The sequence below is a fragment of the Streptomyces sp. NPDC006385 genome, assembly GCF_040612485.1.
In the GTDB taxonomy this organism is placed as follows: domain Bacteria; phylum Actinomycetota; class Actinomycetes; order Streptomycetales; family Streptomycetaceae; genus Streptomyces.
Genome location: NZ_JBEXQG010000058.1, coordinates 1 through 56,108, shown reverse-complemented (window position 1 = coordinate 56,108; position 56,108 = coordinate 1). Strand labels below are relative to the sequence as shown.

The following is a 56,108-nucleotide window of genomic DNA, read 5'->3' as shown; positions in this document are numbered from 1 at the left end:
GCGGTCTTCTCCGGCTCGTTCCAGTAGCCGAGCATCACGCTGTAGCCGCGTGTGCACAACTCGCCCGCGACGCCCCGGGGCTGGGTCACCCCGGTCACCGGGTCGACGATCTTCACCTCGATGTGCGGCAGCACGCGGCCGACCGTGCCGGTGCGGTGTTCGAGGTCGTCCTCGCGCCGGGTCTGCGTGGAGACGGGCGAGGTCTCCGTCATGCCGTAGCAGATCGACACCTCGGCCATGTTCATCTCGGTGACCACCCGCTTCATCACCTCCACGGGACACGGCGAGCCCGCCATGATGCCGGTGCGCAGGGAGGAGAGGTCGTAGGACGCGAAGTCGGGGTGGTTCAGCTCCGCGATGAACATGGTCGGCACCCCGTAGAGGGAGGTGCAGCGCTCCTGCTGAACGGCCTCCAGCGTGGCCTTCGGGTCGAAGGAGGGCGCCGGGATCACCATGCAGGCGCCGTGGGACGTGGCGGCCAGGTTGCCCATGACCATGCCGAAGCAGTGGTAGAAGGGCACGGGGATGCACACCCGGTCCTGCTCGGTGTAGGCGATCATCTCGCCCACGAAGTAGCCGTTGTTGAGGATGTTGTGGTGGGAGAGGGTGGCCCCCTTGGGGAAGCCCGTCGTGCCCGAGGTGTACTGGATGTTGATCGGGTCGTCGCAGGACAACTCCTCGAACGGCACCGGCGTCGCGCGCGCGAGAAGCGCCTCCCAGCTCGGGTCCCCGATGAACACGGTCTCCCTCAACTGCGGGCACCGGCCCCGCACTTGCTCGACCATCGACCGGTAGTCACTCGTCTTGTGACCGAGGGAGGCGAACAGCAGCGAGATGCCGGCCTGGTTGAGGACGTACTCGACCTCGTGGGTGCGGTAGGCCGGGTTGATGTTCACCATGATCGCGCCGATGCGGGCCGTGGCGTACTGCACCAGGACCCACTCGGGACAGTTGACCGCCCAGATGCCCACCCGGTCGCCCTTGGCGACCCCGCTCGCGAGCAGCGCGTACGCCAGCTCGTCTACGTCGGCGGCGAAACGCGCGTAGGTCCAGCGCCGCCCGGACGGCACGTCGACCAGCGCCTCCCGGTCCGGCCAGGCGGCGGCGGTCCGGTCCAGGTTGGCCCCGATCGTGTCCCCGAGCAGGACCGTCCCGCTCGTCCCGTGCGTGTACGACAGTTCAGCGGTCACCGGAAGTCCTCCTCGCGGTACTCGGCGTCCGACCCCGCGGCCGTGGCCTCGCGCAGCTCGATGCGGCGGATCTTGCCGGAGACGGTCTTGGGCAGCGGCGCGAACTCCAGGCGGCGCACCCGCTTGTAGGGGGCGAGCACCTCGCGGGAGTGCTCGAAGAGGACCTTCGCCGTGTCGGAGCCCGGCTCCCAGCCCTCCGCCAGCACGACGTACGCCTTCGGCACCGCGAGCCGCAGCTCGTCCGGCGCGGGCACGACGGCCGCCTCGGCCACCGCCTCGTGCTCCAGCAGGGCGCTCTCCAGCTCGAACGGGGAGATCTTGTAGTCGGAGGCCTTGAACACGTCGTCCGCCCGGCCGACGTAGGTGATGTAGCCGTCGGCGTCCCGGGAGCCGATGTCGCCGGTGCGGTAGTAGCCGCCCGCCATCGCCTCCGCCGTACGGTCGGCGTCGCCGTGGTAGCCGGTCATCACGCCGACCGGACGCGCGGAGAGGTCGAGCGCGATCTCGCCCTCGTCCGCGCCGGGCGCGCCGGTGACCGGGTCGAGGAGTTCGACGCGGAAGCCGGGGCTGGGGCGGCCCATCGAGCCGGTCTTCAGGGGCTGGCCGGGGCTGTTGGAGACCTGGACGGCGGTCTCGGTCTGCCCGAAACCGTCCCGGATCGTCACGCCCCACGCCTCGCGCACCCGCTCGATGACCTCGGGGTTGAGCGGCTCACCGGCGGCGACGGCCTCGCGGGGCGGGGTGCGCAGGGCGCTCAGGTCGGCCTGGATGAGCATGCGCCAGACGGTCGGCGGGGCGCAGAAGGTGGTGACGCCGGCCCTGTCCATCTCGGCCATCAGCCGGGTCGCGTCGAAGCGCGTGTAGTTGTGGAGGAAGACGGTCGCCTCCGCGTTCCACGGCGCGAAGAGGTTGGACCAGGCGTGCTTGGCCCAGCCCGGCGAGGAGATGTTCAGGTGCACGTCGCCGGGCTTGAGGCCGATCCAGTACATGGTGGCCAGGTGCCCGATCGGGTACGAGGCGTGGGTGTGCTCGACGAGCTTGGGGCGGGCGGTGGTTCCGGAGGTGAAATAGAGCATCAGCGGGTCGTCGGACGCGGTCGGCCCGTCGGGGGTGAACTCGGCGGGGGCGGTGTACGCGTCCTCGTACGCCTGCCAGCCCTCGCGCGCGCCGCCGACGCTGATGCGCGTGTACCGGCCGGGCACCTCGTCGAACTTGCCGGTGTCCTCGGCCCGCACCAGCACATGGCGCACGCGTCCCCGCTCCACCCGGTCGCGCAGGTCGGCGGGGCCGAGCAGCGGGGTCGCGGGGATGACGACGGCGCGGAGCTTCATCGCGGCGAGGGCGGTCTCCCACAGCTCGGCCTGGTTGCCGAGCATGACGAGCACGCGGTCCTCGGCCCGCACGCCGCGCTCGCGCAGCCAGCCCGCGACCCGGGTGGAGCGCTCGGCCATCTCGGCGAAGGACAGCCGGACCTCGCTGCCGTCCTCCTCGACGATGTGCAGCGCGGTGCGGTCGTTGCCGTCCGCGATGACGTCGAACCAGTCGAGTGCCCAGTTGAACCGCTCCGGCCGGGGCCAGGCGAAGCCCTCGTAGGCGGTGGCGTAGTCCTCGCGGTGTTCGAGCAGGAAGTCCCGCGCACTGCGGAACAACTCCGTCCCCGTCTTCATCTGTCCTCCTGGTTACCGGACCTTGCCGGGCGGCTCTCTGTCATCGTCTAATCCGTGACGTGGGTCTCACTACCCCCGAACGGGGGTGTGCCCTCCCGGGAAGCCGCAGTGAAAGGGCGAGTACGTGGCAGTGGACGCGGCCGCAACGGTGGAGATGAGGAGCGCGCTGGTGCGCCTGCGCCGCACCACGGGCCTCCCGGTCGCCTTCGGCGGCCTGGTCGAGGCCGGGCGCCGCCAGATGCGCATCAGCGAACTGAACGGCACGGTCACCGAGTCCTTGAGCAGAGTCACGGTGGCCGCCGGGAACGGCCTGGGCGGCAAGGCGGTGACCCTGGCCCGCCCCTGCGCGGTGACCGACTACTCCGCCTCCCGGCAGATCACCCACGAGTACGACGCCGCCGTCGCCTCGGAGGGACTGCGCTCGGTGCTGGCGGTCCCGGTCGTCGTACGGCGCCGGGTGCGCGGTGTGCTGTACGGCGCCCTGCGCACGGCCCAGCCGCTCGGCGACCGCACGCTGACGGCGGCCGTGGCGGCGGCGCGGGACGTGGAGCAGGCGCTGGTGGTGCGGGACGAGGTGCGGGGGTTGCTGGAAGCGGCGCGTCCGGAGCCGGCGCCGGTCGAGGGGGGCGGCGCGGGCCGGGAGCAGGTCCGCGAGGCGCACGCCGCGCTGCGGGCCCTGGCACCCGTATCACCGACCCCGCGCTGCGCTCGGAGCTCCTCGCGGCCTGCGCCCTGCTGACGGCGGAGCACCCCGCGGCCACGGTGACACTGTCCCCGCGCGAGCTGGACGTGCTGGCCTGCGTGGCCGCCGGCTCGACGAACGCGGTCGCCGCCGAGCGGCTGGGACTGCGGGCCGAGACGGTCAAGGGCTATCTGCGCTCCGCCATGCGCAAGCTGGGCACACACACCCGCGGCGAGACGGTGGTGGCGGCACGCCGGGCGGGGTTGCTGCCCTAGGAGAGACGGGCGGAGTCGGTGCCGCAGGGGCGCACGGTGGGGCTGCTGCCGCAAGGGCGGCCGGTGGGGTCGGTGCCGCCGACGCCGCCTATCGGACTGCTGCCGCAGGGGCGGCGCGTCGGGCTGCTGCCGCAGACACAGCGAGTGGAGACGCTGCCGCAGACACGGCGAGAGGGGACCTGCCTTCAGACGCCGCCAAGCGCGCTGCTGCCGCAGGAACGGCGCATCGACCTGCTGCCGCACACACGGCAGACGGGGACACCCCCATCACACGCCACCAATCGCACCGCTGCCCCAAACACGGCGCATCGGGTTTCTGCCGTCAGACGCCGCCGATCGGGCTGCCGGCCGAGCACGGCGGTGGGGCCGCTGCCGTCAGGCGCGGCGTGCGTGCGGTCCATGGGTGGTCCAGGCCACCTCGACGACCCTTCATTCATTCACCCGGGCTATGAATTTCCCTATGCCCAGCGGCTGTTATTTGCCTCACCATGTCGACCGTCCGAATTTCAAAGATCCGTTGCCTAATATTGGCCCGAACACGACACACGGAGGGAGCGGTGACCGTGCGACGGGACTTCAAGGAGCCTGCGAGATGCCGCCCCGACCTGGTCATCGGCAGGGAGGAGCTGTTCAGCGCGGCGCGTGAGCAGCTCGGCCGGGGCGGCAGCGTGCTGCTTCACGGGCCTGCCGGAATTGGGAAGTCGACGGTTCTGCGGGCATTGGCCACGGAATACGGCCATGCGGCCCGCACGGTGTTGCGCTGCTCGCCCACGGAGTCCGAATCCCATCTCCCCTTCCTCGCCCTGGCCGACCTCCTCGGCCTGGTCCTGGACGAGGTGTCCGACCGGCTCCCCGCCGCCCAGCGCACCGCCCTGGAGTCGGCGCTCACCGGACGCGGCGAGTCCACCCTGCAACGCGACGGCCTTGCGCTGCGCCTGGCCGTGCTGTCGGCCCTGCGCGCCCTCGCCGACACCGGGCCCGTCCTCGTCGTCGTGGACGACCTCCAGTGGCTCGATCCCGCCAGCGCCGAACTCCTCGGCTTCGCCGCCCGCCGCCTGGGTGACACACCGGTGCGGATGCTGTGCGCGGTGCGGACCGAGGACCAGGAGTACGACCGCCATCTGCGCGCCGCCCCGCCGGACACCCTCGCCGTACGCCTCGGCCCCCTCTCGCGCGCCCAGATGTCCGCCCTCCTCGACCACCGCGGCTTCACCGGCCTGCCCCGCTCCACCGTCCGGGACATCCACCGCACCAGCGGCGGCAACGCCCTGTTCGCCCTCGAACTGGGCCGCGCCCTCGCCGAGAACCCCACCCCGCCCAGCCCCGGCGAACCCCTGCCGGTGCCCACCTCGCTGCGCGCCCTGGTGCTCAAGCGCCTGGAGATGCTCTCGGAGGAGGCCCGCCGCACCCTGCTGGTCGCGAGCGCCGGCGCCCGCCCCACGCTGGCCCTGCTGCACGCGGCCGGCCGGGACAACGCCGAGGCCGAGACAGCCCAGGCGGCAGGGCTCGGGCTGCTGGCGACCGAACCCGAGGGGCCCGCCGTACGGTTCGCGCACCCGATGATCTCCGCCGCGCTCTACGCGGAGGCGCCCGCGCAGGAACGCCGGGCCGCGCACGCCGCGCTGTCGACGGCGGCCTCCGACCCCATCGAGCGCGCCCGGCACCTGGCCCTCGCGACCTCCGGCACCCACCCCGAGGTCGCGGCCCGGCTGGCCGAGGCCGCCGCCCTGGCCCGCGACCGCGGAGCCCCCTCGGTGGCCGCCCAGCTCTCCCTGCTCGCCGCCCGGCACACCCCTGCGGACGGCCCGCCCAGCCCGGAGGTGCTGCGGCTGGACGCCGCCGAGGACGCGATCACGGCCGGCGAACTGGACCTCGCCCGGGACATCGCCCGTGAGGTGCTCACCCGGGCGACGGTGCCCGCGGACCGGGTGCGGGCCTGGATCATCGTGATCGACACGGCGGGCCACGCCATGACGGAGGTCGACGCGATCTTCCCGCAGGCGCTGGCCGACGCGGGCGACGACCCGAAGCTGCTCGCCCTGGTCCACTACCAACTCACCTGGCGCGCGGTCCTCGTGAAGGGCGACTTCGACGAGGCCCGGGAGGAGGCCGCGTACGCGGCGGCGCTGGCCGCGCGGGCCGGCGACCGGTACACCGAGCTCATGGCGCTCGCCTTCCAGGCCCAGATCGAGACCCTCATGGGGCATCCGGACGCCCCGGCGACCATTCGGCGGGCGCTCCAGGAGCCCCAGGACCCGAGGGTGGCCTGCCATCACAACGGGGCCGGCTACTCCCGCTTCCGCTGGCTGATCATGAGCGACCAGTTGCCCGAGGCGCGCGCGGCGGTCACCGCGCTGCTGCGCGAGGTGCGCCGGCACGGGTGGGTCGAGAGCGAGGTGCACTTCCTGCGCGGGGTCGCCGAGACCGAGCTGCACTCCGGTCACTGCGGGCGCGCGCTCGACCTGGCCCGCGAGAGCCTGCGACTGGCCCGGGACACGGGGATCGGCGAGGTGGCCTCCGCCGTGCTCACCTCGCTCGCGGAGGCCGCGGGCGGGGAGCTGGACCGGGCCCTGGCGCTGGCGCGGGAAGCGCTGGAGCACGCCGAGCGGGACGGCGACCAGATGTACTGCTCCCGCGCCCTGGCCGCCCTCGGCCACGCCCAGTTGGTGGCCGGGGACGTGTCGGCGGCGGTCCGCTCGCTGCGCCGGGTGCGGGAGGTGGAGCAGAGCCTCGGCATCACCGACCCGGCCCGCGGCCGCTGGCACGGCGACCTCGCCGAGGCCCTGGTGCGCAGCGGCGAGTTCGCGGAGGCGCAGGACGTCATCGACGTCACGCGCGAGCAGGCGCGGCGGCTGAACCGGGAGAGCGTCCTGGCCGTCCTCGACCGGGCCGAGGCGCTGGTGCGCGCCGCACGGGGTGAACAGGACGCCGCCGTGGCCCAGATGACGTCGGCACAGGACCGGCTCGGCACACTGGGGTACGGCCTGGAGGAGGCCCGGGCCGCGTTCGCCCTGGCCCAGTTGCGCACGGGCGCTCCGGGTCCCACGGCGTACGACGAGGCGGCCCGGCTGTTCCGCCGCTGCCGGGCGCTGCCCTGGCTGCGGCAGGTCGAGGCGGCCTCGGAGGCACGTCGCGCGCAGGCGGTCCCCACCCCCGCCTCCGCGCCGGACGGCCTCGACGGCCTGGACGGGCTCGCCTCGATGGAGCGTCAGGTCGCCGCGCTCGTCATGGAGGGCGCGACCAACCGGGAGATCGCCACGCGGCTGTTCATCAGCGTCAAAACGGTCGAAGCGACGCTTACCCGTGTCTACCGCAAGCTCGGGATCCGATCGCGGGTCGACATCGTCAGACTGGCGGCGGGACGCCGTACGACGTGAGTTCACCCGTCTTTGTCGGTCGGTGGAGGTTTGACCTGACACGACCGAGGGTTTTCCCTGCCCAACTCCCTTAGGGGGTTCCCTCATTGGGAAGGGGATGTTCCGCGACCTAACGTGGGGGACGTGCCGCTCGCCCGGGCACGCGGGGGTCGGTCCCGCGACCCCCGTGCACACCCCCACACCCGCGCGAACCCCCCACCGGCAATCCCCAATGAGGAGTCTCATGTTCGGGCTCACCCGTGCCAGAAAGACCGCCGCCGTCGCGGCGACCGCTGCCGCCGCCGCGGCCGCGCTGCTCAGCGCCCCCACCGCTGAGGCCGCCTCCACGCGCATCGTGGGTGGCACGACGACCACGACGACCGCGTACCCGTTCATGATGCAGATCACGGACGCCTCGCAGAGCCAGTTCTGCGGCGGCACGCTCGTCTCCGCGACCAAGGTCGTCACCGCCGCGCACTGCATGGTCGGCGAGACCACGAGCAGCGTCCGTGTCGTCGGCGGCCGCACCTACCGCAACGGGACGAACGGCACGGTCAGCCGGGTCAGCGACATCTGGATCCACCCCGACTACTCGACCGCCACCGAGGGCGACGACGTGGCCGTGCTGACCCTCTCGACCTCGATGCCGTACACGCCCGCCTCGTACGTCGACTCCTCGGACACCGGTGTGTACGCGGCCGGCGCCACCGCCCGCATCATCGGCTGGGGCACCACGTCCTCGGGCGGCAGCTCCTCCAACCAGCTGCGCACGGCGACCGTGCCGGTCATCGCCGACTCCGGTTGCGCGAGCTCCTACGGCTCGGACTTCATCCGGTCCGACATGGTCTGCGCCGGACGCACGTCCGGCGGCGTCGACACCTGCCAGGGCGACAGCGGCGGTCCCCTGCTCATCGGGGGCGTCCTGGCAGGGATAACTTCCTGGGGCGAGGGCTGTGCCCAGGCCGGTTTCCCGGGTGTCTACACCCGGCTGACCACCTTCTCGGACGAGGTGACCGCGCAGGTCGAGTCGTAACCGGGAGCGGCACCCACAAGGTCTCCCGAGCGCGCCTCGGGTGAAAGACCAGGGGGCGTTGCGGGCCTCCACGAGCGGCCCGCAGCGCCCCCTATCCATGTCCGTTGTCAGTGGGGACTGTTTCAATGGGTCGCGGATGTGGGTGTCGGATGCGGGTGCCGGGCGTCTGGGGGTGATGGGCATTGGTGTCCGTGGATCGTTTGCTGGCCTTCGCGGCGATGTCGGTCCTGGTGATCGTGATTCCCGGGCCGAGCGTTCTGTTCGTCATCGGCCGGGCCCTGGCTCACGGCCGCCGCACCGCCGTGGCGACCGCGCTCGGCAATGTCATCGGCTCCTACCTGCTGGTGGTCGCCGTCGCGGTCGGGATCGGCTCCTTGGTGGAGCGGTCCGTGGCGGTGTATCTGACGGTGAAGCTGGCCGGCGCGGCCTATCTGGTCCACCTCGGCGTGCAGGCGTTCCGGCGCCGCAAGGAGCTGAAGGCTGCGGCGATACGGGCGCAGGAGCAGACAGGACCGTCGCGCGGTGATCTGCGGACGCTCCTCGACGGCGCCCTGGTCGGGGTGACCAACCCGAAGGGCGTGGTGTTCTTCGCCGCGGTACTCCCCCAGTTCGTGGACCACTCGGCGGGCCGTGTGCCGCTTCAGATGCTGCTGTTGGGGCTGGTCCCGATCACCATCGGCCTGGTCACGGACACCCTGTGGGGCCTGACCGCGTCGGCGGCCCGCACCTGGTTCGCCCGCTCAGACCGCCGGCTGTCCCTGATAGGCGGAGCGGGTGGGTGCACGATGATCGGGCTCGGGGTGACGGTCGCGGTGACGGGTCGGGCGGACTGACCGGGGCCGCAGTCCGGCGGCCTAGGGAATGACGGTGTCGAAGCGGATGTCGTACGGCGTCTGCGGGTGCACCACCCGCAGCATCCGCTCCGCCTCCTCGGTCACCTCCCCGCGCTGGGCCTTGGTGAGTTCGGTGAACGGCTCGATGACGAGGGCGTCGCCGAGGATCCGCCACACGCCCGCGAGAAAGCCGTCGACGAGAAGCGGGCAGAAGAACGTGTTCGCCTGCCAGGTGCGGCCACGGTTCGCGGGCGGGATCACCCGGGTGCGGTCGGCGTGGGAGAGGAGCAGGTTGTCGAACTCCGGAAGGAAGCGGGGCGGGGCCGGGGTGTCCGGATCCGGGCGCGGGGCGTCGGGGAGGTCGAAGAGTTCGACGCCGTTGTCGTCCCGGAAGGTGACCAGTTCGGGGCGTAGCCGTTCGAAGGCGTCCCGCATCCGGGTCAGTCCGGACCAGGTCTGCATGTCCTTCACGGAGGCCGGCCCGAAGGCGGCCAGGTAGCGCAGGACGGTGGCGTCGGCGGAGGCGGCCGGCTCGGCGGGGCGGCCCAGCCAGTGCTCGGCGGTGGTCAGGGCCACCTGGGCGCTACGGCCCCACAGTCCGCGCGGGGTGACCTGGACGAGGGGGAGCTTGCAGCGGGCGGCGATGGCGAGGGACTGCGGGTCGGCGTCCGGCCACTCGGCGCCGAGGGCCTCGCGCAACTGCTTCATGGTGCGGGGCTCGGCCTCGACGAGTTCGCGGGCGAGCACGGCGAGCCGGTCCAGGTCGACGCCGACGAGGCCGTTGCGGAAGTAGGCGATCTCACGGTCGCGGGCGGGCTGCACCAGCGGACGCAGGGTGAGGCTGTCGTCGGCGGTGTGCAGATGGATCGTCGAGCGCATGGTGACGATGCGTACGACCGCGCGGTCGGCGAGCAACCCGGACAGTTCCTCGGTCGTGAAGCCGTCGAGGCGGGCGGCGAGCGCGTAGTAGGGCGGCTTGACCTCCTGCGCCTGGAGGCCGACCAGATGCTGCACGGCCGCCAAGGCGGACAGCGGCGAGCGGCGCAGCAGGAGCTGCCGGTCGAGGGTGGCGCGGTTGAGGGCGCGGGCGCCGAGGACGGGGCCCGTCGTGGTCGTCGCCTTGCCGGTGCCGCGCTTCGTCGCGGTCCGCTTCGTCGCGGTCCGCTTCGTCGTGCTCCGCTTCGTCGTCATACCGGTCACGCTAGCGAGGCTTGCGGACACCTCCTGTCCGCAACTCTCACGGAACCCGGATCGGCTCCCTCCCCCGCCCACGACATTCGCCCCGTATATCCTGCTCCGTGATCACGCCCTCGTCGTCCCGACCGGGAGGCAGCCGCGATGTCCGAGCGACGCGCCCGCCCCGCCTCGAAGAACTCCATGAAGTCAGCCTGGCGCCGGGCCCTCACTCCGCCGCGACCACCGCAGCCCCCGGCTCCGGCTGCCCCGGAGCGCGCCGCGGTGCCCGACTCCTGCGAGGTGGCGAGCGTCGTGGAGGCGGCGCTGTACCAGGACGGAGTACGCGTTGCCTCCCCCGCCACCCTCGCCGACACCTACCGTGAGCTGCGCGACCAGCCGTCCGGCATGGCGTGGATCGGCCTGGCCCGCCCCACGGAGTCCGAACTCCTCTCCCTTGCCGCCGAGTTCGACCTGCACCCGCTGGCGGTCGAGGACGCGATGGAGGCACACCAGCGCCCCAAGCTGGAGCGCTACGGCGACACGCTGTTCGTGGTGCTGCGCGCGGCCCGTTACCTGGACGCGCCCGAGGAGGTCGACTTCGGCGAACTCCACGTCTTCGTCGGCCCGGACTTCGTGATCACGGTCCGCCATGGCGCGGCCCCCGACCTGTCGGCGGTGCGCCGACGCATGGAGGAGACACCGGAACTGCTCAAACTCGGCCCGGAGGCGGTGCTCTACGCGATACTCGACACGGTGGTCGACGGTTACCTGCCGGTGGTGACGGGCGTCCAGAACGACATCGACGAGATCGAGACCGAGGTGTTCCGCGGCGACCCGGAGGTCTCCCGCCGCATCTACGAACTCTCCCGCGAAATGGTCGAGTTCCAGCGCGCCACCCGCCCACTGGTCGGCATGCTGCACGGCCTGATGGCCGGCTTCGCCAAGTACGACACGGACGAGGAGCTCCAGCGCTACCTCCGCGACGTCGCCGACCACGTCACCCACACCAGCGAACGCGTCGACGGCTTCCGCCAGGCCCTCACCGAGATCCTCACGGTCAACGCGACGCTGGTCACGCAGCAACAGAACGCGGAGATGCGGGCGTTGGCGGAGGCGGGGTTCGAACAGAACGAGGAGATCAAGAAAATCTCGTCCTGGGCGGCGATCCTGTTCGCTCCGACGCTGGTCGGGACGATCTACGGGATGAACTTCGAGCACATGCCGGAGTTGCACTGGACGTTCGGATACCCCTTCGCCATCGCCCTGATGGGGGTGGTGTGCACCAGTTTGTACGTCATCTTCAAACGGCGGGATTGGCTCTGAGCAACCGCCGAGCGAGGGGTTGCTCCATAGGCCGGAGCCCCCCCGACCGTGGGCGCATCGAACGCCTCCGAGGGCGCTGGGAGAATCTGGGGAATGCCGAGGAGGGGGCGCAGCGATGCTGCGCCCCTCCTTCAGACCCGTGACCTGCGATTTCACGATGCACGTCACTCTGCCCACCTGTATGCCGCCCTGTCCGAGCGCGGACTGACCCATGGGGTGTCCGTGCACGCGGATTGACCGTCCAGCCCTTCGTCGCGAAGCCCGAGTCCCCCACCCCGCAACGGAGGTGTCGGCTGCTGCCCCCGGCCCCGCTACCGCCACCGGGCATCGTCGGTGACAGCCCTGGCCGCCCGCCTCGACGCGCAGGTCTTCACTTCCCGCCGAGCAGTTGCGAGAAATTTCAAGTAAATGGCCGACGGGTCATTGCGCCCGTCAAGTGCCTCACCTACGCTCGGCCGAAGCAGGCGTAGCTCGATGAACTCCCTTGATTCCAGGGTGAGTTGCTGCGCGCCTGTTCCTGACGAGAATTTCCACCGCCCCGGTGGCCGGGTCGGCGAAATCCGAACCGGCGGCCGAGGCCAGGCTCTTGGAGTGAATATGGGTTCCCCGCGTTCCAGTCGGCGTCGTATGAGGCTCGCGACCATCGCGGCCGGGCTGGCAACCGTCGGTGCCTTCGCCGCCTCCTCGCCCGCGTCCGCTGCGGCGAACGGCGATGTCACGGTCACGCTCCGGGTGACCATCTCCCACGGTGACTCCGTTATCGCGAAGATCAACGGGGTGGACACCTGTTTCGTGGGCTTTACTCCTGGCAAGCCGAAAGACATTGTTGTCTCCGGACCTTCAGGCTCATGGGCGCACCTCGGCAGCACGCTCGACTGCTACTCCTTCACCGGCCACTTCGGCGGTAACACCCTGACCACCAACGGAGCGGTCATCCCCGTGACGTTCTGACAAGCCCGCATCGCCGAGGTGCCGGACCAGTCCTCCGAGACGGGTCCGGCACCGAGGCATTCGACCCGCCGGCCGTGTTCCGCACGCCAAGTTGGCCGCCGACGACCTGGCGCCTGTGTCCGGCCGGTACCCGCGGGGACGCCCGAGTCGCCGCGAGCGAGTTGTGCTCCACTCAGTAGAACCTCGGATTCATCGAGTAGGCGCCGTGCCCCATCGGCGAGCATCACCGCCAGGTCGGTGGCGATCCGTCCGGATCATGCCCGGTCCCGTGTGGCCGGAGTGGCCTGAGCGCGGCGGAGTACACGAAAACGGCTCACACCAGCTCTTTGACCTGCGACTTCAAGTTGGCGGAGGCTCACCGCTCGCCGTGCACTGAATGCTGCGCCACCTGGAGGGCTTCGCGTCGGAACCCCAGGTAGAGGGCTTGGTGCGCCATGGCCCGCAGGAGGTGCCCGCTCAGTGGTGCGTCGCCAGCGCCGGCCGCCGGTTTCACCGCAGTGTTGAAACGGTTGAGCGCGACAGCGTGCTCACGGTTGTCGAAGGCCATCCAGCCCGAAACGTGTGCGAGCTCCGCTGACGCTGAGAACATGGCGATGGCGTTCGTGCCGGGGACGTTCGCGATCCTCGTGCGGGCAGCGGCCCCTAGGTCGTGTCCCCGACCCCTTTCCGGGGCGTTCCCGATGGTGTGGGGATCGGGCACTTGGTGAGCTGTTCTCATGAGCCGTCAACAGTCCTCTCGTGGACTCCCCATCGCCCTTGCCGTCGCAGCCGTCGCCCTGGGAACGCTCACCGCCACCACTGCACCGGCCGGGCCACCTCACCACGCTCCGCCTCGATTACACCCGAACACCCAGGCCGCGCACGCGAAGACCCAGGCAGTGCTGAACGAGATCGTCGCGCAGGGCACCCCCGGCGTCATCGCCCGGATACGAGACGCGCGCGGTGTGTGGGATGGCCGGGCCGGTGTCAGTGACCTGGTCACCGAGCGGCCGAGGAACACCGGCGAGAAGTTCCGGATCGCCAGCGTGACCAAGACGTTCACCGCCACGGTGCTGCTCGGGCTCGAAGCCGAGGGCAGGATCTCGCTGGACGACAGCGTGGCGGAATGGCTGCCCGGGGTGGTGCGCGGCAAGGGCTACCGACCCGAGAACATCACCGTGCGGCACCTGCTCAACCACACGAGCGGCATCTTCGACTACAACATGGACGAGGGCTTTCGCACCCGGTACGCGGGGGACGAGTTCGACCGGAACCGCCACATCAGGTGGTCCCCACAAGAGCTGGTGGACATCGCGCTCGCCCACCCGCCCAACTTCCAGCCGGAGCAGGGCAGCAGGCCCGGAAGGCCAGGCAGGTGGGACTATTCCGACACCAACTACGTTGTCGCCGGCATGGTCGTCGAGAAAGCCACCGGCGGCACCTACGCGCAGGCGGTCGAGCGTCTTGTCATCCAGCCGCTCGGCCTGCGCGGCACGAGTGTGCCGGGCAGCTCGCCCCAACTGCCCGCACCGCACGCGAGGCACTACTCCACGCTGTTCGAGGACGGGCCGGAGGCGAAAGTGCGCGACGTCACCCAGTTCAGCCCCACCGTCGCCTTCTCCGCCGGTCAGATGATCTCGACCGTCGGAGACGTGAACACCTTCCTGTCCAAGCTGCTGGCCGGTGAGCTGCTGCCGCCCGCCCAGCAGCGGCAGCTGCTCGACGCGGTCCCCGTCGACGGGGACAAGGGACATGGTGATCCGCAGGACCGCTACGGCCTCGGCATACGGCACTTCAAGCTCAAGGAGGGCTGCTGGGCATGGGGCCACGGCGGCATGATCCCCGGCTCCGCGACCCGGACGCTCGCCTCGGCGGACGGCCGGCGCGTCATGACCATGAACCGCAACGGCGACTGGGGCGAGCAGCGACTGGAGGACGCGGCCGTCGAGACCGAGTTCTGCGAGCTCTGACAGTGCCTGTCCGACAATGCAGGTGAAGCCATCAATGCAGGTGAAGCCATCTCTGCGACATAGCCCGGACCGACAGTCGTATCCAGGTTGCCTGCCCCGCGACTTCGCCGGACCGCACCGCACCGCCCTCTTCGGCGACGGCGCGGTGGGCGCCGCCGTCCTGCTGGACCGGCTCGGCATCCAGCCGCGGGCGGTGGGCTTCCTCGCCAAGGTGGTACGCGGCGGGGGTGTCCGGTACGCGGCCGAGCTGCCCGAGCCGGTGCCGGGCGATGAGGCGGTGTCCGTGGTGCGTGCGTGGCTGGAGTCCGCGGCCACCGCCGCCGACGGGGTCGACGGCTCACCGCCCGCAAGGGGCGTCTCTACACTCCCGAGACCGTCCATCTGATGCCCGCCATACCGCTGACGGCGGCCGGCAAGCCGGACAAGCGGCTCCTGCGGGCCCGGCTGTCCGGCTGAGCCGCGGCAGTCGGACCCGACGCTCCGCCAAAGGCGCGGAACAGGACATCCTGACGGCGGTGTCGTCGTTGTGCCGGGCATGAAGATGATCGCTTACGCCACGCTTGCCGGTGCGGCCCTGCTCATGGCCGCCGTTCCCGCCTCAGCGGACGACGGCCCCCTTGACTTCGGCATCTTCCAGGGTGTCAACGAGACGAAGGGATCGAGCAGCACAGACGCGAGCCCGACCTGGACGCGGACGGGCGGCCGAGGGAGCGAAACCGTTCCGAAGTCGGCCCTGGCACAGCTGGTGGACAGCCTGGCGGGGCCCGGCCATCAGTGACCGGGCCCGGCAGTCCACGGGGGAGGGAGGTGCCCACCTCGCCCGGCCGACCGTACCGCGCGACCGGTCACCGTCTCGCGGACGGAGACGTCGCCTCCCTCCCCTCCGCCGGTCAGACAGTGACGTGAGCTGATTCGACCCGCTCCGGGTCGGCGGGGGCGGAACCCGGTACCGACGCGGTGGAACGGCGGGTGAGCCGGCGGGCCAGCGGCTCGGTGTAGCGAGCGGTGAGCGGGCCGACGACGACGAGGATCAGGACGTACGCGGTGGCGAGGGGACCGACGCGTGGCTCGACGCCGACGGCGAGTCCCGCGATGACGATGGAGAACTCGCCGCGTGCGACGAGGGTGCCGCCCGTTCGCCAGCGCCCCGCGCCCCGGATTCCCGCGCGGCGCGCGGCGTACCAGCCGGTGGCGATCTTGGTGAGGGCGGTGACGACGGCGAGGAGCAGGGCGGGGACGAGGACCGGCGGAATGTCGGCAGGGTCGGTGGACAGACCGAAGAACACGAAGAAGACGGCGGCGAACAGATCCCGCAGCGGGGCGAGGAGATTGCTGGCGCCCTCGGCGACCTCCCCGGACACGGCGATGCCGACGAGGAAGGCGCCGACGGCCGCGGAGACCTGGAGTTGCTGGGCGATCCCGGCGACGAGAAGGGTGACGCCGAGGACGACCAGCAGGAGCAGCTCCGCGTTGTCGGAGGAGACCGCACGGCTGATCAGCCGACCGTGGCGCAGCGCGACGTAGAGGACGGCGCCGACGGTGCCCAGGGAGATCAGCAGCGTGACGGCGCCGCCCGCCAGGCTGACGCCGGCGAGCAGGGCGGTGAGGATCGGCAGGTAGAGCGCCATGGCGAGGTCCTCGATGACGAGGACGCCGAGCACGACGGGGGTTTCGCGGTTGCCGAGCCGGCGCAGGTCGCCGAGGACCTTGGCGATGACACCGGAGGAGGAGATCCAGGTGACGCCGGCCAGCGCGACGGCGGCCACCGGTCCCCAGCCCAGGACCAGTGCGGCGACGGCGCCGGGTGTCGCGTTGAGGACGAGGTCGACCACGCCGGAGGGGTATTGGGTCTTGAGGTTGGTGACGAGTTCGGACGCGCTGTACTCCAGGCCGAGCAGGAGCAGCAGCAGGATGACCCCGATCTCGGCGCCGGTCGCCACGAACTCCTCGCTGGCCTGCAGGGGAAGGATGCCGCCGTGGCCGAAGGCGAGCCCGGCCAGGAGGTAGAGGGGTATGGGTGAGAAGCCCACGCGTCCGGCGAGTCGGCCCAGCAGGCCCAGGGCGAGGATGACCGCTCCGAGTTCGATGAGCATGGCGGTGGTGTGGTGCACGGGCGTCGGTCCTCCGGGTTCGGTTCGGTGACGGCGTCTGTGCCTGGTGGCAAAGGGCATTGGCGAGCGGGGCATGCCGGGGTTCCGTCGCTGCGCGCTGGTTCGGCGACAGGGCAGGGGGCGGTCATCGACTCGACTGGCCGAGCCCCGGCGGGCGGCGGAGTGTCAGGTGGCCGCGACACCGGTGAGGGAGCGCCTGGTGGAGCAACTGGTGCGTGCGTCGGACCAGGAGATCAAGCGCCGAGGGCAGTGCCCGAATCAGGAACGCTGTCACGGGCCGTGTTGTCGATGCGCACAGGCCGATCCATGTCACGTCCCCCCATCGCACCGTTCCGAAAGCGCCGAAAAATGAAATCCCCGCAGAATGAGCGGTCTGTCGCTCAATGGAGCGTCAAGGCTCGGTAAAGAAGCTTAGCGCATATGGAAGTGCGCATAAGGGGCGTTTAGTTGCTTACCATCAGAAAGAGGGCTGAGGATCTTGTCGGCGCACGGGCACAGGGGCCCGCCTCCCCCGTGGGCGGGCCCCTGACTCGATGGGCCGTGTGTCCCTACCGGCGGCTTCGCAGCAGCAGATGGAGGAAGTACGGCGTGCCGATGACCGCCGTCATGAGTCCGGCGCCGAGTTGGGCCGGTGCGATGACGGTGCGGCCCACGAGGTCGGCGGCGCACACGAGGACGGCGCCGAGGAGCACCGCGACCGGCACCACCCGGACGTGCTGCCGGCCCACGAGGGCACGGGCCGCGTGGGGTGCCACGAGTCCCACGAAGCCGATGGTGCCGGCGGCGGCCACGGCGGTGGCGCTGAGCAGGACGGCGAGCGTGAGGAAGCCGAGGCGCCCCCGTGCGAGGTTGAGCCCGAGGAGCTTCGGGGTGTCCTCGTCGAGCGACACCAGGTCGAGTTCCGTCCGCCGCAGGACGGCGACGGTCGCCCCGACAGCGAGGACGGCCGCGAGCGGCGCGACGTCGGGCAGGGTCCGCCCGTAGGTGGAGCCCGACAGCCAGGTGAGCGCCTTGGTCGCGTTGAACGGGTCGGTGAGGATGATCAGGAGGCTGATCAGGGCGGCTGTCGCAGTGGCGACGCCGAATCCGACCAGGACGAGCCGGTTCTGCCGGAAGCCTCCCCGTGCCGCGAGTCCGAAGACCAGGACGGAACTGATCGCGGCGCCCGCGAACGCCGCTCCGGCCACGCCCCACGATCCGACGGACGGGACGGTCGTCACGAGGAGGACGGCGCCGAGCGCGGCGCCGCCGGAGACGCCCAGGATTCCCGGCTCGGCGAGGGGGTTGCGGGTGACGGCCTGGACGAGCGTTCCCGCCAGGGCGAGGGCCGCGCCCGCGAGGAGGGCGGCCAGCACGCGGGGCACCCGGGTGTCCAGGACGAAGGTGATGGTCCGGCCGGCCCGTCCCTGCGCCCAGTTCAGCACGTCGCCCAGCAGGAGCTTGCTGTCTCCCAGCAGCACGGCGGCGATGGTCACGCCGACCAGCACGGCCGCCAGGACGGTCGTGGTGAGGAGGAAGACGGTCCTGCTCCTGATGCGCAGCCGGTCGGACGCGGCGGCTGAGGCCGTGTCACGGACCCGCGTGGCCATGGCGATCAGGAAGACGGCGCCGACGAGGCTGGTGACGACGCCGGTCGGCACGGCGACCGCGGTGTCCGCCGGCACGACGGCGCGCAGCAGCACGTCGGAGCCGAGGACCAGGGCGGCGCCGGTGAGGGCCACCACCGGCAGGGTCGTACGTGTCCGGGTGAACGCGCGGAACCTGCGGGCGAGGGGGCGGACGAGGGCGGGGGCGCACAGGCCGACGAAGCCGATGGGGCCGGCGAGTGTGACGGCGGCCGTGGAGAGCAGGGCGGCGAGCACGACCGCGGTGACGCGGGTGGCCCGCACGGGCACGCCGAGGCCGCGGGCGGCGTCGTCGCCGAGGGCCAGGGCGTCGACGCGGCGGGCGAGGAGCAGCAGTCCGAGGAGGCCGACGACGGCGATGGGGGCCATCTGGAGCACGCCGCCGAAGCCGTTCTGGGCGATGCTGCCCTGGTTCCACTGGTAGAGGCCCTCGGTCTGCTGGGGGAACAGCAGGAGCAGGCCCTCGGTGACGGCGGTGAGGCCGAGGGTGAGGGCGCTGCCCGCGAGGACGAGTCGTACGGTGCCGGCGCCCAGGCCGGAGAGCCCGAGCACGACGGCCGCGGCCGCGAGGCCGCCGGCGAACGCGACGCCGGAGGAGGCCAGCAGCGGCAGGGAGACGCCCGTGGCGGCGACCAGACCGAGGGCGAGGTACGAACCGGCGTTGACGGCGAGGGTGTCGGGCGAGGCGAGGACGTTGCGGCTGACCGCCTGGAGGGCGGCGCCGGCGATGCCGAGCACGGCGCCGACGAGGAGACCGGCGGTCATCCTCGGCAGCCGGGAGGCGACGACGACGGACGCGTCGGCCGGGTCGGCCCGGCCGGTGAGCGCCTTGAACACCTCCGGGGCGCCGACCGCGGCCGTGCCCTGTGTGATGTGCACGAGGGCGAGGGCGGTGACGAGGAGGAGCAGAGCGGCCGTCACCGCGGCCGCGCCGGTCCGGGACGGTGCCGCCGACGGACGGGTGGCGGGAGTCGCTGCGGTGACGGCCATGGTGCTACTTCGTCAGCGCGGCGACGAGGGTGTCGATGTACTGGTTCATCGACTCGGGGCCGCCGAACATCCAGATGCCGTCGGGCAGTCGGTGGACGTTGCCCTTCTTCACGAACGGCAGCGAGGTCCACACCTTGTCCTTGGCCAGGACGCCGTTCTCGGTGAACGGGGTGCTGCTCTTGTCGCCGTCGTTGGCGATGTAGGCGAACTGCACGTCGCCGAGCTTGGTGAGGCCCTCGACGTCGGTGGAGCCGAGCCCGTAGTCCTTGTCGCCCTTGACCGTCCAGGCGTTCTTCAGGCCGAGCTCCTCGCTGACCGCGCCGATGAGCGAGCCGCTGGTGAAGGGCCTGACGGAGACCTGGTTGGAGACGACGTAACCGTCCGCGAAGGCGAACTCGGCGCCGGCGAGACCGGCGTCGGCGAGGGCCTTCTTGCCCTCGGCGACCTTCGCGTCGAACCCGTCCTTGAGCTTCTCGGCCTGCTCGGTGGTGCCGGTGGCCTTGGCGATGAGGTCGACGTTCTCCTTCATCTGGCCGATCGGGTCGGAGGCGTCGGCGGACCGCACCTCCAGGACCGGGGCGACCTTGCGCATCTGCTTCACGGCGGCCGCCGGCAGGTCGGTGCTGGCGACGATGAGGTCCGGCTTCAGGGAGGCGATGGTGTCCATGCTCGGCTCGCCGCGCGTGCCGATCTCCTTGGGCTCGTTCTTCAGCGGGACCGCGCTGTCCCACGTCTTGTAGCCCTTGACGTCCGCGACGCCGACCGGGTCGACGCCCAGCGATATCAGGAGCTCGACCTCGTGCCACTCGGTTCCGACGACCTTCTTGGCCGGCCCGTCGAGTTCGACCTTCGTGCCCGAGGCGTCGGTGAGGGTGATGCGCTCGGTGGTCTTCTTGGCAGCGGCGGCGTCGGTGGCGGGCTCGGTGGTTCCGCAGGCGGCCAGGGTGAGGGCCGCGGCGGTGGCGGCCGCCGCGGTGAGAAGAAGGCGTCTCATGAGGAGGTGCTGAGCCTTTCGGTTCGCGAGTGGTGTCGGCCGATGGCGCGGGTGCGCAGCCGGCCGGTGAGGGGATCGGTGTCGACCTCGATGCGGATGCCGTACGTGTGGGACAGCCGCTGTGGCGTCAGTACGTCCGCGGGGTCGCCGTCGGCGATGACCCGCCCCTCGTGGAGCAGGACGATCCGGTCGGCCACGGCCGCGGCCTGGTCGAGGTCGTGCAGGACGGCACCCACGGCGATGCCGTGGTCGTCCGCCAGATCGCGCATAAGGTCGAGGAGTTCGACCTGGTAGCGCAGGTCGAGGTAGGTGGTCGGCTCGTCGAGCAGGAGTACGCCGGTCTCCTGGGCGAGGCAGCCGGCGAGCCACACGCGCTGGAGCTGTCCGCCGGAGAGGTGCTCGGCACCGCGTTCGGCGAATTCCGCGACGCCGGTCATCGCGAGCGCGCGGTCCACCGCCGCCCGGCCGCCCGGGTCGGCCCTGCCCCAGCGCCCCCGGTGGGGGTACCGGCCGAACTCGACGACGTCCCGTACCGTCAGACCGCTGGGCGTGGGGCGCCCCTGGGTCAGCAGGGCCACGTGGCGCGAGAACTCACGAGGAGTCAGCGCGAGGCCGTCGGTGTCGCCGTCGATGGTGAGCGTGGCGGTTTTCGGTCGCTGCAGTCGCGCGATGGTACGCAGCAAGGTCGACTTGCCGCTGCCGTTCGGTCCCACGAGCACCGTCACCTCGCCGGGCCGCAGCGTCATCGAGGCGTCGTGTACGACGTCGACACCGTCGTACGCCACGGTGACGCCCGTGGCCGACAGTTCATGACCGTGGGGACGGGTGGCCACGGCGCTCTCTTCACCTGCATGCACCCGGCGAGGTTAGCCTAACCTTATCGGAAGGGAAAGCGCCTCCAGGGGGTGCCGCAAGGGGGAATTCGGCCAACTGCCCTTCCAGGCCGCGGTGAGTTCTACGTAACGGGCCGTTCACAAAGGCCGGGACACCTGAGAAACAAGCGCTTCCTACCGTGTCCCGGACCCGCACCCAGCACGCGCACCCCCGGGAGACGTGGCAGTGAGCACCACCGAGTCACCCCTGACAGCGACGGGCCCCTCGAAGCCCGGCACGGACCAGGCGACCAAGGAGACCCTGGAGGACTACACCCTCCGCTTCGCGCCCCGCAGCTACCGGCGTTGGACCCCGATGGTCGTGGCGACGACCGCGCTGGGCGGCATCGCCTACATGGCCGACTTCTCCATCGGCGCCGGCATCGCCCTGGCCCACGGCACCGGCAACGCGCTGGTGGCCATCGCCGTCGCCGCGGTCGTCATCTTCGTCACCGGCTTCCCGCTGGCGTACTACGGCGCCCGCTACAACATCGACCTGGACCTCATCACCCGCGGCTCCGGCTTCGGCTACTACGGCTCGGTCCTCACCAGCGTCATCTTCGCCAGCTTCACCTTCATCTTCTTCGCCCTCGAAGGCTCGATCATGGCCCAGGGCCTCAAGATCGGCCTGGGCATGCCGCTGTGGCTGGGCTATCTGGTCTCCACGCTGATGGTGATCCCGCTGGTGATCTACGGCATGAAGGCGCTGAGCAAGCTCCAGGTGTGGACGACACCGGTCTGGCTGGTCCTGATGGTCGCCCCGCTGGTCTACCTGGTCGCCACCGACCCCGGCACGGTCGACCGCTTCCTCTCCTACGCCGGCACCGACGGCAAAGGCGGCGTCAACACCGCCTCCGTGCTGCTCGGCGCGGGCGTGTGCCTGTCCCTGATAGCCCAGATCGGGGAGCAGATCGACTACCTGCGGTTCATGCCGCCCAAGACCGAGGCGAACAAGCGCGGCTGGTGGACGGCCGTGGTGATGGCCGGCCCGGGCTGGGTGGTGCTCGGCGCGCTGAAGCAGGCCATCGGCGTCTTCCTCGCGGTGTACATCCTGGCCGAGGTCGGCCCGACCGCGGCACCCGAGCCGATCCAGCAGTTCCGCGGCGCCTTCGACGCGATGATGCCGTCCTGGATGGTCATCCCGCTCGCCGTGGCCCTCGTCGTGATCAGCCAGATCAAGATCAACGTGACGAACGCGTACTCCGGCTCGCTGGCCTGGACGAACTCCTTCACCCGCGTCACGAAGCGCTATCCGGGCCGGATGGTCTTCGTCCTGGTCAACCTGGCCTTCGCGCTGGTCCTGATGGAAGCCGACATGTTCAGCTTCCTCAACAGCATCCTGGGCTTCTACTCGAACTGCGCGATCGCCTGGGTGGTCACCGTCGCCACCGACATCGGTGTCAACAAGTTCCTGCTGAAACTCTCCCCGCTCCAGCCGGAGTTCCGCCGGGGCATGCTCTACGCCGTCAACCCCGTGGGCGTGGTGGCCTTCGTCGTCGCCTCCGGCCTGTCGATCGCCATGTACTTCCACGCGCTCGGCGACACGCTGCAGCCGTACTCCCCCGTGGCCGCGGCCGTCATCGCCTTCGTCCTCACCCCGCTGATGGCGATCGTCACCAGGGGCAGGTACTACCTGCGGCGCACCGACGACGGCATCGCCGAGCCGCTGCTCGACGCGGAGGGCAACCCGAGCGGGACGACGTACGAGTGCCATGTCTGCCACCAGGCGTACGAGCGTCCCGATCTGGCCGCCTGCCAGACCCATGACGCCGTCGTCTGCTCGCTGTGCCTGAGCACCGACAAGGTCGGCGACCACGTGCTGCCGGCCCCCGATCCCGCCCCGGCCACGAGCTGAGACGACCGGAAGGGCTCCCGCGAGTCACGCCCTCGTGGGAGCCCTTCGTCGTGCCGACGCGGCCGACGCGTCACACAGCGAGCAGCAGGCTGTCGCCGCGCTCCTTGGCGGCGGCGTAACGCCTGGCGACATCCTGCCAGTTGACGACCTGCCACATGGCCTCGATGAAGTCGACCTTCTGGTTCCTGTACTGGAGGTAGAAGGCGTGCTCCCAGGCGTCGAAGACCAGGATCGGGGTCGAGCCCTGGCCGACGTTGCCCTGGTGGTCGTAGACCTGCTCGACGATCAGGCGACCGCTCAGCGGCTCGTAGGCGAGCACACCCCAGCCCGAACCCTGGGTCGTGGCCGACGCCTTGGACAGCTGCGCCTTGAAGTGGGCGAACGAGCCGAAGGACTCCGCGATCGCGTCCGCCAGTTCGCCCACGCCGTCCTTCTCCAGCGGCTCGCCGCCGCCGTCACCGGTCATGTTGTGCCAGTAGATCGAGTGCAGGATGTGGCCGGAGAGGTGGAAGGCCAGGTTCTTCTCCAGGCCGTTGATCGAGCCCCACGACTCCTTGTCCCGTGCCTCGGCAAGCTGCTCCAGCGTGTCGTTGGCCCCTTTCACGTACGCGGCGTGGTGCTTGTCGTGGTGCAGCTCGATGATCTCGGGGCTGATCACGGGCGCGAGTGCCGAGTAGTCGTACGGAAGCTCCGGGAGCGTGTAAACAGCCATGTCCAACGTCCTCCGTTATTGCGAATGGTGTGCAACTGCACGCTAACAGCAGCAGCGGGGGCTTTTCGATCAGGCCATGGACCTAGGACCTCCGCCGTGCCGCGCTCTCAGGCGTCCTCGCCCTCCAGGTCGCCCTCCGTCTCCAGGTACACCTGGCGCAGCGCGTCCAGCACCGCCGGATCCGGCTTCTCCCACATCCCGCGCGACTCCGCCTCCAGCAGCCGCTCCGCGATGCCGTGCAGGGCCCAGGGGTTGGCCTGCTGGAGGAACTCGCGGTTGGCCGGGTCCAGGACGTAGGTCTCGGTGAGCTTGTCGTACATCCAGTCGGCGACCACGCCGGTCGTGGCGTCGTAGCCGAAGAGGTAGTCGACCGTGGCGGCGAGTTCGAAGGCGCCCTTGTAGCCGTGGCGGCGCATCGCCTCGATCCACTTGGGGTTGACGACCCGGGCGCGGAAGACGCGGGAGGTCTCCTCGACGAGGGTGCGGGTGCGGACCGTCTCGGGGCGGGTGGAGTCGCCGATGTACGCCTCGGGGGCGGTGCCGCGCAGGGCGCGGACCGTCGCCACCATGCCGCCGTGGTACTGGAAGTAGTCGTCCGAGTCGGCGATGTCGTGCTCGCGGGTGTCCGTGTTCTTCGCCGCGACCGCGATCCGCTTGTACGCCGTCTCCATCTCGTCGCGCGCCGCACGGCCGTCGAGGTCACGGCCATAGGCGTAGCCGCCCCACACCGTGTAGACCTCGGCGAGATCGGCGTCGGTGCGCCAGTCGCGGGAGTCGATGAGCTGGAGCAGGCCGGCGCCGTAGGTGCCGGGACGGGAGCCGAAGATGCGGGTGGTGGCGCGGCGTTCGTCACCGTGGGCCGCCAGGTCGGCCTGGACGTGGGCGCGTACGTGGTTCGCCTCGGCCGGTTCGTCCAGCGAGGCGGCCAGCCGTACGGCGTCGTCCAGCAGCCCGATCGTGTGCGGGAAGGCGTCCCGGAAGAAGCCGGAGATGCGCAGGGTGACGTCGATGCGCGGACGGCCCAACTCCTCGTACGGGATGGCCTCCAGGCCCGTGACACGGCGGGACGCGTCGTCCCAGACCGGGCGGATGCCGAGCAGCGCGAGGGCCTCGGCCACGTCGTCGCCGGCCGTGCGCATGGCGCTGGTGCCCCACAGGGACAGGCCGACGGAGGTGGGCCAGTCGCCGTTGTCCGTGCGGTAGCGCTCCAGGAGCGAGTCCGCGAGGGCCTGGCCGGTCTCCCAGGCCAGGCGGGAGGGGACCGCCTTGGGGTCGACAGAGTAGAAGTTGCGGCCCGTCGGGAGGACGTTCACCAGGCCCCTGAGCGGTGATCCCGAGGGGCCCGCCGGGACGAAGCCGCCCGCCAGGGCGTGGACGGTGTGGTCGAGTTCGGCGGTGGTCGCCGACAGGCGCGGGACCACCTCGCGGGCCGCGAACTCCAGGACGGCCGCGACCTGCTCGCCGTGGTCGGTGGGGACGGCGGCCGGGTCCCAGCCCGCGTCCTCCATCGCCTGGACCAGGGCGCGGGCCTTCTCCTCCGCCTCGTCGGCCGTGGTGCGGGTCGCGGCGGACTCGTCCAGGCCGAGGGCCTCGCGCAGACCGGGCAGGGCCTTGGCGCCGCCCCAGATCTGGCGGGCGCGGAGGATGGCGAGGACGAGATTGACCCGGTCGGCACCGGCCGGCGGGGAGCCCAGGACGTGGAGTCCGTCGCGGATCTGCGCGTCCTTGACCTCGCAGAGCCAGCCGTCGACGTGCAGCAGGAAGTCGTCGAAGCCGTCGTCGTCGGGGCGGTCCTGCAGGCCGAGGTCGTGGTCGAGCCTGGCGGCCTGGATGAGGGTCCAGATCTGGGCGCGGATCGCCGGGAGCTTGGCCGGGTCCATGGAGGAGATCTGGGCGTACTCGTCGAGGAGTTGCTCCAGGCGCGCGATGTCGCCGTAGGAGTCGGCGCGGGCCATCGGCGGGACGAGGTGGTCGACCAGGGTGGCGTGCACGCGGCGCTTGGCCTGGGTGCCCTCGCCGGGGTCGTTGACCAGGAAGGGGTAGACCAGGGGGAGGTCGCCGAGGGCGGCGTCGGGGCCGCAGGCGGCGGACAGGCCGGCGTTCTTGCCGGGCAGCCACTCCAGGTTGCCGTGCTTGCCGAGGTGGATCATCGCGTCGGCGCCGAAGCCGCCGTCCTCGGCGCGGGCCGCGATCCAGCGGTAGGCGGCCAGGTAGTGGTGCGAGGGCGGCAGGTCCGGGTCGTGGTAGATCGCGATCGGGTTCTCGCCGAAGCCGCGCGGGGGCTGGATGAGGATCAGCAGGTTCGCGAAGCGCAGGGCGGCGAGGACGATGTCGCCCTCCTCGTTGCGGCTGCGGTCGACGAACATCTCGCCGGGCGCCGGGCCCCAGTGCTCCTCCACGGCCGACCGCAGCTCCTCGGGGAGCGTGGCGAACCAGCGCCGGTAGTCGGCCGCCGGGATACGGACCGGGTTGCGGGCCAACTGCTCCTCGGTGAGCCAGTCCTGGTCGTGGCCGCCGGCCTCGATCAGCGCGCGGATCAGTTCGTCACCGTCGCCGGAGGCCAGACCGGGGATGTCGGCGTCGCCGAAGTCGTAGCCCTCCGCCTGAAGCCGCCTGAGCAGCGCGACGGCGCTGGCGGGGGTGTCGAGGCCGACCGCGTTGCCGATGCGGGAGTGCTTGGTCGGGTACGCGGACAGGACGAGGGCGACGCGCTTGTCGGTGGCCGGAATGTGCCTCAGGCGCGCATGCCGTACGGCGATCCCGGCGACGCGGGCCGCGCGCTCCGGGTCGGCGACATAGGCCGGGAGTCCGTCGGCGTCGATCTCCTTGAAGGAGAACGGGACGGTGATGAGGCGGCCGTCGAACTCCGGTACGGCGATCTGGCTGGCCGCGTCGAGCGGGGAGACCCCCTCGTCGTTCTCCTCCCAGGCGGTGCGTGAGCCGGTCAGGCACAGGGCCTGGAGGATCGGCACGTCCAGGGTGGTGAGCGCGCCCGCGTCCCAGGACTCGTCGTCACCGCCGGCGGACGCCTCGGCGGGCTTGGTGCCGCCGGCGGCGAGGACGGTGGTCACGATGGCGTCGGCGGCGCGGAGTTCCTCGACGAGTTCGGGCTCGGGGGCCCGCAGGGACGCCACGTACAGCGGGAGCGCTCGGCCGCCCGCGTCCTCGATGGCGTCGCACAGGGCGCCCACGAAGGCGGTGTTGCCGCTCATGTGGTGGGCGCGGTAGTAGAGCACGGCCACGGTCGGCCCCTCGCCACGGGACTCGCGCTCCAGCGGACCCCAACTGGGCGCGGGCTCCGGCGCCTCGAAACCGTGCCCGGTGAGCAGGACCGTGTCGGAGAGGAAGCGGGCGAGCTGCTCCAGGTTGGCGGGGCCGCCGTGGGCGAGGTAGGCGTGGGCTTCGGCGGCGATGCCGACGGGGACCGTGGAGGCGGCCATCAGCTGGGCGTCGGGGGCCTGTTCGCCGGTGAGGACGACGACCGGGCGGCCGTCGGCGAGCAGCAGGTCCAGGCCGTCCTGCCAGGCGCGGATGCCGCCGAGGAGTCGTACGACGACGAGGTCGACGCCGTCGAGGAGGGCGGGGAGGTCGTCGAGCGGGAGGCGGGCCGGGTTGGCGAAGCGGTAGCGCACCGGGCCGTTCGCCGCGCGGGCGCTGAGCAGGTCGGTGTCGGACGTCGACAGGAGCAGGATACGGGGGTGCGGGGAGTGACCCCCGGAAGAGTGCAGCATGCGGCGTCGGCCTTCCTCGGGGTGTCCGCGCCCCGGGCGGTGTCGGGTTGGGGTCTCCCCTGCTCACGGGGTCCTCGCCCTGCTCGCGTGAAGGCGGGAGCGGGGGGAGGAACCGAGAGCCGGGTAAGGGAGTTCCTGGCTCGCCCGACCCCTGCGGGCGGGCTCACAGTGGCGGGACCGCGCCGGAATCGCACCGGGCTTCCTCCCCTGTCGCCGTCGTGGCGATGGCGGACCGGATGATCCACCGAGGAGCATAGTAAGGGGCGCCCGAAAAGGGCGGGGCGTACAGCTCGTACGACGGTCGGTATGCTCGCCGCCATGTCCACGCCTGCCGTCCACTCATCGCCCCAGGCCACAGCGGTCTCCCGGGGCCGCGGTGACGCCTGCCCGGGGACGCTGCGGCTGCACGCCGCGGACGACGGCGCGCTGGCCCGGGTCCGCGTTCCCGGCGGGGTGCTGACCGCCCGGCAGGCGGAGGCGCTCGCGGACGCGGCCCGACGGCTGGGCGACGGTGATCTTCATCTCACCTCGCGGGGCAATGTGCAGCTGCGCGGGCTCCGGGAGACGTGCGGTGCGGAGCTGGCCGAGGTGCTGGACGCAGCCGGCCTGCTGCCCTCGCGCGGGCACGAGCGGGTGCGCAACATCGTCGCCTCGCCGCTGTCCGGCCTCGACGGAGACGGATTCCGGGAGATACGGCCGTGGTTGTCGGCCCTGGACGAGTCGCTGTGCGCGAGCGAGGCGGCGCGGGCGTTGTCGGGGCGGTTCCTGTTCGCGCTGGACGACGGGCGCGGGGACGTGGCCGGTCTGGGCGCCGACGTGACCGTGCGCGCCGCCGCGGACGGCGGCGCGCTGCTCGGCGTGGGTGCGGCGCGCGAGTGCCTGTACGTGTCCGGGGAGGACGCGCCGCGTGCCGCGCTGGTGGCGGCGGAGACGTTCCTCGCGGTGGCTCGGGAGCACGGGGCGCGGGTCTGGCGGGTGAGCGAACTGCCCGTTCCGCCCGATGAGTTGACGCACGAGGTCCGGCGCTCCCTGGCCGCCGCGGGCATCGGCACCTCGCCGCGGACGCCGGACGGCGCGGGCGGTGGGCAGGGCCCGCCCCCGGGGATCGTCGGCGCCGCCCTCTCCGTTCACGCTCCTCTCGGCCGCCTCACGCCCCTCCAGTGGCAGGAGTTGCGCCATGCCGCCGTCGACGAGCTGCGGCTGACGCCCTGGCGCGGAGTCGTGGTGCCCACCCCGGGAACGGGCCCGGACGACGCCGCCCGCGCACTGGCCCGTCTCTCCGCGACCGGCCTCGTCACGGACCCCGCCTCGCCCTGGCTGCGGGTCGGTGCCTGCATCGGCCGACCCGGATGCGCCAAGTCCCGGGCCGACGTGCGGGCGGACGCGGAGCGGAGCCTGGCCGCCGCGGGCGGCGCGCGGCTGCCTTTGTACTGGTCCGGGTGCGAACGGCGCTGCGGACACCCCCGAGGCGACCGGATCGACGTGGTCGCCGTCCCCGGCGGCGGCTATCAGCTCGGCGCCGTCACCGCGGGACAACAGCCGCGCGTGGCCCGCCTGGACGACCCCTGCGACCTCGCCGCCGCCCTGGCGGCGATCCCTTCATGAGCCGTATCACGACCGAGAGCAGCGAGAACAACACCGTGACCACGTACGACTACGAGAAGGACGGCGCGGCCATCTACCGCCAGTCCTTCGCCACGATCCGCGCGGAGGCGGACCTCGCGGGCCTGCCCGCCGACGTCAGCCAGGTCGCGGTCCGGATGATCCACGCCTGCGGGATGGTCGACCTCGTACGGGACCTGGCCTACACCCCCGCGGTCGTGGCCCGCGCCCGCGAGGCCCTGCGGGCCGGCGCGCCCATCTTCACCGACGTGCGGATGGTGGCCAGCGGCGTGACCCGCAAGCGGCTGCCGGCCGACAACGACGTGCTCTGCACCCTTTCCGACCCGGCCGTCCCGGAGCTGGCGGCGCAGCTCGGCACCACCCGCAGCGCCGCCGCGCTGGAGCTGTGGCGGGACCGGCTGGAGGGCTCGGTCGTCGCCGTCGGCAACGCGCCCACCGCCCTGTTCCGTCTCCTGGAGATGATCGAGGAGGGCGCACCCCGCCCGGCCGCGGTCATCGGCGTCCCCGTCGGTTTCATCGGCGCCGCCGAGTCCAAGGACGCCCTGGCCGAGCACCCCTTCGGCCTGGAGCACCTGGTGGTACGGGGCCGACGTGGGGGCAGCGCCATCGCCGCCGCCGCGCTCAACGCGATCGCGAGTGAGGAAGAGTGAGCGGGAAGCTGTACGGCGTCGGGCTCGGCCCGGGCGATCCGTCCCTGATGACCGTGCGGGCCGTGGAGGTCATCGCCGAGGCCGACGTGATCGCGTACCACAGCGCGCGGCACGGCCGGTCCATCGCCCGCTCGATCGCGGCGCGGCACATCCGTGCCGACCACATCGAGGAACGGCTGGTCTACCCGGTCACGACCGAGACCACCGACCACCCCGGCGGCTACAAGGGCGCCATGGAGGAGTTCTACGCGGAGGCGGCGGCGAGGCTGGCCGCGCATCTCGACGCCGGCCGGACGGTCGCCGTCCTCGCGGAGGGCGACCCCCTCTTCTACGGCTCGTACATGCACATGCACAAGCGGCTCGCCGATCGCTACGACACCGAGGTGATCCCCGGTGTCACCTCCGTGTCGGCCGCGGCGGCCCGGCTGGGCACCCCGCTGGCCGAGGGTGAGGAGGTGCTCACGATCCTGCCGGGCACCCTGCCCGAGGAGGAGCTCACCGCGCGGCTCGCCGCCACGGACGCGGCGGTCGTCATGAAGCTGGGGCGCACCTTCGCCAAGGTGCGGCGCGCACTGGCGGATTCGGGGCGGCTGGGCGAAGCAAGGTACGTCGAGCGGGCCACCATGGCCGGGGAGCGTCTCGCCGAACTGGCGGACGTGGAGCCTGAGTCGGTGCCGTACTTCTCGGTGGCCGTGCTGCCCAGCCAGGTCGACGCCGAGCCTCCCGTGCGCGAGCTGGGGGAGGTCGTGGTGGTCGGGACGGGTCCGGCGGGCCCGCTGTGGCTGACGCCCGAGACGCGGGGCGCCCTCGCCGCCGCGGACGATCTCGTCGGCTACACCACCTACCTGGACCGGGTGCCGGTCCGTCCCGGTCAGCGCCGGCACGGCTCCGACAACCGGGTCGAGGCCGAGCGCGCCGAGTTCGCACTCCAACTCGCCCGGCGCGGGCGGCGGGTGGCCGTCGTCTCCGGCGGCGATCCGGGGGTCTTCGCGATGGCCACGGCCGTGCTGGAGGTCGCCTCGCAGAAGGAGTACGCGGACGTGCGCGTGCGGGTGCTGCCCGGGGTGACCGCGGCCAACGCGGCCGCCGCGCGCGCCGGTGCCCCGCTCGGGCACGACTACGCCACCCTCTCCCTGTCCGACCGGCTCAAGCCCTGGGAGGTCATCGCGGAGCGGCTGCGCGCCGCCGCCTCGGCCGACCTGGTGCTGGCCCTGTACAACCCCGGCTCCCGCAGCCGCACCTGGCAGGTGGGCAAGGCCCGCGAGCTGCTCCTGGAGCACCGGGCGCCGGACACGCCGGTCGTGGTCGCGCGGGACGTCGGCGGCTCCGGCGAGCGGGTCCGGATCGTACGGCTGGCGGACCTCGACCCGGCCGAGGTCGACATGCGCACGGTCCTGCTGGTCGGTTCGTCACAGACACAGGTCGTACGGCGCGGGGACGGCGAGGAGGTCGTCTGGACGCCTCGCCGCTATCCGGAGGCCTGAGGGCGATCCACGGCATCCGATGCCGGGCGGTGTCGCGGCCGGCGACGTCCTCGCGCGGCCCGGCACCGGATGGCTCTCCTGCTGGACCACCGCCGGCGCCCGCGGACCCACGCGCAAGGTCACCGAGGCGGAAGGGGCACGCCCTGGTCGACGCCCTCTTCGGCGGGCACCAGCCCCTGGGCCGGCCCCGCGGTCCATCTCTCCTCGATGCGGCCGACCCTCCACACCAGCAGGGCCACGGCCCAGGTGGCGAAGAACAGCCCGACGACGATGTAGCCGACGACGTTCAGGTCCAGCCCGGACACCCAGTCCCAGAAGGCGCCGTGCAGTCCCGCCTTCTCCGCGATCAGGCCGAGCAGTTCGACCGTGCCGATGAGGAGGGCGACGGCGACGGACAGGCCGGTGATGGTGAGGTTGTAGTAGACCTTGCGGACCGGGTTGGAGAAGGCCCAGCCGTAGGCGAAGTTCATGAACGAGCCGTCGATGGTGTCGAGCAGCGACATGCCGGCCGCGAACAGGACGGGCAGGCACAGGATCGCGTACCAGGGCAGTCCGGAGGCGGCGCCCGAGCCGGCCAGGACCATGAGCGCGATCTCGGTCGCCGTGTCGAAGCCGAGGCCGAACAGCAGGCCCAGCGGGTACATCTGCCAGGGCTTGGTGATCGACTTCATCAGGCGGCCCAGCAGCCGGTTCATGAAGCCGCGGTTGTGGAGCTGTTCTTCGAGGGCGGCCTCGTCGAAGTGGCCGGAGCGCATCTGGCGGAAGACCCTCCAGATGCCGGCCATGATCACGATGTTGATGACGGCGATGACGTAGAGGAAGGTCCCCGAGACCGTCGTGCCGATCCAGCCGGCGACGCTGTGCAGGCCGGAGTCGTCGTCGCGCACCGGGTCCGCCAGCGCCTTCACGCCGAGGGAGAGCAGGAAGGCCAGCGCGAAGACGATCGAGGAGTGGCCGAGGGAGAACCAGAAGCCGACCGACAGCGGCCGCTGTCCCTCGCTCATCAGCTTGCGGGTGGTGTTGTCGATGGCGGCGATGTGGTCGGCGTCGAAGGCGTGCCGCATGCCGAGGGTGTAGGCGGTCACGCCGATGCCGATGCCGAAGGTCTTCGCCCCGAGGCTGTAGTGCTCCGGAGCCACGATCACGACCAGCGTGAACCAGCCGATGACGTGCAGGGCGAGGATGAACGCCGCCATCCCGCCGAGACTCGCCCACTCCTTGCGGGTCATCGACGTGCGGATGCGGTGCCGTCTCGTCAGTTGGTTCTCGTCAGCCACACCCCTCAGGTTGCTGCAACGAGGTTGCAGGTAGAAGCAAGGTGCGGCAAAGCCCGGGTCAGGTTTCAGTCGGCGGCCGGGAAACCGTGCGCGCCGCGCCGTTCCCCGATCCAGTCGGCGGCCTGCTCGGGCCCGGCCACCACCGGCACCCCTTCGGGCACCGGCGGCCTGCGCACGACGACCACGGGCAGTCCGGCCTCGCGGGCCGCGGCCAGCTTCGGCGCGGTGGCCGCTCCCCCGCTGTCCTTGGTCACCACGACGTCGACGCGGTGGCGGCGCAGCAGTTCGCGTTCGCCGTCGAGGGTGAAGGGGCCCCGGTCGAGCAGCACTTCCATGCGGGGCGGGTGCGGCGGCTCCGGCGCGTCGACGGACCGTACGAGGAACCACAGGTCGTCCAGGGCCGCGAAGGCCGCCAGGCCCATGCGCCCGGTGGTCAGGAAGACCCGCCGGCCGAGCGCGGGAAGCAGCTCCGCGGCCCCTTCCAGTGACTCGGCCTCGTGCCAGTCGTCGCCCGCCACGGGGACCCAGCCGGGACGCCGCAGCGCGAGCAGGGGAACATGGGCGGTGGCGGCGGCCCGCGCCGCGTTGAAACTGATCGTCCGAGCGAAAGGGTGCGTGGCGTCGATGAGCGCGTCCACCTCGTGCTCACGCAGCCACGCGGCCAGCCCCTCGGCACCGCCGAAGCCGCCCACGCGTACCTCGCCGGGCGGCAGCCTGGGCGCGGCCACGCGTCCGGCCAGGGAGTTCGTCACGCGCAGTCCGGGCCGGGCGTCGGCCGCCAGGAGTTCGGCGAGGCGACGGGCCTCGGTGGTCCCGCCCAGGATCAGTACGTGCACGAAGTCCGGTTTCCTTCCGAAGAGTGAGGCATGAGCAGCGAGGCCAAGGGCGGCCGTAGCGCCCAACTGAAGCACACCGGCCTGCGGCACGGCTGGACCACGGGGGCCTGCGCGACCGCGGCGACGACGGCCGCGTACACCGCGCTGCTGACCGGGGAGTTTCCCGATCCGGTGTCGATCACGCTGCCCAAGGGGCAGACGCCGTCGTTCGCCCTCGCCGTCGAGGAGCTGACGGGTGCGTCCGCGATGGCGGGGATCGTGAAGGACGCCGGCGACGACCCGGACGTCACCCACGGCGCGCTGGTCCGGGCCACCGTGCGGGCGCTGCCCGCCGGGGCCGGCGTCGTCTTCAGGGCCGGTCCCGGCGTGGGCACGATCACCCGCCCCGGTCTGCCCCTCCCGGTCGGCGAACCGGCCGTCAACCCGGTGCCGCGCCAGATGATGCGCGACCATGTCGCCCGGGTCGCGCAGCGGTACGGCGGCTCCGGCGACGTCGAGATCACCGTCTCCGTGGACCACGGCGAGGAGATCGCCCGCTCCACCTGGAACCCCCGCCTCGGCATCCTCGGCGGGCTGTCCATCCTGGGCACGACGGGCATCGTGGTCCCGTACTCGTGCTCGGCGTGGATCGACTCCATCCGGCGCGGCGTGGACGTGGCGCGGGCCGCTGGGCGCACCCATGTGGCGGGGTGCACCGGCTCCACCTCCGAGAAGACGGTCGTGGCCGAATACGGCCTCCCCGAGGACGCCCTGCTCGACATGGGCGACTTCGCGGGCGCGGTCCTGAAGTACGTACGCCGCCACCCCGTCGAGCGCCTCACGATCTGCGGCGGCTTCGCCAAGCTCTCCAAGCTGGCCGCGGGCCACCTGGACCTGCACTCCGCCCGCTCCCAGGTCGACAAGGGCTTCCTCGCCGAACTCGCCCGCCGGGGCGGCGCCGACGAGGCGCTGGCCGTCGAGGTCGCGCGGGCCAACACCGGCCTGGCCGCCCTCCAGTCGTGCGCGGCGGCCGGGGTTCCGCTGGGCGACCTGGTGGCGGTCGCCGCCCGCGACGAGGCCCTGGCCGTGCTGCGGGGCGCACCCGTCGCGGTCGACGTGATCTGCATCGACCGGGCGGGGACGGTCGTCGGCCGCAGCGCGGTGCGGTAGCCGGAGGCCACGGAGGGTCAGGACAGCGCGAACCACAGGTCGGGGCGCTCCCAGGTGACCTTGGGCGGGGACGGGGCGACCGTGCCCACCCGCTGGGCTCCCATCCGCCGGTAGAACCCCTCGGCCGGCGGATGCGCGACGACACGCACCCCGGCCAGACCGGCTGTGCGGGCCTGGCCGATCATGTGGTCGACGAGGAGCCGGCCGATGCCGCGGCCCTGGGCTTCGTCGGCGACGAACGCCAGGTCCAGCTCCGACGGAGCCGGCACGAGGGAGTAGAAGCCGAGCAGCCGCCCGGCCGGGTCCTCGGCGAGGAAGACCAGGTGCCGGTCGACGTAGTCGGCGGTGACCCGGTACCCGGTGATGATCGAGGCGTAGGTCTCCTGGTAGGCGCCGGATGCCCGGACCATCGCCGTGAGTCGATCGGCGTCCCCCGCGGCTGCCCTGCGGATCAGCGCCTCAGCAGACATGCCGCTCCCGCTCCGGCGAGTACAGGTGGCTGTCGCGGAACTGCTCCGCTCCCAGCGTCCGCCCGACCATGATCACGGCCGTGCGCAGCACTCCGGCCTCCTTCACCTTCCCGGCGATCTCGTCGAGCGTGCCGCGGATGACCAGCTCGTCGGGGCGGGAGGCGTAGGCGACCACGGCGGCGGGGCAGTCGGCGCCGTAGTGCGGCAGCAGTTCGTCGACCACGCGGTCCACGTACCTGGCGGCCAGGTGCAGCACGATCAGCGCCCCGCTGCGGCCGAGAGTGGCCAGGTCCTCGCCCTCGGGCATGGCGGTGGCCCGGTGGGCGACGCGGGTGAGGATGACGGTCTGGCCGACGGTCGGCACGGTCAGCTCCCGCTTCAGGGCGGCCGCGGCGGCGGCGAAGGCCGGCACGCCCGGCACGACCTCGTAGGGCACCCCGGCCGCGTCGAGGCGCCGCATCTGCTCGGCGACCGCGCTGAACACGGACGGATCCCCGGAGTGCAGCCGGGCCACGTCGTGCCCCTCCTCGTGCGCGCGGAGCAACTCGGCGGTGATCTCGTCGAGGTCGAGCTGCGCGGTGTCCACCAGGCGTGCGTCCGGCGGGCATTCGGCGAGCAGTTCGCGCGGCACCAGGCTGCCCGCGTACAGGCAGACCTGGCACGCGGCGAGCGTCCGGGCGCCGCGCACCGTGATCAGGTCGGCGGCGCCGGGGCCGGCACCGATGAAGTACACGGTCATCTGTCTGCTCCAGGGAGGGGGTCGAGGGTTTTCTGTACGGCCCACTGGGTCACCGGCATCGCCTGCCGCCAGCCCGTGAAGCCGCCCACCGGGACGGCGTGGGCCACCGCGAGCTTGGTCAGTTCGCCGCCGTGGCGCCGGTGGGCGTCGGCCAGCAGCGCCTCCGACTCCAACGTCACGGTGTTGGCGACGAGTCGCCCGCCGACCGGCAGCGCCTCCCAGCAGGCGTCGAGGAGACCGGGCGCGGTCAGCCCGCCGCCGATGAACACCGCGTCCGGCGACGGGAGTTCGGCGAGGACGGCGGGGGCGGCGCCGGTGACGACGCGCAGTCCCGGAACGCCCAGCCGCTCGGCGTTGCGCCCGATCCGCTCGGCGCGCACCGGGTCGCGTTCCACGCTGACCGCCCGGCACGACGGGTGCGTCCGCATCCACTCGACGGCGATCGAGCCGGAGCCGCCGCCGATGTCCCACAGGAGTTCACCGGGGGCGGGTGCGAGGACGCCCAGCGTGGCGGCGCGGACGTGGCGCTTGGTGAGCTGGCCGTCGTGTTCGTACGCGGCGTCGGGCAGTCCGGGCACGGCCCCGAGGCGCAGGGCGTCCGGGGCGCGACGGCATGCGACGGCGACGAGGTTGAGGGGGTCACCGGCCGGGTGGGACCACTCGTCGGCGGCGACCTCACCCGTCACCTGCTCCTTCGGGCCGCCGAGTTGTTCCAGCACGCGCATCCGGCTCGGCCCGAAACCGCGGTCCCGCAGCAGGGCGGCGACCTCGGCGGGGGTGGTGGCGTCCGCGCTGAGCACGAGAAGGCGGCGGCCTTCGTGCAGGGCGGCGGCCAGGCGGGCGGCGGGCCTGCCGACGAGCGTGACCACCTCGACGTCCTCCAGCGGCCAGCCGAGGCGGGCGCAGGCATGGGAGACGGAGGAGGGGTGCGGCAGAACGCGCACGGCACCGGCGCCGAGCACCTCGGTGAGGGCGCGCCCGATGCCGTAGAACATCGGGTCCCCGCTGGCCAGTACGGCGATGCGGCGACCGGCGTGCGCGGCGAGCAGGCCGGGGACCGCAGGCCGCAGGGGTGCCGGCCAGCGGATCCGTTCCCCCGCGCACTCCGGTGGCAGCAGGTCCAGTTGGCGCGGGCCGCCGATGAGGACCTCGGCGTCGAGCAGCGCGGTGCGGGAGCCGTCCGGGATGCCCGCCCAGCCGCCGGCTCCGATCCCGACGACGGTCACGGCGGCGGACGCGGCGGGGTCGGCTGCATCGGCGGGGCGTACGGAGGTCACGGCTGGGTTCCTCGGGTCGTCAGGGCAACGAAGAGGCACTTTACGGGGCGGTGGCCTGCGCTTCCTCGGTCGGGTGCGTCACCGCGCCCGGCGGTGGCGCGGGCGTGAGACCAGCCATGCCACACCGGACACCACGGCGCCGACGGCGAGGGCCGGACCCAGGTGGTGGTGGACGGGCAGGTCGGCGCTCGGCCCCGAGGTGTGGGCGCCGGCCCTCAACCCCGTCACGAACAAATAAGTGCTCGCGGCAGCCAGTCCGCAGGCGAGCACGGTGAGCGCCCTGGTGGTGGTCAGGGCCGATCTGCGCGAGGACCCCGCCGCGAGGACGCCGGCCGCTTCGGCGGCGAGCATCAGCAGGTACTGGGCCAGGGCGGTGGAGGGGGAAGCGAAGCCGTCGGCCGTGCCGTCGAGGGTGAAGTGCGTGGCCATCCGGTCGGGAAGCGCGTCGCGCAGCGCCAGGAAGGCGATGACCGTGATCAACGCCCCAGTCGCGAAGGGCGCGGTGAGCAAGGTGACGCGGCGTAAGCGGCCGGTGGTCGTGCCGTGGGCGACGGGCATGGATCCTCCTGCGCGTCCGACGGCGTCGTGTCGCCGTCTCGTCGTGTCATCGTCGTGTCGTCGTGTCGCCGTGTCATCGTCTCGTCGTCGACCGCCCGCCCCGTGTGGGCCGGTTCAGCGAGCGCGCGGATCGTGATCCGGGTCCGGCGCGGCGGCGTCGGTTCCCGCGGTGACACGGCGGTAGGCGGCGCGGGCGTGGAGGAGGCGGGCCAGGGTGGTGCCGAGGAGGGTGGCGGCGAGCAGGCAGGAGAGCCAGAACGTGTCGCGGTGCCCGGCCCAGGTGAGGGTGCCGGCCGGCGGGATGGCGAAGCCGTTGAGGAACAGCCAGCACAGGACGGCCGTGCCGGGCGCCGCGGCGAAGTGGGAACGCAGCCCCAGGAGAGCCGCGAGCAAGGACAGAGCGGTCAGGGCGAGCGAGGGGCGCCCTGGGCCGACGAGGACGTTGAGGAGGGCCACCAGCGCCAGTGCGCCGCCGAACGCCGCGGCCCACACCAGCGGCGTGGCCGCGGGCCTCGGAACGGGCCGGGCTCCCGTACCGAGTGACACCCACTCAATCATGCTCGCGTTTCCTTCCGGCGTCCCCGTCGCTCGTCAGGATGTCATCAAAGATCGCCGGCGTCCTGCCCCGGGGCGTCAGTTCAGCGCAGCCTGTCCTTGGCCTTGTAGTAGGCGCCGCCGAACGGCAGGAACCAGGCGGTGCCGTTGTAGAAGGGGACAGGGACCTTGGGGAAGCCGAGGCCGCGCAGCGGGTTGGCGTCCGGCTTGCCGTCCATCATCTCGGCGACCGCGCGGCCCATGTAGGTGGCCATCTGGACGCCGTGTCCGCAGTAACCCATCGAGTAGTACAGGCCCTTGGCCCCGTCGGCCTCGCCCGCGTGCGGCAGGCGGTCCCAGGAGAAGCCGACCATGCCGCCCCAGACGTAGTCGATCCGTACGTCGGCGAGCTGCGGGAAGATCTCCGCCATCTCCCGCTTGAGGATGTCGCCGCTCTTGACGTCCGAGGCCGGGTTGGAGGGGGCGAAGCGGGCCCGGCCGCCGAAGGCGAGGCGGTTGTCCGGGGTGAGCCGGATGTAGTGGCCGATGTTCTTGGAGTCCACGACCAGCCGGGCGCGGGGGATCAGCTCGCGGGCGAGCTCCTCCCCCAGCGGCTCGGTGACGATGATGAAGCTGCCGACGTTGATCAGCCGCTTGCGGAACCACGGCATCGCCTTGTCGGTGTAGGCGTCCGTGGCGGCCATGACCTGCTTGGCGTGGATCGTGCCGTGCAGGGTCTCCACCAGGAAGCCGCCGCCCGGAAGGCGGGTGAGGCCGGTGGCCGCGTTGCGTTCGTGGATCTCGGCGCCGGCGCGTTCGGCGGCCTCGGCGAGGCCGTGGACGAACTTGCCGACGTGGAGACCGGCGCTGAGCGGGTCGAGCAGGGCGCCGTGGTAGTAGTCCGAGCCCAGCTCCGACTTCAGCTCGCCGCGGGTCAGCAGCCGGGTCTCGTGGCCGAAGTTCTCGGCCAGGTCGCGCTGGGTGGCCGCCATCGCCTCGAAGTGCTGCGGCTTGTAGGCGACTCCGAGTCGTCCGACCCGGCGGAAGTCGCAGTCGATCTTCTCGGTGTGCGTGAGGTCCTCGACGACGTCGACCGCCTCGCGGAACGCGTCGTACAGCTCACGGGCGCGCTCCTGGCCGTAGCGCTTGCGTGCCTCCCCCGGGCTGATGGTGAGGCCCTGGGTGCACATGCTTCCGTTGCGGCCGGAGGCGCCCGAGCCGACCTTGTCCTTCTCGACGAGGACGACCCGCGCGCCCTTGCGGGCGGCGTGGTAGGCGGTGGACAGACCGGTGAGGCCGCCGCCGACGACCACCACGTCCGCCTCGTCGGGCAGGTCCTTGCCGGACCGGTCGGGCAGTGCGGGGGCTGTGTCGAGCCAGTAGGGGATCTGCTTCATGACGTGCGTCCCTTGTGTGTTCGTCGTGTCGCCGTGCGGCCGTGTCGCCGCGGTCAGCAGCCGAGCAGCTTCGGCAGGCCGGACAGGTCGGGCAGCTCGTCGTACGGCTGGTAGTCGGCGCTGCCGGGGCGGCCGTAGCGGTTGATCCACACCCGGCGCTTCAGGCCGAGGTCACGGGTCGGGATCTGGTCGTACTCCCAGCCCTGGGCGGTGTGGATGACCTGCGACGGCTCGACGCCCATGGCCTTGAAGGCGTGCTCGAAGGTCTGCCGGTCCGGCTTGTAGGCGCCGGCCTGCTGGGCGGTGATGACGTGGTCGAACTCGACGCCGATGTTCTCGACGTTCCGCGCGATCAGGTTGTCGTCGGTGTTGGAGATGATGGCGATCTCGTACTTGGTCTTCAGCTGACGCAGGGCGTCCGGGACCTCCGGGAAGGGGCCGAAGGTGGGGACGGCCTCGACGAGGGCGTCGCCGTCGGACTCGCGGTACTCCAGGCCGTGCAGGCGCATGGCCATGCGGAGGCTGGAGTGCAGGATCTCGTGGTACGGGCGGTAGGCCTCCAGGACGGCCTGGAAGCGCATGACGCGGAAGTCGTCGAGGAACTCGTCGACGTCCAGGTTGTCCAGGTCCAGTCGGTCCTCGAGGACCTTCAGGGTGGTGGGGCCGAGCTGGAAGTCGACCAGGGTGCCGTAGGCGTCGAAGGTGACGATCTCTCGCATGGTGTCTAGCCTCAATTCGCTTATGTGCAAGGGGACTTGGTGGCCTTGGTGGCTTCAGACGACGCGTTCGCCGGGGGTGACGATCGCGTCCAGGGCGGCCAGGTCGGCCGCGTCGGGGATCCAGTCGGCCGCCGCCGCGTTGGCGGTGACCTGGGCGGGGGTCATGGCGCCGCAGATGACCGAGCCGACGGCGGGCAGCGCGGCGAGTCCGCCGACGGCGACCTGCAGGAGGGTCAGGCCGCGTTCGGCGCCGTACGCCGTCAGGGCCTCCACCCGGTCGAGGGCCGCGTCGGTGAGCCAGCCCTGCCGCCAGGACAGGCGGCTGCCGGGCGGGGGTTCCTCCCCGCGCCGGTACTTGCCGCTGAGCAGGCCGTTGGCCAGCGGGTAGTACGGCAGCAGGCCCAGGCCGTGGCGTCGGCAGGCGGGGATCAGGTCGTTCTCCACACTGCGGTCGAGCAGGTGGTAGCGGGCCTGGGTGGAGACGAAGGCGTCGGTGAGCTGCTCGGCGGGGAGGTTGGAGCAGCCGATGTAGCCGATCTTGCCCTCGTCCACGAGTTCCCGCAGGACGGCGATCGTCTCCTGAAGCGGGGTCACGCCGTCCGGTTCGTGGTACTGGTACAGGTCGATCCGGTCGGTGCCGAGCCGGCGCAGGGAGGACTCGACGGCGTACCGGATGTAGGGGCCGGCGCCGCGCCGGCCGTACTGGTCGGCCTCCGGCCCCATCTCCATGCCGAACTTGGTGGCCAGGACGACCTTGTCCCGGTGGCCCTTGAGGGCTGCGCCCAGGAGGCGTTCGCCGTCGCCGCGGGCGCCGCCGCGCTCGCCGAAACCGCCGTACATGTCGGCCGTGTCGAACAGGGTGATGCCGGCGTCGAGGGCGGCGTGGACGACGGCCTTCGTGCCGTCCTCGTCGAGGCGGGAGCCGAAGTTGTTGCCGCCGACGCCGACGACGGAGACGGTCGGGCCTCGCTCGCCCAGGGTGCGGTATCTCATGTCCGGTCTCCGAATCCGATGCAGACGTTCTTGGTCTGCGTGTAGCTCGCCAGGGCTTCGAGGCCCTTCTCCCGGCCCCAGCCGCTGTGCTTGTAGCCGCCGAAGGGGAGCTCGACGCCGGTGCCCACGCCGGTGGCGTTGACGTAGACCTGGCCGGCCCGGATGCCCTCGGCCAGGCGCATCGCCTTGTCGATGTCGCGGGTCCAGACGTAGGAGGCGAGGCCGTACGGGCTGTCGTTGGCGATCTGGAGGGCCTCGTCGGCGTCGTCGAAGTCGATGACGGTGATGACGGGACCGAAGATCTCCTCCCGGGCGCACCGGGCGTCGTTCGTCAGGCCCGTGAGGACCGTCGGCTCCACGTAGTAGCCGCCGGACAGCGCGGGGTCGGACGGGGCACCGCCGCCGACGCGCGCCACGGCGCCTTCCTGCCGGGCCAGTTCGAGGTAGTCCAGCACCCGGTCGCGTTGCCGGGCGGCGACCAGCGGGCCGATGTCCGGGTCCGTGAGGCCGGGGCCGACCCGCAGCCCGGCGATCCTCTCCACCAGCCGGTCCAGGAACTCCTCGGCGCCGCGCTGGAGCAGCAGCCGTGTGCCGGCCGAGCACATCTGGCCGGCGTTGCTGAACGAGGCGCCCAGGATCGCCTTCAGCGCCAGGTCGAAGTCGGCGTCCGCGAAGACGACGATCGGCGACTTGCCGCCCAGCTCCGTCACCGACGGCACCACGTTGGCGGCGGCCGCCTGGGCGACCTTGATGCCGGTCGGCACCGAGCCGGTGAAGGTGACCTGGTCGATGCCGGGGTGCCCGGCGAGGGCCGCGCCGGTCTCGCCGTCGCCGGGGACGACGTTGAGGACGCCCGGCGGGAGGCCGCACTCCAGGGCGATCCGGCCGATCTCCAGCGGGGTGAGGGGAGCCTCGGGCGACGGCTTGAGCACCACCGTGCAGCCTGCCGCCAGGGCGGGGGCGGAGCCGCGCGCGGTGTTCTGGAGCGGGTAGTTGAACGGGATGATCTGACCGGAGACACCGATCGCCTCCCGCACGGTGTAGTCGATCAGGCCGGGGCCGAGCGGGATGGTCGTGCCGCCGAGCTTGTCGGCGACGCCCGCGTAGAACTCGAAGTAGCGGGCGGCCGCCTCGACATCGGCCTTCGCCTGGCTCAGCGGCTTGCCGACGTCCTGGCTCTCCAGGCGGGCCAGCCAGTCGCCCTCGCGCCGGATCGCCTCCGCGACGCGGTACAGCAGCCTGCCCCGGTCGGCGGCGCGCATCCGTGCCCACTCGGGCGCGGTGAACGCCGTCCGGGCCGCGGCCACCGCACGGTCCACGTCCGTCGCCCCGGCGAGGGCGACCTCGGCGAGGGCGGTCCCCTCCGACGGGTCGAGGACCGTGAAGCTGCGGCCGTCGGCGGCGGGGACCGCCTTGCCGTCGATCAGCAGCAGCTCGGTCAGCGGGAGTGCGCCGCTCATGGCCGGATCTCTCCCTGGATCTCGCCGAAGATGACGACCTCGTCACCGGGGCGGACGGTACGGATCCGGCGCACCCAGAGCACGACGCCGTCCTGCGGGGCGCGGACCTCCTCCAGCGTGTTGCCGTAGTGGTCGACGATGTGGGCGATCAGGTCGCCTTCCTTGCAGGTCTCACCCGGCTCGGCGTGGCCGAGGAAGAAGCCGCCTGCGGCGGAGCGGGCGAAGGTGCCGGAGACGGTCGTGTACGCGTCGCGCAGTTCCGCCTCGCCGTCGATCATGCCGAGCTGCCGCATGATGTTACGGATGGACTTGATGTGCAGTTCGACGTTGGCCTCGCGGTAGGTGCCGCCGCCCGCCTCGATGGTGATGGCGGGCTTGCCGGCCGCGAGGGTGGGGTGGCGGACCGTGCCGCCCCACTTGCCGCCCTTCCAGACCAGCTCGTGCCCGGAGGCGAGGGCGAGGTCCGTCGCCAGCTCCTCGTAGCCGCCCTGGAGGATGACGAGCGGGGCGATCTCACCGAAGGTGCCACCGGTGTGCAGGTCGACGAGGGCGTCGATGGCGGGAACGACCTGCTCGACGAAGGTGGCGGCCAGCCGCAGCGAGTACGAGCCGTCCGCGTCGCCCGGGAAGATGCGGTTGAGGTTGAGGTAGTCCAGGCCGCTGGTGCGGGCCGCCGCCTCGAAGGCGGGGGTGTTCATGCAGGGGATGCCGACGACAGTGCCGCGCAGGGTCGCCGGGTCGACCTCGGCGAGGACGCGGCGGATCGATTCCTGCCCGTCGTACTCGTCGCCGTGGACACCGGCGTCCACGCACAGCACGGGGCCGTCCTGGGCGCCGTTGACGACGATCAGCGGTATGCCGAGTTCCACGCCGTAGGTGCTGGTGCCGACCGGGATCAGGCCCTGGGCGCGCTCGCCGGGGGCGACGGTCAGCGGACCGATGGAGTACATGTCGTTCCTTTCAGAAGTGTGTCGAGAAGCGGGTGTCACAGGCGGGCCGACGCCTCGTCGAGGGTGGCCGTGATGATCCCGGCGATACGGTCGAGGAGTTCGCGGTCGCTGATCAGCGGGGGCGCGATCTGCACCAGCGGGGCGGCGCGGTTGTAGACACGGGCCAGGAGGCCGGCCTCGCGCAGGCGGCGCGGGATCAGGTCGACGACCAGCTCGGCACGGGCCCGGTCGCTGAAGCCGCCGCCGTCGAGGTCGCCGACGAGCTCCACGGCGTAGAAGAATCCCGCGCCGCGGACGTCGCCGACGATCGGCAGTTCCCCGAGGGACGCCATGCGCTGCGCCAGGTGGTCCTGGTGCCGGCGGACGTTGTTCAGGATGCCGTCCCGCTCCATGATGTCCAGGCTGCGCAGGGCTATCGCCGCGCTCAGCGGGTGGCCGCTGAAGGTGTAGCCGTGGTTGAGGACCTCGCCGGGACGGTTGATCACCTCGGCGACGCGGTCCGCGACCAGGGTCGCGCCCATCGGGGCGTAGCCGGCGGTGATGCCCTTGGCGACGGTGACGATGTCGGGGCGGGCGCCGTAGCACTCACCGCCGAACCACTCGCCGAGCCGGCCGAAGGCGGTGATCACCTCGTCGGCGACCAGCAGGAAGCCGTAGCGGTCGGCGAGCCGGCGCAGACCCTGCCAGTAGCCCTCGGGCGGGGTGATGCAACCGCCCCGGTTCTGCACCGGCTCGACGATGAGCATCGCCACGCTCTCCGGTCCCGCCGCGAGGACCGTGGCCTCGACGTCGGCGAGCAGGTACTCGGTGAAGGCGGCCTCGTCCAGCGGCTGCTCCAGGGCGCCGCGGTTGGTGTTGGCGACGAAGTGGGTCTCCACCGCGGGCGGCCCGTAGGGCTCGGTGAGGCCGGGGTCGTCGGTGAACGACAGCGCCCCGAGGGTGAGCCCGTGGTAGGCGCCGCGGCGGGCGATGGCCTTGGTCCGCTGCGGTTCGCCGCGCAGGGTGTGATACCTGCGGGTGATCTTCCAGGCGGTCTCCACGGCCTCGGCTCCGCCGCCGCTGAAGAAGACGTGCTCGATGCCGGCCGGGGCCAGGGAGGCGAGCCGCTCGGCGAGTTGGAGCGCGGTGGGGTGCGCGGACTCCGACCACAGGGGGCTGTAGCACAGTTCGCGCAGCTGCTTCGCCGCCGCCTCGGCGATCTCGTCGGCGTAGGAGTAGCCGATCTGGCAGCAGTACAGCCCGGACAGGCCGTCGATGTAGCGGTTTCCGGCCGCGTCGTCGACGTAGGGGCCCTCGCCGTGGCGCACGACGAACAGTTCCCTGCCCGGTGGGACGAGCGATCCGTTCGCGGTCATGTTCAGCAGCAGATGCCGCTGAGCGGTGGCGGTCATACGGTCTCACCTCCGGGGGCGGCGATCCCTGTCGCGGTCTCGACCGACAGCAGGGAGTCCTGCCGTCCGGAGCCGAGCCAGCGAACCAGGGCCACCAGGACGAGCGCGAGGATCGCGCCGGCGATGAGCAGCGCGCTGACCGCGGTCACGCTGGGATCGATGTCGAATGTCAGGGAGTTGTACATCTGCACCGGCAGCGTGATGGTGTCGGCCGAGGAGAGGAACTGGGAGATGTAGAACTCGTCGAAACTGGTGATGAAGGAGAAGATCGCGGCCGCGATCATTCCGGGGGCGGCCAGGGGGAAGGTGATCCTGCGGGCGATGGTGAGCCGGTTCGCGCCCATGCTCGCCGCGGCGTCCTCCAGCCGTTCGTCGATCCCACGCAGGGTCGCGATCAGGATGAGCACCGCGATCGGCGCGGCCATCACGGTGTGGCCGAGGGCGATGGCCAGCGGGCTGCCCAGCATCGCGGCCGGTTCGAACAGCAGGAACAGGCCGAGGGAGGTGACGATGCTCGGGATGAGCAGCGGTCCGAGGATCAGGGCGTAGACCGCGGAGCGCAGCGGGAGTTCGCTGCGGGTCAGCGCGGTCGCCGCGGTCACGCCGATGAGCAGGGAGAAGACGGTGCTCATGCAGGCGATGAGCGCGCTCGTCGACATGGCGGCCGGCCACTTGCTGCCGTCGGCGAACAGCGACTTGTACCAGCTGAGCGTCCACGCTTCGGGCGGGAAGGAGCCGAAGGCGTTGCTGCTGAACGAGGTGACCAGGATGACGAGGATCGGCAGGGCCAGGAACACCAGGATCACGGTGGCGGTGGCGGTCAGTGCGATCCGCCCGCCCAGGGTGCTGCGCAGCTCCATCATGGTGTGCTCCTCTTCTTCCGGCTGGCGCCGATCGAGGTGACGAGCTTGACCAGGAGCAGTCCGGCGAAGGTCATCAGCAGCAGCACGACGCCTTCGGCGGCCGCCCCGTTCCACTGGTTCTGCTTCATGACCTGCTGGTTGATCAGGGAGGCGATCATGGTCTGGTCGGGGCCGCCCATCAGGGCCGGGGTGATGTAGTAGCCCAGCGAGAGGATGAAGCTGAGCAGTCCCGCGCTGGCCAGGCCGGTGGCGACCAGCGGCAGGTAGACCCTGCAGAAGATCGTCACGCGGCCCGCGCCCATGCTGGCCGCGGCGGCCAGCAGCCGGCGGTCCACGCCGCGCATCACGCCGTACAGCAGCAGCACGGTGTAGGGGAGCATCACCGAGGTGGTGCCGATGACGACGCCGATCTCGTTGTAGAGGAGCTGGAACGGCGCCCCGGGGACCCACAGGTTGCCGAGGGTCTCGTTCACCAGGCCCTTGTCACCGAGCAGGATGATCCAGCCGTAGGTGCGCACCAGGGCGCTGATGAAGTGCGGCACGACCACGATCAGCATGGCCACACCGGCCCACAGGGGCTTCAGGCGGGAGATCGCGTTCGCCAGGACGAACCCGAAGACGAGGCTGAACAGCGCCGTCTCCGCGGAGATCCGTATCGTGGTGAACAGCACGGAGAGGTTGACGCCGGTGAGCGCGTCGACGTACCAGTGCAGCGTCAGCGATCCGTCGGGGTTTTTCAGGCTGAGGAAGAGCGTGCTGAGGATCGGGTAGACGAACAGCACCAGCAGGTAGACGACGACGGGCAGCGCGTACAGGATGCCCACCCGCGTTCTGCGGGAGGCCAGCAGCTTGCGCGGCCGTGCGGGGGCGTTCGCGGTCAGGGTGGCGGCCATGGCTCACCCGCCCTGTTCGGCGGGATAGAGGTTGACGTCCTCGGGGTCGACGGTGACCCCGACCCGCTCGCCGCCGACGGGTCCGCGGCCGGCGGGCACCTCCAGGCGCAGCAGCGGCCCGTCACCGCCGTCGATGCGCACGCCCGCGCGGACGATGGTGCCGACGTACGTGGCGGTCTCCACCGTTCCGCTGCAGAAGCCGTCGACGGGGGCACCGGCCCGCAGCCGGCCGGGCTGGACGGCCACCTTGACCGTCGCACCGGCGGCCAGGTCGTGACGGCGTGCCGTCAGCAGGCTCCCGTTCTGGTCCAGGCGGACCAGGGTGTGCTCGTCGGTGTGCCGTTCGATGCGGCCTTCGAGGAAGTTGGCCGCGCCGATGAAGTCCGCGACGAACGGCGTCCTCGGCCGCTCGAACAGCTCCCTGGGCGTGTCGAACTGCTCGATCCTGCCGTTGCGCATCACCGCGATGCGGTCGGACATGACCAGCGCCTCTTCCTGATCGTGCGTCACATAGATGACGGTCAGGCCGAGTTCCTGCTGGATGGACTTGATCTCGACCTGGAGCTGGTCGCGCAGCTTCTTGTCCAGGGCGCCGAGCGGCTCGTCCATGAGGATGACCGGCGGGCGGTAGACCAGCGCGCGGCACAGGGCGACGCGCTGCTGCTGACCACCGGACAGCTCTCGGGGACGGCGGCCGCCGAAGCCGGACAGGCCGGCGATCTCCAGGGTCTCCCCGACCCGCCTGCGGATCTCGTTCTTGGGGACGCCGCGCAGCGTGAGCGGGAAGGCGACGTTCTCACTGACCGTCATGTGCGGGAAGAGGAGGTACTGCTGGAAGACGAAGCCGAGGCCGCGCTTCTGCGGGGCGAGCCGCGTGACGTCGCGGCCCCCCACCGTGATCGTGCCGGAGTCCGGCTCGCAGAACCCGGCGATCATCATCAGGGTCGTGGTCTTGCCCGACCCCGAGGCGCCGAGGAAGGTGACGAACTCCCCGGCGGCGATCTCCATGGACGCCTCGTCGACCGCGACGACGTCCCCGTATGTCTTGCGCAGCGCCACGACCGACAGGGCTTTGCCGGTCGCGGTGGCCGGCTTGGCGCCGGCCACCTCGACGGACGGTGCGACCACACCGTAATCAGCCACGAGCCCACTCCAACCAGCGCTTGGTGACAGCCGCTTCGTTCTTGATCCACCAGTCGATGTCCACGTCGAAGCCCTTGTCGTAGTACTGCGGCGCACCGACGAGCGCGTTGCGCTCCTCCTTGGTGAGCTTGGCGTAGGCCACCGGGGACGATGGGCTCGTCGGGAAGACCTTGGCCAGGGCGGCCGCGACCTCGGGACGCAGCGCGTAGTCCATGAGCTGGTAGGCGGCGTCCACGTGGGCCGCGCCCTTGGCGATGGCGTAACCCTGGAACTGGCGGCGGGCGCCGTTGAGCTGACGCTCGACCGGGACGCCCTGCTGTTGCAGATCAGCGAGCCGGCCGTCCCAGACAGTGGACATCGTCACCTCCTGGCGGCTGAGCAGCACACCGGGGAGCGGCCCGGCATCCCAGAACTTCTTGATGTCGGACCGGAGCCGGCTCAGCACCTTGAATGCACGGTCCACGTCGAGCGGATACAGCTTGTCCATCGGAACGCCGTCCGCCAGCAGCGCGAACTCCAGCTCCGGCAGGTCGGCGTCCGGGTTGCACATCGAGCGGCCGCCCTCGAACGCCTTGGTGTCCCAGAAGTCCGCCCACGACTCCGGCTTACGGCCCCCGAAGGCGTCGGTGCGGTACCCCATGCAGTTGGCATAGAGGCTGTAGGCGACGGAATGGTCGGTGACCTGGTTCTTGGGGAGCTTCGCCCTCTTCAGGCTCTTGATCCGGTCCGGGTCCAGCGTCTCCAGGGCGTCCTGGGCCGTGAACTTGGCGAGGTCCATCATCCCGATGTCAATAAGGTCGAACTGGGGACGGCCCTGCTTGATCTGCGCCTGCATCTGGGTGGCCTGGAGGTTGACCACCTGGACGTTGATGCCGGTCTCCTGCATGAACGGCGTGTAGACCGCCTTCTGGAGAGCCTCGCCGTATGAACCGCCGCTGTTGCGGACGATCACCGTCTTGGCGCCGCCCTTGCCGCCGGATGGGGTGCGGCTGGTGCCGGTGCCGCAGGCGGAGAGGGAGGGCAGGGCGGCGATGGCGGCGAGGCCGCCTGCTCCACGCAGGAGCGCTCTGCGACCGATTACGTGATCATTCATGACAAATCTCCTGAAACTCGCGCGTGGGGACCAGCTGTTCGGGGTGAGAGGGGTGGGTCAGGGGGTGCTGCCGACGGGCGTGTGGGCAGTGCCGGTCAGTCGTGCGGCTGAGCGATGGCGGCGAGCTCCGCGCCGGGGGCGACGGTGAGTCCGTTCATGCCGTAGAGGATCTGCTGCCCGGTGGCCCACTCGCGCGGCTGGACGGTCACCGGAGTGACGTGCTGGGGCGCCTCGATGACGCCGAGGTGGTGCAGCAGCCGGTACAGACCGTAGCCCAGGGGCTCGTCGATGCCCCCTCTGTGCAGGTCCGCGTTGGCGTCGGCACCGCCGATCACGTTCTCGAGGAGCCAGGCCGCCGGCCGCTCGGTGTCGCTCTCCCTCGGGGTCGCCGGGGAAGACGCGGTTGATATTCACGCCGTCCAACGGGGACTTGCCCAGGCGACCGTCGTACACGCCCGGCGGGGTGGCCACGGGGCAGATCACCACTTGGCCGGCGACGTCGTCCGGCTCCAGCAGCCCGCCGAGGCGGGCGGCGGCGTCGGTGCCGACGCACTCGCCACCGTGGATGTCGCCGGTCAGCGCGACCCTCGGACCGGGGCGGGAACCGTTGACCAGGATCAGCGGGATGTCCACGGTCGTGGGACCGAGGTCAACGGGGACGGTGCCGGGGGTCTTGCGGCCCGGCTCGGCCCGCAGCGGGCCAATGATCAGTGTCATGTCGTTCCTCGTTCAGGCCCCGATGCCGCCCAACGTGGCGCACTCAGGCCGTAATACGGCCGACGGTCGAGATGAAGTCGATCGGCTGGGCGGAGTCCCCGTCCAGCGCAAGGTCGGCGGCGATGTCACCGAAGGCGGGCGAGAGCTTGAAGCCGTGGCCGGAGAACCCGGCGAGCAGGATCACCTTCTCGTTACCGGCGCCGGGCAGCGGGCCGACCAAGGGGCGGTCGCTCTCGGTGTAGCCCTCCATGTAGACGGACAGGCGGGTCGGGTCCGGGTGCAGGTCCGGCAGAAAGCGGCCGAGCAGTTCGGTGAAGATTTCCAGTTCCTCCGGCTGGACCGTGCGCTCCAGCCGGTCGGGGCCGTCGATCAGGCGGTGCAGGGTGCGGTTGAGCCCGATCTTGACGGAGACGCCGTCCGGGGAGGGCAGGCCGTAGAAGTGATGCGGGGCGGTACGGATGAAGGCGGGACGCTCCTCACCGAACCACGCCTCAGTGGTGGGCGTGTACCAGGCGCTGACCAGCCGGCGGACCTCCACCTCCCACGGCAGCTCGGGCAGCAGGTCGTTCACCCAGGGGCCGACGGTGACAACGACCGAGTCGAAGCGCTCACTGCAGGAGTCGGTGCGGACCTCCACCCCGGAGCCGACCGGGACGATCTCCTTCACTTCGGTGTAGCGGCGGATGCGGGCGCCCAGCTCCTCGGCGCGGCGGGCCGCGGTCTGGACGGTCAGCTCGGGCCGGATGAAGCCCGCCCGGCGGTCGAGCACGGCCGCGTCACCATCCTCCACACGGTACTGCGGGAAACGCTTGGCCAGCGCATCCACGTCGAGCACCTCATGATCGAGGCCGTGCTCGGCGATGGACTCCAGGACAGTGGCCATCTGCCGGTGCTCGGTGGGGCCCATCAGCAGACATCCGGTCAGCCGGCGCAGCTCCCGGCCGGTCTCCCGCTGGAGCTCCTCCCACAGCACGTCGGCGTGCTTCAGCAGCGGCACCCACCGGGATTCCTCGAAGTGCGCGCTGCGGAAGATCCGTGTCTCTCCGCCCGCGGCGCTGCGATCGTGGCCTGGCGCGAACCGGTCGTACCCGACGACCTCCGCCCCACGGGCCGCCAGCCGCCACGCGGCCTGGCTGCCCATCGTACCGACGCCTACAACGGCGACACGCTTCCTGACGGACACAAGGGTTTCCTTCCGATCGTCGGGTGCGCACGTTGGGCCCCGACACAACAGGCTGCTGATATTTCCGTGAGGGAGTCGTCGGGGAATCGGAGCTGGGCCGCAGCGTTGCTAAGGCGAATTGTGTTGAGCAGGGAACGTACGTCAGCCGCCGTGACGCGAGCTGCCCTCCGATAACGATGTGCCTAAGTACGTGTCAGCCAAGGGAAAGATTCGAACAGTCCTTACCGTGTGCCACATCGTGGAACGTCGAGCTGGAATGTGGCACGAGGATGGCAGTCCATCGAAGGGCGGTCAAGGGGGTGTCCGCAAAATATTGTGCGCCGATCAGCATGTGAAGCGGAGCATCTTGCCGGCCTGAGAGGGAGAGACCGGAGGGATACCTCCGAGCTGGCCAAGTCGACGATGCGGCCACCCCGGTCACCCGGCCGAAGCCGACTCGCTGCACGCCAAGCCAACCGCAAGGACTCCTCCCCGCGCGACCCACCGTCCTCCAGGACGCCGGCCTCGTCACCACCGCACGCGGAGGATCGGGACCATACACCGACGTACTACTACAGCTGCTGGGGCGACGGTACTCATCAAACCGAGGATCCTCAGCATCTTGTGGGTGGGCTCACCTTGGTGCACACTTCCCAGACATGTCCGTCAAGGAGAGCCACGACCCGCATTCCGTCATGAGAGCCAGTGACACCCGGGCGGTCGCCAAGGAAACTGCTGATACTCGTGCGCTCGGCCGGCTGCTTCGCGACGCGCGAGCGCAGCGCGGTATGTCGCTGAAGAGGTTCGCAGCCGCCGCGGAGATCAGCGAGGGTCTGCTCAGCCAGTTCGAGCGAGGGCAAGGAAACCCGTCCCTGCTGACCCTGCAGAAAATCGCAGCGGCACTCGATGTGCCGTTGGCGCATCTCTTCTACAAGACGACACCGGACGACGAGCCCGTTGACACAAAGAGCGACGTCCTCCCCAGAAGGCAGTGTGCCGTCGTCCCTTCCGACGGCCGGAAGAAGCTGGTACTGCCGCAGGAACAAGTGGTTTACGAACTGCTCACACCCGATCTCCAGCGGCCGCTGGAGATGATTCGATGTGTGGTACCGCCCGGGTTCGATGGTCGTGCGAGGCCCTTCCAGCATGAGGGCGAAGAGGCCGTCCATGTGCTGGAAGGCCGCTTGCAGGCCCACGTGGCCGACGACGCGCACGACCTGGGGCCGGGCGACACGATCTCACTGCAGGCATCCCTGCCGCACTGGTGGGCGAACATCGGCGAGGTGCCTGTCGTCGTGATCAGCGCCTGCACTCCCCCGTCCTTCTGACGCCGAGACGCCTAACCACCGGACGGACAACAGGATGAGCACCCGCCGACGGTCCGCTGAGGCGCCCACTCTCTGAATCTCCGCACATCTCCGACTTGCACCTGCGTGTCACGGCGGCACCGTCACTGACCCTGGCCTTCTGCGACGAGTACGGCAACGTCCACTGCCGCAAGGTGCTCAGCCGTCGTAGTGAGCTCGCTCAGTCAACCCTGGCAGGCATTGAGGAATGCAGGCTGAGGTACACGTTCCCGCTGGCGGGGGGGGCGAGAATGCACCAGGGAACGCGGCCTTTCGTCATCGCGTTCGCCACACCGGCACCGTCAACGCTCCGGTCCAGCACCGCAACCGACACGCCGTCAGCGTCCTCGACCACGTGACCGGTCTTCGTGTCCATCAGGTCTCCCTTCTGATAAGGCTTCCACCAGCAGAGGAAACCGGCCGACCGCGGGCTTCTGCGGAATCCACGCGCACGCCCGGCGCCGCCACGCCCACTCCGCCGCGCTGCGGGCATCGCGGCCGCCCACCAGGATCCGGCCGCCGCTCTGCCGGTGCAGCCCGAGGACGGCCCGCAGCAATGTGGTCTTGCCCGAGCCGTTGGTGCCGGTCAGCGCCACCCGCCGGCCTGCCGCGATGTCGAGGTCGACGTCCCGTACGGCCTCGACGCGGCCGTGACGGCAGGCGACCTCGCGCATCACGACGTCCAGTCCGTCCATGCCCCTCCTTCCCCCTCTTTGCTCCTCCACAGCAGTCGGAGGAAGGGGACGGCTGGGTTCCCGGCAATCCGCGGACGTTCTGTCACGGGGCCTTGCAGGCCCGACTACCGCGCAGCGGCAGTCGCCGCACACGGATGGCTCCGCGACATCGACCAGCCCCACGCGGCAGCGACGGACCCGACGTTCACCTCACACATCAGCCTCGGCGACGTACCGCCCCTCATCCAGGACGCCGACCCGCGCGCCCTAACCACCGCGGCCGACGAGGCGGGACTGTCCGGATGGCAGGCATGGGCCGAGCCCGCGCTCGGCGCTCCCTGCCTGTGGGCGGCCTCCTTCGGTTCCAGCGTCCCGCACGACCTCGTGGCAGCCTTCGCCGCCTCCCTCAGCTCGACGGCACCGGTCCTGCGCCGGGTGTTGCCCGAGGCCACCCGGGAGCGACTGCTGCGGGCGCCGGCCTAGCGATCGACGGCGCCCCTCAGCCAGGGGGAAGAAGCCCGACCCTCCCGAATGGGATGCTGTTGGTGAATTCGGGCCCTTGCGTGACGTCGGCTCCCAAGACCTGGTTGTGGTCTTGGGAGCCGATGTCGTTGGGGGAGGGTGTGGATGTCGATGCGGCCGGAGGGGCCTGGCGAGGTTCCGGCGGAGACGGTGCGGGTGGCTCGTGCGGCTTTCCCGAGGGGGAGCCTGGCGATCCGGGTGTGGGACGAACTGGGTCCGTTGTTCAGTTACGAGCAGTTCGCGGGCCTGTTTCCCGCGCGGGGGAAGCCTGCCTGGTCGTCTGGGCGGCTGGCGTTGGTGCTGGTGCAGTTCGTGGAGGGGCTGACCGACCGGCAGGCTGCGGAGGCGGTGAGGGCCCGTATCGACTGTTCGTAGCGGCGGTGCAGCCGGCGGCAGCCGCCCAGCCAGGACATCGTGCGCTCGATCGTCCAGCGGTGGCGGCCCAGGCGGGTTGAGGACTCGATGCCCTTGCGGGCAACGCGGTGCCGGATGCCCCGCTTGCGCAGCCATCGGCGCAGGTGGTCGTAGTGGCAGGCCGTCGCCTGCGCGGGCCGCGGCGGCAGCGGATCGGCGGGAATGCCGCGCACCAACGGCTCAAGGGGCCTGGCTGTCGTGCAGGTTCGCGCCGGAGATGCCGATCGAGAGGGGTAAACCAGTCCGCTCGGTGATCAAGTGGATCTTCGAGCCTCTCTTGCCCCGGTCGACAGAATTCGGACCTGTCAGGACCAACGCCGGCTTTTCGTGGCGCATTGCCTGGTCTTCGTGACCGCTTTGGGGGCCGACGAAACGCGTGTTGCCGGGCCAACACCTCCATAGGCCGGACGGTCTGCTCATGTTCCTGTCGAAGATCGGCCGTGCCATGATGATCAGCAACATCCCCCACAGAAGATGGAGGCACGACATGACCACCGTGATGACGAAGAACAGAGCTGCCAGGAAGAGGGTGATTCGTGGGGCCGCGGTGTCAGCGCTCTGCGCCGCCGTGTTCGCGGGACTGGCGACCACGCCAGCGCAGGCCGCCGAAAGGTGGGTCGTCTTGGGGACCGTCCGTTACACCACGGCGGCAGCAGGGGCGGACATACCTGCCACGGAGGCGAAGTGCCGCCGTCAGGACGGTCAGGTTGTCGCCTCTAGCGTGTGGAGCGGCAAGGAAAGCGGAAGCGGTCGAAACATCTACTACGCGTTCACGCAGTGCATGTCCAAGCGCGGATAAAGACGGAAACCCCGGCGAGTGCACCGGCAGTTCTCCTCGCACATGCGGCTCAGACGGAGACGGCTTCGGCGGTGCGGCCTGCCGGTGGGCGGCGAGGGCTCGGTCGTGGCCCTCGCCGGCCGACTCCCGCAGTGCGGTAGATCCGCTCCAACTCACCGCAAACCGTTCCGGCAGCGGGTGGGGGCGCGTTCGACGGGGACGGTGACGTCCTTGACCTGGATGTCCACAACGGAACCGAACCGGGGCATCGCTGGGCTGAGCGAAGTGGAAGCGGGCCCGCGCCCCGCTCATGAACCCAGGCGGCAGTCGCGGACTTTCCGAACAGAGCGTATGGGGGACGCCCCGTTCGGGCTCCTCCGAACGGTGCGGTGTCGGCGTACGAGCTGAAGTGCAGAGTCGCGTACGGATGAACGTGCAGAGGTCTAGCTACCTGACTTAGACATCGTCTTAACCAACAGCATCTCCTTATGGGGGCCGGGCTTCTGGCATTCCCCCAGGGCTTGGGCGAGGTATCGAGTCGGAGGAGGGCGACCCGCGCGACGAGCACAAGGTGTCGGGCCTGCCAGTGCAGCGGCGCGAGCCGCTGATGAGGATTCTTGAAAGACGAATTGGACAATGGACTGAGGGTCGCCGCGTAGTGCGGTTACCTGAGGGACTCGAAGGGGTTGTGGAACGAGGTCAGGTCCCTCACGCGGACCAGGCTGAGCTCGCTGGGTTCGATCTCGTAGCCGGACAGGACCACTTCAGTGCTCTCGACACATCCCCGTGCGATCCAGTAACGGTTGCTGCTGTTGCGCCAGAGTTCGAACGTCATGGGTTTCCCGTCTGTGGTGATGGTGACGGGTTCGGAGTCCGGCAAGTCGGCCGGGGGTTCCTCGCCAGGGTGGTAGTACATCTCGAAAGCCCGTTGCAGAGCTTCGCCGGCCTCTGCATTTCCGGAGGAGGCGCTGAAGACCGTGAGGTGCTCGACCTGGGGGTCGTAGTACGGGGAGCCGAACCACAGGGACACATGGGTGTCGCCGGTGACTTCGTTGTAGCCGTGCCCCATAACCTGTCGTGATTCCGGCCAGTTGGCGTCGACGGCGAAGATGCTGAAGCCTTCTGCCGAGAGAGGGGTGCCTTGATCGTTCATGGGATCTCCCGCGTGCTCGTCCGTGATCAGGCATCTTGCCATCGCAAGAGGAGCGTCGGGGAGTGGAGGCTTCCATCCACGGCTTGGGCCTTAGACGTCGTCTCATTTGGCGAGTCTGCGGTAACAGATGAGGCTGCAGGCGATGGCGGTGAAGGCCAGGAAGTGCTCAGTCTTGCGTTCGTAGCGGCGGTGCAGTCGGCGGCAGCCGCCCAGCCAGGACATCGTGCGCTCGATCGTCCAGCGGTGGCGGCCCAGGCGGGTGGAGGAGTCGATGCCCTTGCGGGCAATGCGATGCCGGATGCCTCGCTTGCGCAGCCATCGGCGCAGGTGGTCGTAGTCGTATCCCTTGTCCGCATGCAGCTTGGCAGGCCGTCGCCTGCGCGGGCCGCGGCGGGAGCGGATCGGCGGGATGCCGCGCACGGGCGGCTCAAGGGCCTGGCTGTCGTGCAGGTTCGCGCCGGAGATGCCGATCGAGAGGGGTAAACCAGTCCGCTCGGTGATCAAGTGGATCTTCGAGC

The 56,108-nt window shown here is 71.1% G+C and carries 46 protein-coding genes, 6 pseudogenes and 1 riboswitch (1 of these 53 running past the window's edge); of the genes and pseudogenes, 18 read left to right on the top strand and 34 right to left on the bottom strand.

The window, feature by feature from the left end; all coding sequences use genetic code 11:
- Both ABZ078_RS32915 and ABZ078_RS32910 read right to left on the bottom strand, forming a co-directional pair.
- Positions 1-1,190 carry the 5' portion of an AMP-binding protein gene (locus ABZ078_RS32915; protein WP_356581395.1) on the bottom strand. Its footprint begins 409 nt before the window's first position, so the window shows 1,190 of its 1,599 coding nt (coding positions 1-1,190); its start codon is at positions 1,188-1,190; its stop codon lies beyond the left edge, outside the window.
- Positions 1,187-2,857 carry an AMP-binding protein gene (locus ABZ078_RS32910; protein ID WP_356581393.1) on the bottom strand — a complete coding sequence of 557 codons (1,671 nt, stop codon included), beginning with the start codon at positions 2,855-2,857 and terminating at the stop codon, positions 1,187-1,189. Before ABZ078_RS32910 ends, ABZ078_RS32915 begins: the two co-directional genes overlap by 4 nt.
- A gap of 154 nt (positions 2,858-3,011) precedes the next feature.
- Here ABZ078_RS32910 and ABZ078_RS32905 point away from each other — a divergent pair.
- The 4 genes and pseudogenes from ABZ078_RS32905 to ABZ078_RS32890 all read left to right on the top strand — a co-directional run bounded on the left by ABZ078_RS32905 (position 3,012) and on the right by ABZ078_RS32890 (position 9,036).
- A pseudogene (locus tag ABZ078_RS32905) lies at positions 3,012-3,814 on the top strand (LuxR C-terminal-related transcriptional regulator).
- A gap of 557 nt (positions 3,815-4,371) precedes the next feature.
- Positions 4,372-7,191: an AAA family ATPase gene (locus tag ABZ078_RS32900; protein ID WP_356581391.1), complete on the top strand. Its 2,820-nt coding sequence runs from the start codon at positions 4,372-4,374 to the stop codon at positions 7,189-7,191.
- A gap of 223 nt (positions 7,192-7,414) precedes the next feature.
- Complete coding sequence (locus ABZ078_RS32895; protein WP_356581389.1) at positions 7,415-8,203, top strand: serine protease; 789 nt, start codon at positions 7,415-7,417, stop codon at positions 8,201-8,203.
- 182 nt (positions 8,204-8,385) lie between these two features.
- A complete protein-coding gene (locus ABZ078_RS32890; RefSeq protein ID WP_356581387.1) occupies positions 8,386-9,036 on the top strand; it encodes a LysE family translocator in 651 nt (216 codons plus the stop codon).
- A 21-nt stretch (positions 9,037-9,057) separates the two neighbouring features.
- Here ABZ078_RS32890 and ABZ078_RS32885 read toward each other — a convergent pair whose 3' ends face one another.
- Positions 9,058-10,227, bottom strand: coding sequence for a winged helix DNA-binding domain-containing protein (locus ABZ078_RS32885; protein ID WP_356581385.1), 1,170 nt, complete (start codon positions 10,225-10,227; stop codon positions 9,058-9,060).
- A gap of 147 nt (positions 10,228-10,374) precedes the next feature.
- Between ABZ078_RS32885 and ABZ078_RS32880 the strand changes: the two genes are divergently transcribed.
- Together ABZ078_RS32880 and ABZ078_RS32875 are read left to right on the top strand one after the other, a co-directional pair.
- Positions 10,375-11,535: a magnesium and cobalt transport protein CorA gene (locus ABZ078_RS32880; protein WP_356581383.1), complete on the top strand. Its 1,161-nt coding sequence runs from the start codon at positions 10,375-10,377 to the stop codon at positions 11,533-11,535.
- Between the two features lie 627 nt (positions 11,536-12,162).
- Complete coding sequence (locus tag ABZ078_RS32875) at positions 12,163-12,486, top strand: hypothetical protein (RefSeq protein WP_356581381.1); 324 nt, start codon at positions 12,163-12,165, stop codon at positions 12,484-12,486.
- A gap of 355 nt (positions 12,487-12,841) precedes the next feature.
- On the opposite strand, the gene ABZ078_RS32870 is transcribed toward ABZ078_RS32875, so the two are convergent.
- Complete coding sequence (locus ABZ078_RS32870; RefSeq protein ID WP_356581379.1) at positions 12,842-13,033, bottom strand: hypothetical protein; 192 nt, start codon at positions 13,031-13,033, stop codon at positions 12,842-12,844.
- A gap of 331 nt (positions 13,034-13,364) precedes the next feature.
- Between ABZ078_RS32870 and ABZ078_RS32865 the strand changes: the two genes are divergently transcribed.
- From ABZ078_RS32865 to ABZ078_RS32855, 3 genes are all read left to right on the top strand, one after another.
- Positions 13,365-14,435 carry a serine hydrolase domain-containing protein gene (locus tag ABZ078_RS32865; RefSeq protein ID WP_356581377.1) on the top strand — a complete coding sequence of 357 codons (1,071 nt, stop codon included), beginning with the start codon at positions 13,365-13,367 and terminating at the stop codon, positions 14,433-14,435.
- Positions 14,436-14,469: 34 nt separating this feature from the next.
- Positions 14,470-14,820 carry a hypothetical protein gene (locus tag ABZ078_RS32860; protein ID WP_356581375.1) on the top strand — a complete coding sequence of 117 codons (351 nt, stop codon included), beginning with the start codon at positions 14,470-14,472 and terminating at the stop codon, positions 14,818-14,820.
- A 141-nt stretch (positions 14,821-14,961) separates the two neighbouring features.
- Positions 14,962-15,213, top strand: coding sequence for a hypothetical protein (locus tag ABZ078_RS32855; protein ID WP_356581373.1), 252 nt, complete (start codon positions 14,962-14,964; stop codon positions 15,211-15,213).
- A 112-nt stretch (positions 15,214-15,325) separates the two neighbouring features.
- On the opposite strand, the gene ABZ078_RS32850 is transcribed toward ABZ078_RS32855, so the two are convergent.
- The 4 genes from ABZ078_RS32850 to ABZ078_RS32835 form a co-directional block, all read right to left on the bottom strand.
- On the bottom strand, positions 15,326-16,546 hold the full coding sequence (locus tag ABZ078_RS32850) for a cation:proton antiporter (protein WP_356581371.1): 1,221 nt from the start codon (positions 16,544-16,546) through the stop codon (positions 15,326-15,328).
- 548 nt (positions 16,547-17,094) lie between these two features.
- The gene (locus ABZ078_RS32845) at positions 17,095-19,161 is read right to left on the bottom strand and encodes an iron ABC transporter permease (RefSeq protein WP_356581369.1); all 2,067 of its coding nucleotides are present in this window, start codon (positions 19,159-19,161) and stop codon (positions 17,095-17,097) included.
- A 4-nt stretch (positions 19,162-19,165) separates the two neighbouring features.
- Complete coding sequence (locus ABZ078_RS32840; RefSeq protein ID WP_356581367.1) at positions 19,166-20,155, bottom strand: iron-siderophore ABC transporter substrate-binding protein; 990 nt, start codon at positions 20,153-20,155, stop codon at positions 19,166-19,168.
- Entirely contained in the window at positions 20,152-21,012 is an 861-nt protein-coding gene (locus ABZ078_RS32835; protein ID WP_356581365.1) for an ABC transporter ATP-binding protein, read from the bottom strand. Before ABZ078_RS32835 ends, ABZ078_RS32840 begins: the two co-directional genes overlap by 4 nt.
- A 202-nt stretch (positions 21,013-21,214) precedes the next feature.
- Here ABZ078_RS32835 and ABZ078_RS32830 point away from each other — a divergent pair, with 202 nt between their 5' ends.
- On the top strand, positions 21,215-22,882 hold the full coding sequence (locus tag ABZ078_RS32830; RefSeq protein WP_356581363.1) for an allantoin permease: 1,668 nt from the start codon (positions 21,215-21,217) through the stop codon (positions 22,880-22,882).
- Between the two features lie 70 nt (positions 22,883-22,952).
- Here the strand turns inward: ABZ078_RS32830 and ABZ078_RS32825 are convergent, their stop codons facing one another.
- Both ABZ078_RS32825 and cobN read right to left on the bottom strand, forming a co-directional pair.
- The gene (locus ABZ078_RS32825) at positions 22,953-23,594 is read right to left on the bottom strand and encodes a superoxide dismutase (protein ID WP_356581361.1); all 642 of its coding nucleotides are present in this window, start codon (positions 23,592-23,594) and stop codon (positions 22,953-22,955) included.
- 107 nt (positions 23,595-23,701) lie between these two features.
- Entirely contained in the window at positions 23,702-27,325 is a 3,624-nt protein-coding gene (cobN, locus tag ABZ078_RS32820) for a cobaltochelatase subunit CobN (RefSeq protein ID WP_356581359.1), read from the bottom strand.
- Between the two features lie 129 nt (positions 27,326-27,454).
- Positions 27,455-27,530, bottom strand: a riboswitch (cobalamin riboswitch).
- 101 nt (positions 27,531-27,631) lie between these two features.
- Between cobN and cobG the strand changes: the two genes are divergently transcribed.
- The 3 genes from cobG to ABZ078_RS32805 are packed head-to-tail and all read left to right on the top strand — an operon-like array spanning position 27,632 to position 31,082.
- Positions 27,632-28,930, top strand: coding sequence for a precorrin-3B synthase (cobG, locus tag ABZ078_RS32815; RefSeq protein ID WP_356581357.1), 1,299 nt, complete (start codon positions 27,632-27,634; stop codon positions 28,928-28,930).
- The gene (locus ABZ078_RS32810; protein WP_356581355.1) at positions 28,927-29,598 is read left to right on the top strand and encodes a precorrin-8X methylmutase; all 672 of its coding nucleotides are present in this window, start codon (positions 28,927-28,929) and stop codon (positions 29,596-29,598) included. The genes cobG and ABZ078_RS32810 overlap by 4 nt, the downstream gene beginning before the upstream one ends.
- Positions 29,595-31,082, top strand: coding sequence for a precorrin-2 C(20)-methyltransferase (locus ABZ078_RS32805; RefSeq protein WP_356581353.1), 1,488 nt, complete (start codon positions 29,595-29,597; stop codon positions 31,080-31,082). The genes ABZ078_RS32810 and ABZ078_RS32805 overlap by 4 nt, the downstream gene beginning before the upstream one ends.
- A 119-nt stretch (positions 31,083-31,201) precedes the next feature.
- Here the strand turns inward: ABZ078_RS32805 and ABZ078_RS32800 are convergent, their stop codons facing one another.
- Both ABZ078_RS32800 and ABZ078_RS32795 read right to left on the bottom strand, forming a co-directional pair.
- Positions 31,202-32,311 carry a HoxN/HupN/NixA family nickel/cobalt transporter gene (locus ABZ078_RS32800; protein WP_356581407.1) on the bottom strand — a complete coding sequence of 370 codons (1,110 nt, stop codon included), beginning with the start codon at positions 32,309-32,311 and terminating at the stop codon, positions 31,202-31,204.
- A gap of 113 nt (positions 32,312-32,424) precedes the next feature.
- Complete coding sequence (locus ABZ078_RS32795) at positions 32,425-33,195, bottom strand: cobalt-precorrin-6A reductase (protein ID WP_356581351.1); 771 nt, start codon at positions 33,193-33,195, stop codon at positions 32,425-32,427.
- A gap of 30 nt (positions 33,196-33,225) precedes the next feature.
- On the opposite strand from ABZ078_RS32795, the gene ABZ078_RS32790 reads away from it, so the two are divergent.
- Positions 33,226-34,344 (top strand): cobalt-precorrin-5B (C(1))-methyltransferase, encoded by a 1,119-nt coding sequence (locus tag ABZ078_RS32790; RefSeq protein ID WP_356581349.1) that lies wholly within the window; start codon positions 33,226-33,228, stop codon positions 34,342-34,344.
- A 17-nt stretch (positions 34,345-34,361) separates the two neighbouring features.
- Here the strand turns inward: ABZ078_RS32790 and ABZ078_RS32785 are convergent, their stop codons facing one another.
- The 18 genes and pseudogenes from ABZ078_RS32785 to solA form a co-directional block, all read right to left on the bottom strand.
- Complete coding sequence (locus ABZ078_RS32785; RefSeq protein WP_356581347.1) at positions 34,362-34,814, bottom strand: GNAT family N-acetyltransferase; 453 nt, start codon at positions 34,812-34,814, stop codon at positions 34,362-34,364.
- Positions 34,804-35,553, bottom strand: a complete 750-nt coding sequence (gene cobM, locus ABZ078_RS32780) for a precorrin-4 C(11)-methyltransferase (protein WP_356581345.1) — start codon at positions 35,551-35,553, stop codon at positions 34,804-34,806. The genes ABZ078_RS32785 and cobM overlap by 11 nt, the downstream gene beginning before the upstream one ends.
- Positions 35,550-36,779 carry a precorrin-6y C5,15-methyltransferase (decarboxylating) subunit CbiE gene (cbiE, locus tag ABZ078_RS32775; RefSeq protein WP_356581405.1) on the bottom strand — a complete coding sequence of 410 codons (1,230 nt, stop codon included), beginning with the start codon at positions 36,777-36,779 and terminating at the stop codon, positions 35,550-35,552. The genes cobM and cbiE overlap by 4 nt, the downstream gene beginning before the upstream one ends.
- A gap of 129 nt (positions 36,780-36,908) precedes the next feature.
- Positions 36,909-37,388: a DUF1648 domain-containing protein gene (locus ABZ078_RS32770; RefSeq protein WP_356581343.1), complete on the bottom strand. Its 480-nt coding sequence runs from the start codon at positions 37,386-37,388 to the stop codon at positions 36,909-36,911.
- Between the two features lie 114 nt (positions 37,389-37,502).
- Positions 37,503-37,946 carry a hypothetical protein gene (locus ABZ078_RS32765; protein ID WP_356581341.1) on the bottom strand — a complete coding sequence of 148 codons (444 nt, stop codon included), beginning with the start codon at positions 37,944-37,946 and terminating at the stop codon, positions 37,503-37,505.
- An 80-nt stretch (positions 37,947-38,026) separates the two neighbouring features.
- Positions 38,027-39,319, bottom strand: coding sequence for an FAD-binding oxidoreductase (locus tag ABZ078_RS32760; protein ID WP_356581339.1), 1,293 nt, complete (start codon positions 39,317-39,319; stop codon positions 38,027-38,029).
- A gap of 53 nt (positions 39,320-39,372) precedes the next feature.
- The gene (locus ABZ078_RS32755) at positions 39,373-40,038 is read right to left on the bottom strand and encodes a haloacid dehalogenase type II (RefSeq protein ID WP_356581337.1); all 666 of its coding nucleotides are present in this window, start codon (positions 40,036-40,038) and stop codon (positions 39,373-39,375) included.
- Between the two features lie 54 nt (positions 40,039-40,092).
- Positions 40,093-41,031 (bottom strand): aldo/keto reductase, encoded by a 939-nt coding sequence (locus ABZ078_RS32750; RefSeq protein WP_356581335.1) that lies wholly within the window; start codon positions 41,029-41,031, stop codon positions 40,093-40,095.
- Positions 41,028-42,491 (bottom strand): aldehyde dehydrogenase family protein, encoded by a 1,464-nt coding sequence (locus ABZ078_RS32745; RefSeq protein WP_356581333.1) that lies wholly within the window; start codon positions 42,489-42,491, stop codon positions 41,028-41,030. The genes ABZ078_RS32750 and ABZ078_RS32745 overlap by 4 nt, the downstream gene beginning before the upstream one ends.
- Positions 42,488-43,441 (bottom strand): M14 family metallopeptidase, encoded by a 954-nt coding sequence (locus tag ABZ078_RS32740; protein WP_356581331.1) that lies wholly within the window; start codon positions 43,439-43,441, stop codon positions 42,488-42,490. The genes ABZ078_RS32745 and ABZ078_RS32740 overlap by 4 nt, the downstream gene beginning before the upstream one ends.
- 35 nt (positions 43,442-43,476) lie before the next feature.
- The gene (locus ABZ078_RS32735) at positions 43,477-44,832 is read right to left on the bottom strand and encodes an aminotransferase class III-fold pyridoxal phosphate-dependent enzyme (protein WP_356581329.1); all 1,356 of its coding nucleotides are present in this window, start codon (positions 44,830-44,832) and stop codon (positions 43,477-43,479) included.
- Positions 44,829-45,695, bottom strand: a complete 867-nt coding sequence (locus tag ABZ078_RS32730) for an ABC transporter permease (RefSeq protein WP_356581327.1) — start codon at positions 45,693-45,695, stop codon at positions 44,829-44,831. Before ABZ078_RS32730 ends, ABZ078_RS32735 begins: the two co-directional genes overlap by 4 nt.
- The gene (locus ABZ078_RS32725; protein WP_356581325.1) at positions 45,692-46,588 is read right to left on the bottom strand and encodes an ABC transporter permease; all 897 of its coding nucleotides are present in this window, start codon (positions 46,586-46,588) and stop codon (positions 45,692-45,694) included. Before ABZ078_RS32725 ends, ABZ078_RS32730 begins: the two co-directional genes overlap by 4 nt.
- Positions 46,589-46,591: 3 nt before the next feature.
- Complete coding sequence (locus ABZ078_RS32720) at positions 46,592-47,731, bottom strand: ABC transporter ATP-binding protein (protein WP_356581323.1); 1,140 nt, start codon at positions 47,729-47,731, stop codon at positions 46,592-46,594.
- A complete protein-coding gene (locus ABZ078_RS32715; RefSeq protein WP_356581321.1) occupies positions 47,724-48,824 on the bottom strand; it encodes an ABC transporter substrate-binding protein in 1,101 nt (366 codons plus the stop codon). The genes ABZ078_RS32720 and ABZ078_RS32715 overlap by 8 nt, the downstream gene beginning before the upstream one ends.
- A 95-nt stretch (positions 48,825-48,919) precedes the next feature.
- A complete protein-coding gene (locus ABZ078_RS32710) occupies positions 48,920-49,159 on the bottom strand; it encodes a hypothetical protein (protein ID WP_356581410.1) in 240 nt (79 codons plus the stop codon).
- 94 nt (positions 49,160-49,253) lie between these two features.
- Positions 49,254-49,541 (bottom strand): annotated as a pseudogene (locus ABZ078_RS32705) (succinylglutamate desuccinylase/aspartoacylase family protein); the annotation flags it as partial.
- Between the two features lie 43 nt (positions 49,542-49,584).
- The gene (solA, locus tag ABZ078_RS32700; RefSeq protein WP_356581319.1) at positions 49,585-50,724 is read right to left on the bottom strand and encodes an N-methyl-L-tryptophan oxidase; all 1,140 of its coding nucleotides are present in this window, start codon (positions 50,722-50,724) and stop codon (positions 49,585-49,587) included.
- Positions 50,725-51,362: 638 nt separating this feature from the next.
- Here solA and ABZ078_RS32695 point away from each other — a divergent pair.
- Positions 51,363-52,031: a helix-turn-helix domain-containing protein gene (locus ABZ078_RS32695; protein WP_356581317.1), complete on the top strand. Its 669-nt coding sequence runs from the start codon at positions 51,363-51,365 to the stop codon at positions 52,029-52,031.
- A 422-nt stretch (positions 52,032-52,453) separates the two neighbouring features.
- On the opposite strand, the pseudogene ABZ078_RS32690 reads toward ABZ078_RS32695, so the two are convergent.
- Positions 52,454-52,744 (bottom strand): annotated as a pseudogene (locus ABZ078_RS32690) (ABC transporter ATP-binding protein); the annotation flags it as partial.
- 117 nt (positions 52,745-52,861) lie between these two features.
- Here ABZ078_RS32690 and ABZ078_RS32685 point away from each other — a divergent pair.
- Both ABZ078_RS32685 and ABZ078_RS32680 read left to right on the top strand, forming a co-directional pair.
- A pseudogene (locus ABZ078_RS32685) lies at positions 52,862-53,206 on the top strand (DUF317 domain-containing protein); the annotation flags it as partial.
- A 144-nt stretch (positions 53,207-53,350) separates the two neighbouring features.
- A pseudogene (locus ABZ078_RS32680) lies at positions 53,351-53,611 on the top strand (IS5/IS1182 family transposase); the annotation flags it as partial.
- On the opposite strand, the pseudogene ABZ078_RS32675 reads toward ABZ078_RS32680, so the two are convergent.
- Positions 53,611-53,968 (bottom strand): annotated as a pseudogene (locus tag ABZ078_RS32675) (transposase); the annotation flags it as partial. The pseudogenes ABZ078_RS32680 and ABZ078_RS32675 overlap by 1 nt on opposite strands.
- Positions 53,969-54,077: 109 nt before the next feature.
- Here ABZ078_RS32675 and ABZ078_RS32670 point away from each other — a divergent pair.
- Positions 54,078-54,458 carry a hypothetical protein gene (locus ABZ078_RS32670; RefSeq protein ID WP_356581409.1) on the top strand — a complete coding sequence of 127 codons (381 nt, stop codon included), beginning with the start codon at positions 54,078-54,080 and terminating at the stop codon, positions 54,456-54,458.
- Between the two features lie 643 nt (positions 54,459-55,101).
- Here ABZ078_RS32670 and ABZ078_RS32665 read toward each other — a convergent pair.
- Both ABZ078_RS32665 and ABZ078_RS32660 read right to left on the bottom strand, forming a co-directional pair.
- Complete coding sequence (locus tag ABZ078_RS32665) at positions 55,102-55,590, bottom strand: hypothetical protein (protein ID WP_356581315.1); 489 nt, start codon at positions 55,588-55,590, stop codon at positions 55,102-55,104.
- A gap of 102 nt (positions 55,591-55,692) precedes the next feature.
- Positions 55,693-56,108 (bottom strand): IS5 family transposase (locus ABZ078_RS32660; protein ID WP_356581313.1); only part of this gene is annotated, 416 nt, incomplete at its 5' end.

Excerpts from the sequence above, each read along its gene's own strand:
- ABZ078_RS32910 (WP_356581393.1), bottom strand. The coding sequence starts at position 2,857 with ATGAAGACGGGGACGGAGTTGTTCCGCAGTGCGCGGGACTTCCTGCTC.
- ABZ078_RS32895 (WP_356581389.1), top strand. The coding sequence starts at position 7,415 with ATGTTCGGGCTCACCCGTGCCAGAAAGACCGCCGCCGTCGCGGCGACC.
- ABZ078_RS32885 (WP_356581385.1), bottom strand. The coding sequence starts at position 10,227 with ATGACGACGAAGCGGAGCACGACGAAGCGGACCGCGACGAAGCGGACC.
- ABZ078_RS32880 (WP_356581383.1), top strand. The coding sequence starts at position 10,375 with ATGTCCGAGCGACGCGCCCGCCCCGCCTCGAAGAACTCCATGAAGTCA.
- ABZ078_RS32875 (WP_356581381.1), top strand. The coding sequence starts at position 12,163 with ATGAGGCTCGCGACCATCGCGGCCGGGCTGGCAACCGTCGGTGCCTTC.
- ABZ078_RS32870 (WP_356581379.1), bottom strand. The coding sequence starts at position 13,033 with ATGGCCTTCGACAACCGTGAGCACGCTGTCGCGCTCAACCGTTTCAAC.
- ABZ078_RS32860 (WP_356581375.1), top strand. The coding sequence starts at position 14,470 with ATGCAGGTGAAGCCATCTCTGCGACATAGCCCGGACCGACAGTCGTAT.
- ABZ078_RS32845 (WP_356581369.1), bottom strand. The coding sequence starts at position 19,161 with ATGGCCGTCACCGCAGCGACTCCCGCCACCCGTCCGTCGGCGGCACCG.
- ABZ078_RS32840 (WP_356581367.1), bottom strand. The coding sequence starts at position 20,155 with ATGAGACGCCTTCTTCTCACCGCGGCGGCCGCCACCGCCGCGGCCCTC.
- ABZ078_RS32825 (WP_356581361.1), bottom strand. The coding sequence starts at position 23,594 with ATGGCTGTTTACACGCTCCCGGAGCTTCCGTACGACTACTCGGCACTC.
- cobN (WP_356581359.1), bottom strand. The coding sequence starts at position 27,325 with ATGCTGCACTCTTCCGGGGGTCACTCCCCGCACCCCCGTATCCTGCTC.
- cobG (WP_356581357.1), top strand. The coding sequence starts at position 27,632 with ATGCTCGCCGCCATGTCCACGCCTGCCGTCCACTCATCGCCCCAGGCC.
- ABZ078_RS32810 (WP_356581355.1), top strand. The coding sequence starts at position 28,927 with ATGAGCCGTATCACGACCGAGAGCAGCGAGAACAACACCGTGACCACG.
- ABZ078_RS32800 (WP_356581407.1), bottom strand. The coding sequence starts at position 32,311 with ATGACCCGCAAGGAGTGGGCGAGTCTCGGCGGGATGGCGGCGTTCATC.
- ABZ078_RS32790 (WP_356581349.1), top strand. The coding sequence starts at position 33,226 with ATGAGCAGCGAGGCCAAGGGCGGCCGTAGCGCCCAACTGAAGCACACC.
- ABZ078_RS32785 (WP_356581347.1), bottom strand. The coding sequence starts at position 34,814 with ATGTCTGCTGAGGCGCTGATCCGCAGGGCAGCCGCGGGGGACGCCGAT.
- cobM (WP_356581345.1), bottom strand. The coding sequence starts at position 35,553 with ATGACCGTGTACTTCATCGGTGCCGGCCCCGGCGCCGCCGACCTGATC.
- ABZ078_RS32770 (WP_356581343.1), bottom strand. The coding sequence starts at position 37,388 with ATGCCCGTCGCCCACGGCACGACCACCGGCCGCTTACGCCGCGTCACC.
- ABZ078_RS32765 (WP_356581341.1), bottom strand. The coding sequence starts at position 37,946 with ATGATTGAGTGGGTGTCACTCGGTACGGGAGCCCGGCCCGTTCCGAGG.
- ABZ078_RS32760 (WP_356581339.1), bottom strand. The coding sequence starts at position 39,319 with ATGAAGCAGATCCCCTACTGGCTCGACACAGCCCCCGCACTGCCCGAC.
- ABZ078_RS32755 (WP_356581337.1), bottom strand. The coding sequence starts at position 40,038 with ATGCGAGAGATCGTCACCTTCGACGCCTACGGCACCCTGGTCGACTTC.
- ABZ078_RS32750 (WP_356581335.1), bottom strand. The coding sequence starts at position 41,031 with ATGAGATACCGCACCCTGGGCGAGCGAGGCCCGACCGTCTCCGTCGTC.
- ABZ078_RS32745 (WP_356581333.1), bottom strand. The coding sequence starts at position 42,491 with ATGAGCGGCGCACTCCCGCTGACCGAGCTGCTGCTGATCGACGGCAAG.
- ABZ078_RS32740 (WP_356581331.1), bottom strand. The coding sequence starts at position 43,441 with ATGTACTCCATCGGTCCGCTGACCGTCGCCCCCGGCGAGCGCGCCCAG.
- ABZ078_RS32735 (WP_356581329.1), bottom strand. The coding sequence starts at position 44,832 with ATGACCGCCACCGCTCAGCGGCATCTGCTGCTGAACATGACCGCGAAC.
- ABZ078_RS32730 (WP_356581327.1), bottom strand. The coding sequence starts at position 45,695 with ATGATGGAGCTGCGCAGCACCCTGGGCGGGCGGATCGCACTGACCGCC.
- ABZ078_RS32725 (WP_356581325.1), bottom strand. The coding sequence starts at position 46,588 with ATGGCCGCCACCCTGACCGCGAACGCCCCCGCACGGCCGCGCAAGCTG.
- ABZ078_RS32715 (WP_356581321.1), bottom strand. The coding sequence starts at position 48,824 with ATGAATGATCACGTAATCGGTCGCAGAGCGCTCCTGCGTGGAGCAGGC.
- ABZ078_RS32695 (WP_356581317.1), top strand. The coding sequence starts at position 51,363 with ATGTCCGTCAAGGAGAGCCACGACCCGCATTCCGTCATGAGAGCCAGT.
- ABZ078_RS32670 (WP_356581409.1), top strand. The coding sequence starts at position 54,078 with ATGTTCCTGTCGAAGATCGGCCGTGCCATGATGATCAGCAACATCCCC.
- ABZ078_RS32665 (WP_356581315.1), bottom strand. The coding sequence starts at position 55,590 with ATGAACGATCAAGGCACCCCTCTCTCGGCAGAAGGCTTCAGCATCTTC.